The 55,760-nt window shown below is 62.3% G+C and carries 55 protein-coding genes and 6 pseudogenes (1 of these 61 running past the window's edge); 28 read left to right on the top strand and 33 right to left on the bottom strand.

The genetic code is table 11. The features are described 5' to 3' along the window. Positions 1–94 precede the first annotated feature (94 nt). From AWB75_RS26415 to AWB75_RS26425, 3 genes and pseudogenes are all read left to right on the top strand, one after another. Positions 95–661: pseudogene (locus AWB75_RS26415) on the top strand (MFS transporter); the annotation flags it as partial. A gap of 26 nt (positions 662–687) precedes the next feature. Continuing rightward, on the top strand, positions 688–900 hold the full coding sequence (locus AWB75_RS37275; protein WP_143746506.1) for a hypothetical protein: 213 nt from the start codon (positions 688–690) through the stop codon (positions 898–900). 1 nt (position 901) lies between these two features. Then, positions 902–1,276, top strand: a complete 375-nt coding sequence (locus AWB75_RS26425; RefSeq protein ID WP_087086859.1) for a Rieske (2Fe-2S) protein — start codon at positions 902–904, stop codon at positions 1,274–1,276. Positions 1,277–1,283: 7 nt separating this feature from the next. Here AWB75_RS26425 and AWB75_RS26430 read toward each other — a convergent pair whose 3' ends face one another. The 4 genes and pseudogenes from AWB75_RS26430 to AWB75_RS26445 form a co-directional block, all read right to left on the bottom strand. Next, on the bottom strand, positions 1,284–1,589 hold the full coding sequence (locus tag AWB75_RS26430) for a hypothetical protein (protein WP_061126993.1): 306 nt from the start codon (positions 1,587–1,589) through the stop codon (positions 1,284–1,286). A gap of 263 nt (positions 1,590–1,852) precedes the next feature. After that, positions 1,853–2,169: pseudogene (locus AWB75_RS26435) on the bottom strand (GntR family transcriptional regulator); the annotation flags it as partial. Between the two features lie 273 nt (positions 2,170–2,442). After that, positions 2,443–2,790 carry an H-NS histone family protein gene (locus tag AWB75_RS26440; protein WP_061126994.1) on the bottom strand — a complete coding sequence of 116 codons (348 nt, stop codon included), beginning with the start codon at positions 2,788–2,790 and terminating at the stop codon, positions 2,443–2,445. A 369-nt stretch (positions 2,791–3,159) separates the two neighbouring features. Continuing rightward, positions 3,160–3,465, bottom strand: a complete 306-nt coding sequence (locus AWB75_RS26445; RefSeq protein WP_407642166.1) for a hypothetical protein — start codon at positions 3,463–3,465, stop codon at positions 3,160–3,162. A 702-nt stretch (positions 3,466–4,167) separates the two neighbouring features. On the opposite strand from AWB75_RS26445, the gene madL reads away from it, so the two are divergent. Then, positions 4,168–4,563, top strand: a complete 396-nt coding sequence (madL, locus tag AWB75_RS26455) for a malonate transporter subunit MadL (RefSeq protein ID WP_061126997.1) — start codon at positions 4,168–4,170, stop codon at positions 4,561–4,563. A 17-nt stretch (positions 4,564–4,580) separates the two neighbouring features. Further along, the gene (gene madM, locus AWB75_RS26460) at positions 4,581–5,351 is read left to right on the top strand and encodes a malonate transporter subunit MadM (protein ID WP_061126998.1); all 771 of its coding nucleotides are present in this window, start codon (positions 4,581–4,583) and stop codon (positions 5,349–5,351) included. Between the two features lie 9 nt (positions 5,352–5,360). Here the strand turns inward: madM and AWB75_RS26465 are convergent, their stop codons facing one another. The 6 genes from AWB75_RS26465 to AWB75_RS26490 all read right to left on the bottom strand — a co-directional run bounded on the left by AWB75_RS26465 (position 5,361) and on the right by AWB75_RS26490 (position 9,730). Continuing rightward, entirely contained in the window at positions 5,361–6,278 is a 918-nt protein-coding gene (locus AWB75_RS26465; RefSeq protein WP_061126999.1) for a LysR family transcriptional regulator, read from the bottom strand. Positions 6,279–6,354: 76 nt separating this feature from the next. Further along, positions 6,355–6,822, bottom strand: a complete 468-nt coding sequence (locus tag AWB75_RS26470; protein WP_061127000.1) for a YaiI/YqxD family protein — start codon at positions 6,820–6,822, stop codon at positions 6,355–6,357. 249 nt (positions 6,823–7,071) lie between these two features. Continuing rightward, a complete protein-coding gene (locus AWB75_RS26475) occupies positions 7,072–7,608 on the bottom strand; it encodes a hypothetical protein (RefSeq protein ID WP_061127001.1) in 537 nt (178 codons plus the stop codon). A 38-nt stretch (positions 7,609–7,646) separates the two neighbouring features. Further along, a complete protein-coding gene (locus tag AWB75_RS26480) occupies positions 7,647–8,204 on the bottom strand; it encodes a hypothetical protein (protein WP_061127002.1) in 558 nt (185 codons plus the stop codon). Between the two features lie 26 nt (positions 8,205–8,230). After that, positions 8,231–8,800 carry a hypothetical protein gene (locus AWB75_RS26485; RefSeq protein ID WP_061127052.1) on the bottom strand — a complete coding sequence of 190 codons (570 nt, stop codon included), beginning with the start codon at positions 8,798–8,800 and terminating at the stop codon, positions 8,231–8,233. 285 nt (positions 8,801–9,085) lie between these two features. Continuing rightward, a complete protein-coding gene (locus tag AWB75_RS26490; RefSeq protein ID WP_061127053.1) occupies positions 9,086–9,730 on the bottom strand; it encodes a DsbA family oxidoreductase in 645 nt (214 codons plus the stop codon). 123 nt (positions 9,731–9,853) lie between these two features. Between AWB75_RS26490 and AWB75_RS26495 the strand changes: the two genes are divergently transcribed. Next, positions 9,854–10,474, top strand: a complete 621-nt coding sequence (locus AWB75_RS26495) for a dihydrofolate reductase family protein (protein ID WP_061127003.1) — start codon at positions 9,854–9,856, stop codon at positions 10,472–10,474. A 158-nt stretch (positions 10,475–10,632) separates the two neighbouring features. Here AWB75_RS26495 and AWB75_RS26500 read toward each other — a convergent pair whose 3' ends face one another. Both AWB75_RS26500 and AWB75_RS26505 read right to left on the bottom strand, forming a co-directional pair. Further along, positions 10,633–11,037 carry a GAF domain-containing protein gene (locus AWB75_RS26500; RefSeq protein ID WP_061127004.1) on the bottom strand — a complete coding sequence of 135 codons (405 nt, stop codon included), beginning with the start codon at positions 11,035–11,037 and terminating at the stop codon, positions 10,633–10,635. Between the two features lie 166 nt (positions 11,038–11,203). Then, on the bottom strand, positions 11,204–11,404 hold the full coding sequence (locus AWB75_RS26505; protein ID WP_061127005.1) for a hypothetical protein: 201 nt from the start codon (positions 11,402–11,404) through the stop codon (positions 11,204–11,206). 120 nt (positions 11,405–11,524) lie between these two features. On the opposite strand from AWB75_RS26505, the gene AWB75_RS26510 reads away from it, so the two are divergent. Beyond that, positions 11,525–14,020: a glycogen/starch/alpha-glucan phosphorylase gene (locus AWB75_RS26510; RefSeq protein ID WP_061127006.1), complete on the top strand. Its 2,496-nt coding sequence runs from the start codon at positions 11,525–11,527 to the stop codon at positions 14,018–14,020. 46 nt (positions 14,021–14,066) lie between these two features. Further along, positions 14,067–14,378, top strand: coding sequence for a DUF4148 domain-containing protein (locus AWB75_RS26515; RefSeq protein WP_061127007.1), 312 nt, complete (start codon positions 14,067–14,069; stop codon positions 14,376–14,378). Between the two features lie 115 nt (positions 14,379–14,493). On the opposite strand, the gene AWB75_RS26520 is transcribed toward AWB75_RS26515, so the two are convergent. Further along, positions 14,494–15,219 (bottom strand): haloacid dehalogenase type II, encoded by a 726-nt coding sequence (locus AWB75_RS26520; RefSeq protein WP_061127008.1) that lies wholly within the window; start codon positions 15,217–15,219, stop codon positions 14,494–14,496. A gap of 152 nt (positions 15,220–15,371) precedes the next feature. Between AWB75_RS26520 and AWB75_RS26525 the strand changes: the two are divergent. The 5 genes and pseudogenes from AWB75_RS26525 to AWB75_RS26545 all read left to right on the top strand — a co-directional run. Beyond that, positions 15,372–16,416 (top strand): annotated as a pseudogene (locus AWB75_RS26525) (Dyp-type peroxidase). Then, positions 16,409–17,212: a family 1 encapsulin nanocompartment shell protein gene (locus AWB75_RS26530; protein ID WP_061127009.1), complete on the top strand. Its 804-nt coding sequence runs from the start codon at positions 16,409–16,411 to the stop codon at positions 17,210–17,212. Before AWB75_RS26525 ends, AWB75_RS26530 begins: the two are co-directional and overlap by 8 nt. 37 nt (positions 17,213–17,249) lie before the next feature. After that, the gene (locus tag AWB75_RS26535; RefSeq protein WP_061127010.1) at positions 17,250–17,630 is read left to right on the top strand and encodes a TraR/DksA family transcriptional regulator; all 381 of its coding nucleotides are present in this window, start codon (positions 17,250–17,252) and stop codon (positions 17,628–17,630) included. Between the two features lie 120 nt (positions 17,631–17,750). After that, complete coding sequence (yghU, locus tag AWB75_RS26540; protein ID WP_061127011.1) at positions 17,751–18,626, top strand: glutathione-dependent disulfide-bond oxidoreductase; 876 nt, start codon at positions 17,751–17,753, stop codon at positions 18,624–18,626. Positions 18,627–18,645: 19 nt separating this feature from the next. Then, positions 18,646–19,094: pseudogene (locus AWB75_RS26545) on the top strand (LysR family transcriptional regulator); the annotation flags it as partial. A gap of 201 nt (positions 19,095–19,295) precedes the next feature. Here the strand turns inward: AWB75_RS26545 and AWB75_RS37775 are convergent. Further along, the gene (locus AWB75_RS37775) at positions 19,296–19,451 is read right to left on the bottom strand and encodes a hypothetical protein (protein WP_159462808.1); all 156 of its coding nucleotides are present in this window, start codon (positions 19,449–19,451) and stop codon (positions 19,296–19,298) included. A gap of 117 nt (positions 19,452–19,568) precedes the next feature. On the opposite strand from AWB75_RS37775, the gene AWB75_RS26550 reads away from it, so the two are divergent. Then, positions 19,569–20,639 (top strand): lipopolysaccharide biosynthesis protein, encoded by a 1,071-nt coding sequence (locus tag AWB75_RS26550; RefSeq protein ID WP_061127012.1) that lies wholly within the window; start codon positions 19,569–19,571, stop codon positions 20,637–20,639. An 82-nt stretch (positions 20,640–20,721) separates the two neighbouring features. Continuing rightward, the gene (locus AWB75_RS38745) at positions 20,722–20,880 is read left to right on the top strand and encodes a hypothetical protein (RefSeq protein WP_235012255.1); all 159 of its coding nucleotides are present in this window, start codon (positions 20,722–20,724) and stop codon (positions 20,878–20,880) included. A gap of 242 nt (positions 20,881–21,122) precedes the next feature. Here AWB75_RS38745 and AWB75_RS26560 read toward each other — a convergent pair whose 3' ends face one another. Then, positions 21,123–22,436, bottom strand: coding sequence for an ATP-binding protein (locus AWB75_RS26560; RefSeq protein WP_087086860.1), 1,314 nt, complete (start codon positions 22,434–22,436; stop codon positions 21,123–21,125). 175 nt (positions 22,437–22,611) lie between these two features. Here AWB75_RS26560 and AWB75_RS26565 point away from each other — a divergent pair. Further along, a pseudogene (locus tag AWB75_RS26565) lies at positions 22,612–23,056 on the top strand (GntR family transcriptional regulator); the annotation flags it as partial. On the opposite strand, the pseudogene AWB75_RS26570 reads toward AWB75_RS26565, so the two are convergent. After that, positions 23,055–23,189, bottom strand: a pseudogene (locus AWB75_RS26570) (flagellar basal body L-ring protein FlgH); the annotation flags it as partial. The pseudogenes AWB75_RS26565 and AWB75_RS26570 overlap by 2 nt on opposite strands. A 259-nt stretch (positions 23,190–23,448) precedes the next feature. Between AWB75_RS26570 and AWB75_RS26575 the strand changes: the two are divergent. The 5 genes from AWB75_RS26575 to AWB75_RS26595 are packed head-to-tail and all read left to right on the top strand — an operon-like array spanning position 23,449 to position 28,748. Continuing rightward, positions 23,449–24,408, top strand: a complete 960-nt coding sequence (locus AWB75_RS26575; RefSeq protein WP_061127014.1) for an ABC transporter substrate-binding protein — start codon at positions 23,449–23,451, stop codon at positions 24,406–24,408. Positions 24,409–24,427: 19 nt separating this feature from the next. Beyond that, positions 24,428–25,948: a sugar ABC transporter ATP-binding protein gene (locus tag AWB75_RS26580; RefSeq protein ID WP_061127015.1), complete on the top strand. Its 1,521-nt coding sequence runs from the start codon at positions 24,428–24,430 to the stop codon at positions 25,946–25,948. After that, complete coding sequence (locus tag AWB75_RS26585; protein ID WP_061127016.1) at positions 25,941–26,999, top strand: ABC transporter permease; 1,059 nt, start codon at positions 25,941–25,943, stop codon at positions 26,997–26,999. The genes AWB75_RS26580 and AWB75_RS26585 overlap by 8 nt, the downstream gene beginning before the upstream one ends. Next, positions 26,996–28,018, top strand: a complete 1,023-nt coding sequence (gene yjfF, locus AWB75_RS26590) for a galactofuranose ABC transporter, permease protein YjfF (RefSeq protein ID WP_096031705.1) — start codon at positions 26,996–26,998, stop codon at positions 28,016–28,018. Before AWB75_RS26585 ends, yjfF begins: the two co-directional genes overlap by 4 nt. A gap of 7 nt (positions 28,019–28,025) precedes the next feature. Next, the gene (locus AWB75_RS26595; RefSeq protein ID WP_061127017.1) at positions 28,026–28,748 is read left to right on the top strand and encodes a FadR/GntR family transcriptional regulator; all 723 of its coding nucleotides are present in this window, start codon (positions 28,026–28,028) and stop codon (positions 28,746–28,748) included. A gap of 3 nt (positions 28,749–28,751) precedes the next feature. Here AWB75_RS26595 and AWB75_RS26600 read toward each other — a convergent pair whose 3' ends face one another. The 4 genes from AWB75_RS26600 to AWB75_RS26615 form a co-directional block, all read right to left on the bottom strand. Beyond that, the gene (locus tag AWB75_RS26600; RefSeq protein ID WP_061127018.1) at positions 28,752–29,915 is read right to left on the bottom strand and encodes a phytanoyl-CoA dioxygenase family protein; all 1,164 of its coding nucleotides are present in this window, start codon (positions 29,913–29,915) and stop codon (positions 28,752–28,754) included. A 78-nt stretch (positions 29,916–29,993) separates the two neighbouring features. Continuing rightward, positions 29,994–30,155 (bottom strand): DUF3140 domain-containing protein, encoded by a 162-nt coding sequence (locus tag AWB75_RS26605; protein ID WP_087086861.1) that lies wholly within the window; start codon positions 30,153–30,155, stop codon positions 29,994–29,996. A gap of 69 nt (positions 30,156–30,224) precedes the next feature. Beyond that, positions 30,225–30,785: an MASE1 domain-containing protein gene (locus AWB75_RS26610; RefSeq protein WP_061127019.1), complete on the bottom strand. Its 561-nt coding sequence runs from the start codon at positions 30,783–30,785 to the stop codon at positions 30,225–30,227. A gap of 50 nt (positions 30,786–30,835) precedes the next feature. Next, positions 30,836–31,135, bottom strand: a complete 300-nt coding sequence (locus tag AWB75_RS26615; protein WP_061127020.1) for a hypothetical protein — start codon at positions 31,133–31,135, stop codon at positions 30,836–30,838. 168 nt (positions 31,136–31,303) lie between these two features. Between AWB75_RS26615 and AWB75_RS26620 the strand changes: the two genes are divergently transcribed. Next, the gene (locus tag AWB75_RS26620; RefSeq protein ID WP_061127021.1) at positions 31,304–31,657 is read left to right on the top strand and encodes a MarR family winged helix-turn-helix transcriptional regulator; all 354 of its coding nucleotides are present in this window, start codon (positions 31,304–31,306) and stop codon (positions 31,655–31,657) included. Positions 31,658–31,759: 102 nt separating this feature from the next. On the opposite strand, the gene gcvA is transcribed toward AWB75_RS26620, so the two are convergent. Beyond that, positions 31,760–32,659, bottom strand: coding sequence for a transcriptional regulator GcvA (gene gcvA, locus AWB75_RS26625; RefSeq protein WP_061127022.1), 900 nt, complete (start codon positions 32,657–32,659; stop codon positions 31,760–31,762). A 105-nt stretch (positions 32,660–32,764) separates the two neighbouring features. On the opposite strand from gcvA, the gene AWB75_RS26630 reads away from it, so the two are divergent. The 3 genes from AWB75_RS26630 (at position 32,765) to AWB75_RS26640 (ending at position 36,143) form a co-directional block, all read left to right on the top strand. Beyond that, positions 32,765–33,607: a DMT family transporter gene (locus tag AWB75_RS26630; protein WP_061127023.1), complete on the top strand. Its 843-nt coding sequence runs from the start codon at positions 32,765–32,767 to the stop codon at positions 33,605–33,607. Positions 33,608–33,750: 143 nt separating this feature from the next. Then, a complete protein-coding gene (locus AWB75_RS26635; protein WP_061127055.1) occupies positions 33,751–35,679 on the top strand; it encodes a sensor domain-containing diguanylate cyclase in 1,929 nt (642 codons plus the stop codon). Positions 35,680–35,927: 248 nt separating this feature from the next. Beyond that, positions 35,928–36,143 carry a hypothetical protein gene (locus AWB75_RS26640; RefSeq protein ID WP_061127056.1) on the top strand — a complete coding sequence of 72 codons (216 nt, stop codon included), beginning with the start codon at positions 35,928–35,930 and terminating at the stop codon, positions 36,141–36,143. Positions 36,144–36,372: 229 nt separating this feature from the next. Here the strand turns inward: AWB75_RS26640 and AWB75_RS26645 are convergent, their stop codons facing one another. Continuing rightward, entirely contained in the window at positions 36,373–37,149 is a 777-nt protein-coding gene (locus tag AWB75_RS26645; protein ID WP_143746508.1) for a hypothetical protein, read from the bottom strand. A gap of 289 nt (positions 37,150–37,438) precedes the next feature. Beyond that, the gene (locus tag AWB75_RS26650) at positions 37,439–37,732 is read right to left on the bottom strand and encodes a GYD domain-containing protein (RefSeq protein ID WP_061127025.1); all 294 of its coding nucleotides are present in this window, start codon (positions 37,730–37,732) and stop codon (positions 37,439–37,441) included. A gap of 402 nt (positions 37,733–38,134) precedes the next feature. Between AWB75_RS26650 and AWB75_RS26655 the strand changes: the two genes are divergently transcribed. Next, the gene (locus tag AWB75_RS26655) at positions 38,135–39,799 is read left to right on the top strand and encodes an alpha-amylase family protein (RefSeq protein ID WP_061127026.1); all 1,665 of its coding nucleotides are present in this window, start codon (positions 38,135–38,137) and stop codon (positions 39,797–39,799) included. Between the two features lie 25 nt (positions 39,800–39,824). Here AWB75_RS26655 and AWB75_RS26660 read toward each other — a convergent pair whose 3' ends face one another. After that, positions 39,825–41,189: an MFS transporter gene (locus tag AWB75_RS26660; protein ID WP_061127027.1), complete on the bottom strand. Its 1,365-nt coding sequence runs from the start codon at positions 41,187–41,189 to the stop codon at positions 39,825–39,827. Positions 41,190–41,293: 104 nt separating this feature from the next. Continuing rightward, positions 41,294–43,027, bottom strand: coding sequence for a M12 family metallopeptidase (locus AWB75_RS26665; protein WP_235012256.1), 1,734 nt, complete (start codon positions 43,025–43,027; stop codon positions 41,294–41,296). A 474-nt stretch (positions 43,028–43,501) separates the two neighbouring features. Between AWB75_RS26665 and AWB75_RS26670 the strand changes: the two genes are divergently transcribed. Then, entirely contained in the window at positions 43,502–44,011 is a 510-nt protein-coding gene (locus AWB75_RS26670; protein WP_061127028.1) for a hypothetical protein, read from the top strand. A 34-nt stretch (positions 44,012–44,045) separates the two neighbouring features. Here AWB75_RS26670 and AWB75_RS26675 read toward each other — a convergent pair whose 3' ends face one another. The 4 genes from AWB75_RS26675 to AWB75_RS26690 form a co-directional block, all read right to left on the bottom strand. Beyond that, a complete protein-coding gene (locus AWB75_RS26675; RefSeq protein ID WP_061127029.1) occupies positions 44,046–45,176 on the bottom strand; it encodes an amidohydrolase family protein in 1,131 nt (376 codons plus the stop codon). Then, positions 45,173–46,486 carry an MFS transporter gene (locus AWB75_RS26680; RefSeq protein WP_061127030.1) on the bottom strand — a complete coding sequence of 438 codons (1,314 nt, stop codon included), beginning with the start codon at positions 46,484–46,486 and terminating at the stop codon, positions 45,173–45,175. Before AWB75_RS26680 ends, AWB75_RS26675 begins: the two co-directional genes overlap by 4 nt. 88 nt (positions 46,487–46,574) lie before the next feature. Then, the gene (locus AWB75_RS26685) at positions 46,575–47,849 is read right to left on the bottom strand and encodes a CaiB/BaiF CoA transferase family protein (RefSeq protein WP_061127031.1); all 1,275 of its coding nucleotides are present in this window, start codon (positions 47,847–47,849) and stop codon (positions 46,575–46,577) included. Further along, positions 47,846–48,829, bottom strand: coding sequence for a hydroxymethylglutaryl-CoA lyase (locus AWB75_RS26690; protein WP_061127032.1), 984 nt, complete (start codon positions 48,827–48,829; stop codon positions 47,846–47,848). Before AWB75_RS26690 ends, AWB75_RS26685 begins: the two co-directional genes overlap by 4 nt. A gap of 162 nt (positions 48,830–48,991) precedes the next feature. Between AWB75_RS26690 and AWB75_RS26695 the strand changes: the two genes are divergently transcribed. Continuing rightward, entirely contained in the window at positions 48,992–49,759 is a 768-nt protein-coding gene (locus AWB75_RS26695) for an IclR family transcriptional regulator (RefSeq protein WP_087086863.1), read from the top strand. Here the strand turns inward: AWB75_RS26695 and AWB75_RS26700 are convergent. From AWB75_RS26700 to AWB75_RS26715, 4 genes are all read right to left on the bottom strand, one after another. Next, a complete protein-coding gene (locus AWB75_RS26700) occupies positions 49,756–50,526 on the bottom strand; it encodes a bestrophin-like domain (protein ID WP_061127033.1) in 771 nt (256 codons plus the stop codon). The genes AWB75_RS26695 and AWB75_RS26700 overlap by 4 nt on opposite strands. A gap of 2 nt (positions 50,527–50,528) precedes the next feature. After that, entirely contained in the window at positions 50,529–53,276 is a 2,748-nt protein-coding gene (locus tag AWB75_RS26705; RefSeq protein WP_061127034.1) for an MGH1-like glycoside hydrolase domain-containing protein, read from the bottom strand. 83 nt (positions 53,277–53,359) lie between these two features. Then, complete coding sequence (locus AWB75_RS26710) at positions 53,360–54,850, bottom strand: arylsulfatase (protein ID WP_061127035.1); 1,491 nt, start codon at positions 54,848–54,850, stop codon at positions 53,360–53,362. Positions 54,851–55,006: 156 nt separating this feature from the next. Then, a protein-coding gene (locus AWB75_RS26715; RefSeq protein ID WP_061127036.1) for an anaerobic sulfatase maturase crosses the window boundary here: on the bottom strand, positions 55,007–55,760 show its 3' portion. It continues 623 nt past the right edge of the window; 754 of the gene's 1,377 nt are visible here — the last part of the coding sequence; the start codon falls outside the window, past its right edge; the stop codon is at positions 55,007–55,009.

Below are 55,760 nucleotides of genomic sequence, written 5' to 3' on the forward strand. Positions count from 1 at the left end.
GTCGACGAAACCCTCGCCGCGAACGGCATGGCGCCGAACCGCAAGGCCGGCCAGATCAACCTGCCGCTGCGCGCGGCCTGAAACCCGGCATGCGGGCGCGGCGATCGCGTGGATGCCGAGCTTTCTGATCCGCTATTACGCGATGCCCGCCGACAAAGCCGCCGCAGGCGCCGCGGTCTTCGTGCTGCTGGGCGGAATCGGCATGGTCGCTTGCGGCGTCGTGACGGACCGCATCTGCCGAAACGCGCCCTCGCGCAAGTGGCTCACGGCGCTCGCGTATTGCCTGATGCTCGTGCTGCTGTCCATCGGCTTCCGGCTCGAAGCCGGCGCATTGCAGCTCGTCCTGCTCGGCGCGGCGATGCTCGTCGTGGCGGGCACGTCCGGCCCGGCGGGGGCGATGGTCGCGAACCTCACGCCGCCCGCGATCCATGCGTCCGCATTCGCGACCTTGACGCTCGCGAACAACCTGCCCGGTCTCGCGCCCGGCCCGCTCGTCACCGGCGCGATCGCCGACCGGATCGGTCTGTCGGGCGCGCTGCAACTGATTCCTTTCGTGAGCGTTGCGGCGATGCTCGCGTTCGCCATCGGCAGATCGAGATACGCCCGCGATCTCGGCCGCATCGACACGCCGCGCGGCCTTTCCGCGACACAGCCGATCTAACCGCCTATTTTCAAGGAGAACCAGAAATGTCCGATCACTTGCACGCTGCCTCGTCGACGAAAGAGGCGATGACCACCGATTCCACGCCGGACGCGCGGACGATCCCGCCGACGAGCGAGCGACCAAAGGCGTCGTCGTCACCCGCGACGCGGACCTGGGCGTGGGGAAGAACGCGCGAACCGTATGACTGGATGGATGCGCACACGCCCTTCAACGACATGAGCGCGTGGCGTGGATGAAATGACGCGAAACATACGGATAACCGTCGCCGACGCCCCGGCCATCGGAGAACGCAGGCTCCGGTTCGTCGATGGCCGTAGCGTCGTGCTCTTCAACGTGGAAGGCGTGATTCACGCCATCGACGATTCGTGCCCGCACAACGGCGCATCGCTGGCGAACGGACGGCTCGACGGCCGTGTTCTGCAATGCCCGGCGCACGGCTTGCGCTTCGATCTCGTGTCGGGATGTGTCGTCGGCGCGCCGGGAATGTGCCTGACGAAGCTGGTCGTCGAAACATCTTCGGCGAACTTAAATACGCTGTCGCCGCATCGAACCGCATGCGGCGACAGCGCGACGGGCGTTACGATCGGCCCGTCTCCAGCAGCCCCCTACTGACTATCCCCTACTGACTCGCAGCAGGCGACTTCACGCTCGGCGTCGCCAGCGTGTTGTTGCTCGTCGTCGGCGCGCTGTTGCCAGGCGTCGCGTTCGTGCTGCTCGGCAGGCCCGAGTTTGGCTTTTTGGCGCCCATGCCGCTTTCCGAGTTGGCGGTGCCCGGCGTGCCGTAGCCGCCCGTCGCTCCGTTCACCTGGTTTGCAGGGCTGGCCGTGCTGCCTGTCGAACCGCCCCCGGCCGCCTGTGCATAAGCGCCACCCGACAGCGTCAGTGCGGCGACGGCCGCGACCAATGTGCTGATTGCCTTGTTCATAAACCGTCCCTCCTTTGATCGGGCTGAATATGGACGCAGACGATCGCCATCTGCTTGACCTTGAGCGGCGCAATTCCCGTGCCGCTTGCCCGCCTTCGTCTTCCGAGAACGTCCCCAATCAACGAAAACGAGCCGACGCGCATGTTTTCGGGTAAACGATGATGGCATGCCGTACCGCACTATGGAATACCAAAACGGCCGACATATTCAACGTACGAACAGCGCATCGTAGAGGGCTTCCGTCTGGGCCAGAACTTCGGCGAAGTCACCTTTTCGGCGCACGCGCGCGCGGCGTTGGCTTCGAGCAAGCCGCGCAATTCGTAAATCTCGGCGACTTGCGTGGGATCGAGCCGCGCGACGAGCGGCCCCTGGCGCGCCACGCTCTCCACCAGACCTTCCGTCTCCAGGTGGCGCAGCACTTCGCGCACCACGGTGCGGCTCACGCCGAGCTCGTCGCAGAGCGTGCGTTCCACAGCCGCGCGCCCGGCCGGAAATAAGCTTGGACGATCGCTTCACGGAGCTTCTCGAGCGTCAGCTCCCTTAACGTTTTCGCGTTTCTATCGACTTTGAGATCGGACATCGGGCCTTCGCTTGAAGAGGATCGCGGCGTCATGCCGATGGAATCCCAAATTATTGCCGATTGCTTTCGATGTGTCTGTCGGATTTATAAAGCGTGCGCGCGCCGACATCGCCGGCCGTGGTGCGGACTTTCATCGACGAAGAACTCGAAGCCGATGCGCGGGTTCGTGGCGGACGCGCTGGCGCGGCATCGGACATGGCGCATCCGTCGCGCCGGTGGAACATGCAGGCTCGCAGCACCCGGCGGCATGGCCGGACACTGCCGCGCCGCTGGCTAGTCGCCGAACAGTACGGCCTGGACGGCGGCTTTCGTCATGGTCGATCCCGGCTTGTCCACGAGAAAATCGTCGCGATTCTTGCCGGCGATCCAGTGCGGCGCGCGGCCCCGGCCACTCCACACCGCCCCACTGGCCGGGTCCCGGTATCTTGCTTCTTTGACCGGCTCCAGTACTTGCGACTTCCGGCCTAGCAATTCCTCCAGGCCAATGTTGTAGTCGCGCATCTTCTGCACGATTTCCAGCAACACTTGCCGGGTCTCGCGTTCTTTGGCTTCGGCGAGTTGCTTGTTCAATGCGTCTTGCCTGGCCAGGAGTGCCGTGATTTCTGGATTCGTATAAGCCATGCTTTGTTCATTCACTCGTATTGCGTATCCAATGCCGCGAACGGATTTTGGATCGTAGACATAATGGCGCGGAAAGCGGGCGCGCAAATTGGAAGGCGCTCTTTCAGCAAGTCGAGTGCCCCCCGAACCGCGCGATACCGTGACGGCGGGCAATTCGCAGCGCTTTTTCGGAGACGTGATCTGCGAAATGAATAGCCGAAAACTGATGCCGGATAGCTTTTGAATAAAACAGCGAGGTCGAGCGTCGAAGCTATACCCGCAGAATAACAGCGTCGGGCACGCCTCTGAAGACAGAGCGACATTGTACGACGCCAACGTGATGCGGTGACGAGTGCCGCCGAAGGGCTTCCGCGCAATCGCCCGGTCCGTCTACTGGCTCGCAGCGGCCCCGATACCTGCCTTCTTCTGCGCGTTCTGGATATCCTGCGGATAGTTGGGATCGTTCGCCCGCCCCGGGTTATAGCCCGCATCTTCGAGCTTTTTCAGTTCCGCATTCTTCTTCGCGCGTGCCTCTTTTCGCGCCGCCTTCTTTTGCGCTTTGGTGGGCGGCGCGGCCTGCGTCGTGCCGCTCGCGGCCGAACCCGTGTCCTGCGCATACACAAGCGGGGACACCCAAGCGGCTGCGGCGGTCACGATCAATGACAGCGCGATGGTCGGAATCCTTGTTTTCACGATGACTCCCCAGTCGGTCGGAAGGACAAGTGGTGACTCGACCAGTATAGGCGAAAGTCCACGGCCGCCAGAGCCGGATTCATCATCCGATAGCAGTCCTTCGACTAAGCTTCGTCACCGTGGCGTGGGCGCACCATTCGAACGGCAAGCCATCCACCCACGCCCCGAATCCCTTTCCGAAGTTGCCGATCTGGGCAGCGCCGAAGCCCATTACGGCGGAGTCGAGCGCGGAACGAGGCCAGGCGCGCTTGCTTGCGGGACTCATCGGGTAACTCGGCAGAAGTAAAAGTGGTCGGTGATTTCGTGGCTACTTACCAGATGTCGCCGACCGTGAAGCCTTCCGGAAATGGGTCCGTCGGATCGCTATCGGTTACATTTGGTTTTGCATGGCGAGTGCGTTTCGCTAGGGTTTATCCGGACTTCTTCACCGACACGCCGTCGCTTCGGACGATCGTTCGCTGCGTTACGCTGTCGCGTGCGAATGACTTCGGGCATACCCCTATCAACGCCGATGACGCCGCTCGCGCCCGTCCTGCCAAGGCCCCGCCACCCGGCCCGATCACTTCATTAACTTCTGGATAACGGAATCGCTCCCGAGGTGATTGAACCGCCTTTTAGTGCTTCCTAGACTCGCCTCATAGCAATCCGACTTAGTCGATGCAAAGTTCGCAAAAAGCCAATACAGCAATCAACGGAGACACTTGAATGATCATCTACGGAACGGCGCTGCTCGCGTTCTGCCATCTGGCGGGGCTCTTTCTCGGCGACCTGCTGGGCGCGGCCATCGGTGTGAAGACCAACGTCGGCGGCGTCGGCATCGCCATGCTGATGCTGATTTTCCTTCGCCTCTACTTGCACAAGAAAGGGCTCCTGCCGAAGGAAACCGAGGGAGGCGTGGCCTTCTGGGGCGCGATGTACATCCCCGTCGTCGTTGCGATGGCCGCCAATCAGAACGTGGTTGCCGCACTCAAGGGCGGCCCCGTGGCGCTGCTTTCGGCACTGGGCGCGGCCGCTGCGTGCGCCGTCTGCATCGCCGTCCTTTCCCGCACTGGCCGCGACAGCACGACGCTCGAGATGGCCCCGCATCTCGAAGAAATCTGAACGAGGAGTCAAGCGCCATGTTTGAAATGATCGACAAAGTGCTGGTCAACAACGGACTCGTCACGGCGTTCGCGCTCGTGGGGCTCATCATGTGGGTGTCCGCCCTCATCTCGCGCAAGCTGACGTTCGGACGCGTGCACGGTTCGGCTATCGCCATCGTGATCGGTCTCGTGCTCGCCTATTTCGGCGGCGCGTTCACATCCGGCCAGAAGGGCCTCGCCGACATTCCGCTCTTCGCGGGCGTCGGCTTGATGGGCGGCGCGATGCTGCGCGATTTCGCCATCGTCGCGACCGCGTTCGAAGTGCAGGCGACGGAAGCGCGCAAGGCCGGGCTCATCGGCGTCGTGTCCCTGCTGCTCGGCACGCTGCTGCCGTTCGTCGTCGGCGCGAGCATCGCGCATGCGTTCGGCTACACCGATGCCGTCAGCATGACGACCATCGGCGCGGGCGCCGTCACCTACATCGTCGGGCCGGTGACGGGCGCCGCGATCGGCGCGAGCTCGGACGTCATTGCGCTCAGCATTGCGACGGGGCTCATCAAGGCGATCATCGTCATGATCGGCACGCCGCTCGCCGCCGGCTTCATGGGCCTCAAGACGCCGCGCTCGGCGATGATCTTCGGTGGACTCGCGGGCACGGTCAGCGGCGTCAGCGCGGGGCTTGCCGCAACCGACCGCCGGCTCGTTCCCTACGGCGCGCTGATCGCCACGTTTCATACGGGCGTCGGCTGCCTGCTCGGACCTTCCGTGCTGTTCTTCGCGACGCGGTCGTTGATGGGTGGTGCGTGATCGCTTCGGCTAGCTTGTTGCGCTTCGCGTGCGAAGACGGCAGACCGCCATGAGCGCCAGCAGATTCGGGTCTCGTTCGCGCGCGCGCAAGAAACTGACGCCTATCGTCTGGCGCATCAGATACTGCGGTTTGAGCGGAATGAATTGCACCTTGTCGCCGAACACGCCGCGCACGCGGCCAGGCAGCAGCGTGTAGCCGACGCCGCCGCTGACCAGGTTCATCAATGAGAAGATGTCGCCGACTTTCATGGTTACGTTCGGCGTGAAATCGGCGACGCGAAACGCTTCCATGAAGCCACGATACGTCGCGAATCCTTCGCCCAGGGATACGAACGTCTCGTCGCGGCAGTCGCGCAAATCGACTGCTTCGAGGCGCGCATACGGCGAAGCCGCGGGCGCCGCAAAAAAGATATCGTCTTCGAAGAGCGGCAGGGATTCGATTTCCGACTCGGCTTCCGGCAACGCCATCAACGCGGCATCGATCTCGCCTTGCTTGAGCTTGCCGAGCAGTTCCGCGTTCGAACCGAGCGCCAGTTCGACCTGAAGCATCGGACGCCGCACCTTGATGTCGATGAGGATGCCCGGCACGGTCCGGATGGTCAGCGAATACAAGGAGCCGATCTTCAGACGGTCCGATGAATACCCGGCGGCCTCGCGCGTCGCCCGAACGCCTTCGGACATCAGCGTGAGCACTTCCTGCGCAACGTCCGCCAGCATCTGCGCGGCGTCGGTCGATTTCAGGTTGCGGCCCTCGTGGCGAAACAGCGCACAGCGCACGCCTTGTTCGAGGGAACGCAGCGCGCGATGAACGCTGACCGTGCTGACTCCCAGCACTTCGGCCGCTTTCGACAGGTTGCCCGTCTCCATGAATGCGAGCAGGACTTCCAGCTTTCGAAACGTGATTTCTTCGTCGATTCGATCGGCCATCTCGTCAGAAGAAAAATTTAGAGCGGCGATTATCCGCGCGCGGGAACGTTTGATATATAGCGACTAGCCCGCATCGTCAACCGGCTGGACGCCCGCCTGCGCGATGTCGCGCGAGGAACCGGTCCAGTTGTCCGGCGAATGTCTTGCTGTCGCCGGGGGCATAGGCCGCGGGACCGCCCGTATCGACGCCTGACGCGCGAAGCTGATCCATGACCTCGCGCATGGTCACACGCTCCTGAATGTTCTCGCGGGTGAACCAGCTTCCGCGCGGGTCGAGCACGTGCGCACCCTTCTCGATGGCGGCCGCGGCAAGCGGTATGTCCGCAGTGATCACGAGATCCCCGCCGCTCACCAGTTCGATGATGCGGTCATCGGCGGCGTCGAAGCCGGCGGGCACCTGGATCGCCTTGATGAAGGGAGAAGGCGGCGTGCGCAGATACTGATTCGCCACCAGCGTGACGCATACCTCGACGCGCCGCGCGGCTCGAAACAGCATCTCCCTGACCACGACCGGACAGGCGTCCGCATCAACCAGCACTTGCATCGAGCTTGCTTCCGAGTGAGAGAGGAAGCATGGATGTTACTGCCTGAGCGCCGCCGACAGGACATTACGTGCAAACCCTCGGTTGACGACGCAGCCGTCCCGACCGCAAGCTTGAAGCGCTTCAAATCCGCGCCGCCTTCAGCAGTTTTGAATAACACAAGACGGCGACGATGAAATCGTTCTCGGAGCGCGGCGCACTCGCCAAGCCGGCGGATCTGCGCGGGTCAGCGCGGGCGCAGTAGCGAAGCATCAATATCCGATCCTGAGCGGCTCGGGATGATCGCGGGTGATCACGAGTTTCGCTGCGACCGGATAGCCCATCACCGTGAACGGGCTGGCGTATCGGTTGCACGCGGGCGGATTGGTGCTGAGGCCCGAGCGAGCGGTCAAGGCCTGCGCCGGGCCCGCGGGGGCGAAGTACACCGTGACCTCGCTGCCCTGCCTGAACGGCGTCGCGAACCGCGGACCCGAAGCGGACTGGATGATCGGATCGCCGCTGCAATCCGTGGACGTGAATTGCCCGAATGACGTGGCGAGCCATTGAAAATCGGTCGCGGAGAAGTGAAAGCTCGCGTCCTCGACCCGCTCGATGGGCACGACCGTGGTCGCATCCCCGGCCGTGAACGCGACGCCGTTCTGCGCGCGGAAACTCGTCAGATCGCCGATCGCGTGTCCGTTCGCATCGAACACTCTGACAGGGCGATACTTCGCGTGATGCGCGGAATCATCGGCGAGCGATGCGACTGCGTAAAGCAGACACAATGCTCCGGCCAGGCAGTATTTCATATCGGCCTCCGTCGGGACCGCGTTCGAACTGCATCACATCAAAAGGCGATGCGCAGCGGTTCCGGATGGCGCTGCGTCAGCGGATACGAGCTTCGGACCGCCCAATACAGCGAGCCTTCGTCGAACTGCGTCGGGCTGCACGAAGTCGCGCCCGAACTGTCCGTCTGCCTCAACGACCACACGTGCACATTGCCGGTAGATCCGCCGACGGCGGTATAAACCGTCACGTCGACGCCGTCTCTGACCGCTATGGCCGGAGTGGGACTGGCCGATAACGGAACCTGCACGCTTCCGCTGCAATCGGTCGACGCGTAACCCGCGGACTGCGTGGCGACCCATTCGTACTCCGAAGCCGAGTATTGCAGAGGTCCGAGGCGCTTGTGATCGACGATGACGAACACGGGCTCGCCGTCTATCGCGATATACACGCCGTTGACGCCCGCGAAATACTCGAGCGGGCCGACCGCTTTTCCCTGTGCGTTGTACACCATCGGCAGACGCGCGTCGTCGCGGGCATCGCGCCCTCGATCATCGCGCCCGCCCGCAATGGTCAGGCTCGCGCACATGACGAGCAGGACTGCGATGAATCGGCACATGACGCTTCTCCGTCGATTGCGGTCGTTCAATAGCCAATGGTCAGCGGCTCGGGATGATGCGCCGTCAACGCATAGTTCGTCTCGGCCGTGAATGCCGGCACGGGCGCGGTCGAAGGCGGCACGTGACCGATAAACGGAGGCGGCGTGCAATGCGTGCCATCGGACACGGCGACGATCCGGACTCCCGACGAAACGGTATCGCCGGCGATCAATAGCGTGACGTCGGCGCCGCTCCTCATCGCGATGGACGGCCGCGGTCCGTTCCCCGGCGGAATGATCGGCGAGCCGCTGCAGTCGGCGGTCGGGTAGCTGAACGGCCCGAACGTCGACCATTGGAATCTCGACGAATCGGCGTCGTTGGGATCGATCCGCAGCCATGTCACGGCGGCGAACACGATCGCGCCGTTTATGGCGAGGTACACGCCGTCAGCGCCGTGATATGACGCCAGGCGTCCGACGAGCTCGCCGTTCGCATCGAACACCTTGAGGACGCGCGGATCGTCGTGTCGCCGCCGGCCCTGCGCGTCGTCGGCATCGGCATGAAGCGACAGGGCGCTCAGGAACAGGCAGACCACGAGGAGGAGCAAGCGACGCATGAGCGTCTCCATCGACCGACAGCGTCCGCGCAGGCTTGCGGCTCGAATCTGTCTGCCCAATGAGGATAGATTCGCAATGCCTGCATTTCAAGCGCCGCGCGCGCGCCATGCATCGCCCGCAAACGTTTTTTATGGTGATTTAGCGCGCTTCCAACCTGATCGCGATATCAGCACGTGGATACACGACCTTCCGATCTGGCAAATGACACTCGTCGTGTTCGCCGCCACTTGTCTCGTCGGGAGTGATGCCCGAGGACCATTGACGGCACGCCCGTCAACGCCCTGTCACGCTGTCTCTTCGATGATCTTCCGTATCGCCTCTTCGAATGCTTCGTGAGGCTGGCCGCCGCTCACGAGATACTTCTGGTCGAAGATGATCGCGGGCACGGACTGAATACCGAGCTGCTGGACCTCGCGCTCTTCCGAGCGGACTTCGTCGGCGTACAGGCCGCTTTGCAGCACGTCGCGCGCGCGCTCGCCATCGAGTCCGGCGCTTTTTGCCGCTTCGATCAGGACATCCGCATGGCTTACGTCCTTGCCTTCCCCGTGATAGGCGCGCAGCAGCGCGAGCTTGAGCGGCAACTGCCTGCCTTCGAGGCGCGCCCAATGCAGCAGCCTATGCGCGTCGAACGTGTTGTAGACCCAGTTGCGTTCGCCGAACGTGAAGCCTTCGCGTGCGCCGCGCTCGCGAATGGTGGCCTGCGTTTCGCTGATCTGCTCGGGCGTGCGGCCGTATTTGCGCCCGAGATAGTCGACGATGCGCTCGCCTTCCGGTTGCATGTCCGGATTCAGCTCGAAGGGATGCAGCGTGATTTGGGCATCGACGGCATCGCCGAGGCGCTCCAGCGCGCGTTGCAGGGAAGCGAGGCCCACGGCGCACCACGGGCAGGCGATGTCGGAAACGAAGTCGATTTGAAGAGCGCGGGACATGAGATTGCCGAAGAGTCGAAACGAACCGCCAAGCGTAGCGCCATTTCCTCCGGCCTGCAGCATTCGGCCGTGTCGATTTTCGTGCCACTCGATCGTCGTGGTTGAAACGAACCGGAGAACATCATGCGCAAGCTCATCGTTTCGGCTTTCATCAGTCTGGATGGCGTCATCCAGGCTCCCGGCGGCCCCGAGGAAGATCGCAGCGGAGACTTCGGCCTCGGCGGGTGGATCGTTCCCTATGCGGACGAAGCCATCGCGCAACACGTGCAGGACCTGCTTTCGCAGCCGTTCGAATTGCTGCTCGGGCGTCGAACGTATGACATCTTCGCGTCGTATTGGCCGCACGTGCCGGCCGATTCCGGCAGTAGCGCCATCGCCGAACCGTTCAACCGCGTAGCCAAGCACGTGGCGACGCATCGGCCCGACGACCTCGGCTGGCGCAACAGTCATGCGCTCGACGAGGGCAATCTCACCGACGCAATACACGCGCTGAAGCAGCACGGCGGCGCGAATCTGGTGACGTTCGGAAGCGGCGACCTGGTGCGCCAATTGCTTGCGGCCGGCCTCGTGGATGACCTTCGCCTCCTGATTTACCCTGTGATGCTCGGGCGCGGCAAGCGCTTGTTCGGCGACGACGCGCTCGCGTCCGCCTTCACGCTCGAACGCTCGATCGACACGCCCGGCGGCGTGCTGATCACCCGCTACGTGCGCGACGGCGAAGTACGCACGGGTAAGTTCGAATGAGCCCGGTCAGCACGTCAGCCCTCGCCCGGCACGCGCCGGTTTCGGCTTTCGATGACGGCGCGCGTCGTCGATGTAGCGCCGGGGCCCGGCGCGACCGAACGCGTGTTCAACGCTGCGTGCCAGCAAGCCGACTAGCTACGCGCGGCATGCATATGGATTCAAGACGGTCCAATGCTTCCGGCTCCTTGCGTCAGCCTGCGATTCGTTGCGATCGTCGTCGCGATGAAGCCGCTCATGATCCGCAGCAGTTGCAGATCGAGATCGGTGAAGTGCGGCCTTCGTTGCGGCCCGCAAACCTGCACGAGGGCGATCACCTCGCCGTTCAGCGAAAGGACCGAAAACATCCTGTCGCGAGCCGCAGTGTATTCGACGATCGCGCCATTCGATGACGTATGAATCTCTCCGAAAGCGGCGACGGGCGTGCACGACAGGTTCTCATCATCGACGGGAGCGTGCACGATGCATCGCTGCGCGCCGAGCACCGCGGCCAGGATCGAACCGAGTTCTTCCGGCGCGCACGTCGCGAGGTTTTGCGCTGCATATTGGCGGTCTGAACATTTCATGGCCCTGCTCCCGGCGCATCGTGAATGACGTCAGCTTGCACGGACATTCTTAGGATCGAGTGAGCGTTTCACGGCGCCGTGCGTCTGTCGCTTCACGGTCCCAAAGGCGAGTTGCGCAGTTTTACGCCGTTTCCCTGGCAAATCCCCTCCGCCCGCACTACAACATTCAGACATACCGAAGACGAACGATGAGCCGCCCCGGCATCGCGCATGCGGCGCTCGTCCTGACCGCCGCATGCGCGTTCGCGGAAGACCCCGCCCCCGGCTGGCCGGCCAGCTCTTTTCCGGATTCGGCAACGACGGCGTGGTCGATCTCTAAAAACTGAACAATGGCGCTGGCGCCGAAGTGACCGCGGACTTCGCGCATCGCCTCACGGTTCTGTCAACCGCCCGACACACAACGGGACCATCGTTGTGAGCCGCGCCGCCGCAGGCGAAAAGCGCGGTTCGACATCTTCGGCACACTTACGACGACGAGGGAGGACTCATGGACGACATGCACACCCTGCGAGCTCCGGCCGGCGCGGAACCCGCGCGCAGCGGTCTTGGCGTCGCGGCGCTGCAACGCGACATCGTCGATAACCTGATCTGCCTGCAAGGCCGGTATCCGGAAATCGCGACTCCGCACGACTGGTTCATGGCGCTCGCCTACGCGGTCCGCGACCGCATGATGACGCGCCGCGTCGCCACGACGTATGCGTATGTCGCACGCGGCGCGAAAGTCGCCTGCTATCTGTCGGCCGAATTTCTGATCGGCCCGCAGCTCGGCAACAACCTGATCAATCTCGGCATCGAAAGCAATGCGCGCGATGCGTTGCAAGCGCTCGGCATCGAGCTCGACACGCTGCTCGCGATCGAAGAAGAGCCCGGCCTCGGCAACGGCGGTCTCGGACGGCTCGCGGCCTGCTATCTCGACTCGCTGTCCACGCTGGAGATTCCGGCGATCGGCTACGGCATCCGCTATGAGTTCGGCATCTTCGATCAGGAAATCCGCGACGGCTGGCAGGTCGAAATCACCGACAAATGGCTGCAAAAGGGCAACCCGTGGGAGATCCTGCGCCCGGACGTTGCGTTCTACGTGAACTTCGGCGGGCGCACGGAAAGCTCGACCGACGCGCAGGGCCACTATCGCGTGCGATGGATTCCGGGGTACACGGTCAAGGGCGTGGCCTGCGATACGCCGATGCCCGGCTTTCGCGTCAACATGTGCAACACCTTGCGGCTGTGGAAGAGCGAAGCTGTCGAATCGTTCGATCTGCAGGACTTCAACGCCGGCGACTACTACGAAGCGGTGCACGAGAAGGTGCGATCCGAAACGCTGTCGAAGGTGCTGTATCCGAACGACGAGCCGGAAGCCGGCAAGCGCCTGAGGCTCGCACAGCAATATTTCTTCGTCTCGTGCTCACTGCAGGACATGCTGCGGCTGCTCAAGCTCAAGGGCGAACCGGTCGGACGCCTCGCGGACATGTTCTCCGCGCAGCTCAACGACACGCATCCGTCGATTGCCGTCGCCGAACTCATGCGCCTGCTCGTCGACGAGCGGCAGATGGAGTGGGACGAAGCATGGGACATCACGCAGCGCACGCTCGCCTACACGAATCACACGCTGTTGCCCGAAGCGCTCGAAACGTGGGGACTGCCAATGTTCCGCGATTTGCTGCCGCGGCTTCTGGACATCATCTACGAGATCAATCGCCGCTTTCTCGATGAAGTGCGGCAGCGCTTTCCCGGCGATGACGCGCGCATCGCACGTATGTCGCTCATCGACGAAAACGGTGCGAAGCGCGTGCGCATGGCGCATCTGGCGACGGTCGGCGCGCACGCGGTCAACGGCGTGGCCGCGCTGCACTCGAAGCTCCTGGAAGAAACGGTGCTGCGCGATTTCGCCGAACTCTGGCCAAAGCGCTTCCGTAACGTGACCAACGGCGTCACGCCGCGCCGCTTCCTGATGCTCAGCAATCCGGCGCTTGCGACGCTGCTCGACGAGACTATCGGTCAAAGCTGGAGGACCGATCTGACGAAGCTGCGCGAACTCGGCGCGCACGCCGACGATGCAGCGTTTCAGGACCGCTGGCGCGCCGTCAAGCAGGAGAACAAGCAGACGCTTGCGACGCGCATCCAGAGCGCGACGGGCATCGTCGTCGATCCGAACGCGCTGTTCGATATCCAGGTCAAGCGCATCCACGAGTACAAGCGCCAGCATCTGAATGCGCTCTACATCGTGACGCTTTATCTGCGCTTGCGGCGCGATCCGCAACTCGCGATGACACCGCGCTGCTTCGTGTTCGGCGGCAAGGCCGCGCCAGGCTATGCGATGGCGAAGCTCATCATTCGACTCATCAACGGTATCGCCGAAGTCGTCAACGACGACCCTGCGGTGAACGGGCGGCTGAAGGTCGTGTTCTATCCCGACTTCAACGTGAAGAACGCGCAGTTCATCTATCCCGCCGCCGATCTCTCGGAGCAGATTTCGACGGCCGGCAAGGAAGCGTCGGGCACCGGCAACATGAAGTTCATGATGAACGGCGCGCTGACCATCGGCACGCTGGATGGCGCGAACGTCGAAATCCGCGAGGAAGTCGGCGACGAGAATTTCTTTCTGTTCGGCCTGACCGAAAGCGAAGTGGAAAGCGTGCGGCGCGCGGGTTATCGGCCGGGCGAGTATGTGAGCGGCAACGACGAATTGCGTGAAGCGCTGGAGCTGATCGCGAGCGGCCACTTCTCGCGCGGCGATGCGGCGATGTTCCGTCCGCTCGTCGACAGCCTGCTGTATCACGATCCGTTTCTCGTGCTCGCCGATTACGCGTCTTACGTCGCGCGCCAGCAGGACGTCAGCGATGCTTGGCAGGACACGCGCCGCTGGACGCGGATGTCGATCGCGAACACCGCTTATGCGGGCAAGTTCTCGTCGGATCGCGCGATCGCCGAGTATTGCGAGCACATCTGGAAGATTCGTCCGGTGAAGATCACGCTGGAACGATGAGGTCGAGTGCGCGCGGAGCTTTTGCTTCGCCGAAAGGAGGCTGAACATGAAGAACACACTCAAGCCTTTGCCGATGATCTCCGCGCTGGCAGTCTCGCTGCTGGCCGCCTGCGCCGCAGGCGGCATGCAGCAAGGCGCGACGCATCTGAGCGCCACGCAATGCCGCGATCTCACCGCGCTCAGAAACCAGGCCCCGATGACGCGCGAGCGCAACCTGAGCGAACTGGCGGCGCTGGAGAAGGCCGGATACGACCCGTCGAGGTTCTATGATCCGTACTATCCGGAGGATCTGCACGCGGCGCAGCGCCAGGTCGATCAGTGGTATCGAACCGATTGCCAACCGGGGCGCGTCGATTGATTGTTGGCATGTCTAAGTATTTCGGAGTGCAATTCGAAGGCGCGATGCGCGAGAGACGGTTAGTTGCATCGCATGTTAGGGCGACGCACGCCCTATCGCGCCGCGAGATCCGAAACTATTTTCCGCCCAGCGCCTCCTGATGCGCCTTGGCGAAATCCGCCATGCTGTCGAAGCGAAAATCGATCTTCGGCTGCGAACCCGGGTCCATCGTCGCGCCGAAGCCGGTCTGGGAATGACGGCGATAAATCCAGCACGACGCAAGGCCGAATCCATTGGCGGGCTTGTGATCGTGGAAAAGACTTTCGGCCGTATGCAGGATCGTCTCTTTGCGGATGCCGCGTTCGCCCAGCTTTTCCAGCATGTATTCGAAGTTGCGCGGCGAAGGCTTGTACGATCCGATATCTTGGGCCGTCATGATCGCGTCGAATTCGACCTGTAGCTTCGCGTTGCTATAGTTAAAGCTCTCGTTGTCGACGTTCGACAGAATCACGAGCTTGTAGTGCTGCTTCAGATAGCGCAGCGCGTCGGCCGAATCTGCAAACGCCGGCCAGTCGCGAATGGAACGGCCATATGCGACGCACTCGTCGTGCGTATATGAAACGCCCCACTCTTCGGCGAGACGCTTGTACACGATAGCCAGCAACGCCTGATAACGTTTGCCCGGCGTATATCTTTGCTGCGACGACTCGTGCCGCGCATGAGCTTCCAGAACCTGATCGCGCGTCAACGCGGGCTTCACGCGATCCAGCAACGCACGCAGCCCTTCGAAAATCCCCGTTTCCCAGTCGATCAACGTGCCGTAGCAGTCGAAGGTCAGCGTGTCGAAGTCGGTCAGTTTCACAGTCGCTCCTGTCAGTCCATATCAATGAAAGAGAATCACGGCGATGTTACATAGCCGTGCGTTTTCGGGTATTGATCACATCGAGTTGGTGTATCGTCGCTTCACCGCTTCAGGTTATTCGATCAACCGCTTCACGTCATCGAACTCTTCAGATGCCCGACACCTTACCCGAACCACAAGCCGTCTGTAACCCGATCTCCCGCAGCGCGATCTTCATGGTCGCCACCGTGGCGCGCGGGGAAGATAAAGCCGATATCGTGCGTTCATGGTGCGGCGATATCGCAGCGCTGGTGCGCGCGGTCGGCACGCGCGCGCCGACCGCGAACCTCTCCTGCGTATGCGGCTTCGGCTCCGATGCGTGGGACCAGCTGTTCGGCGCGCCGCGTCCGTCGTCACTGCATCCGTTTCGCGAATTCGGCTCGGGCGATCGGCGCGCGATCGCGACGCCGGGCGATATCCTCATGCATATCCGCGCGGATCATATGGATCTGTGCTTCGAACTCGCGTCGCACATGCTCGACAAACTCGGCGATGCGGTCACGGTCGTCGACGAAGTGCACGGCTTTCGATACTTCGATCTGCGCGATATGGTCGGCTTCGTCGACGGCACCGAAAACCCGACGGGCAAGCGCGCCGCGACTTACACGATCATCGGTGACGATGACCCGGAGTTCAGCGGCGGCAGCTATGTGATCGTGCAGAAGTATTTTCATAACCTCGATGCATGGAACGGCCTGACGGTCGAGCAGCAGGAGCTGATTATCGGCCGCGAAAAGCTATCCGATGTCGAGCTCGACGATTCGATCAAGCCTTCGTGTTCGCATAGCTCGCTCACGACGATCGAAGAGAACGGCGAGGAAGTGAAGATCCTGCGGCATAACATGGCCTTCGGCCGTCCGGGCGCGAAGGAGTTCGGCACGTATTTCATCGGCTATGCGCGCACGCCGAAACCAATCGAGCAGATGCTGGAGAATATGTTCGTCGGAAGGCCGCCGGGCAATTACGACCGCCTGCTCGATTACAGCCGCGCAGTGACGGGCGGCCTCTTCTTCGTGCCGTCCAGTGATCTGCTCGATGCGCTTCCCGACCGAAAGCCCGCAAACCGCGTCATCTTCCGTCGATGAAAGCAGCAAGGAAGATAACCGCGAAGGCACGTTGAACATTGGCTCACTCAAAGGAATGCCACAAGATGAATAACCTGCATCGAGAGCTCGCACCGATATCGGGCGCCGCGTGGGCGCAGATCGAAGCCGAAGTCGCGCGCACGTTCAAGCGTGCCGTCGCGGGGCGCCGCGTCGTCGACGTGAAGAATCCCGGCGGCGTCGCACTGTCCGGCATCGGCACGGGGCATCAGACGAACATCGCATCGCCGACGAAAGGTGTTTCGGCGAAGCTGTATGACGTGAGGCAGCTCGTGCAACTGACCGTGCCGTTCACGCTGCAGCGCGAGGCTATCGACAGCGTGGAGCGCGGTTCGAACGACGGCGACTGGCAACCCGCCAAGGCCGCCGCGAACGGACTCGCGCTCGCCGAAGACAGCGCGATCTTCGATGGCTTCGCGGCCGCCGGCATCGTCGGTATCCGGCCAGGCAGCTCGAATGCCGCGACGTATCTGCCCGCGGATGTCGCCGACTATCCCACCGCCATCAGTCAGGCGCTGGAGAAGCTGAGGCTCGCCGGCGTGGACGGCCCCTACTCCGTGCTGCTCGGCGCGGATGCCTATACCGCGCTCGCCGAAGCAAGCGATCAAGGTTATCCCGTCATTCAGCACATCGAGCGCATCGTGAGCGGTGAACTCGTATGGGCGCCGGCGCTCGCAGGAGGCTGCGTGCTCTCGACGCGCGGCGGCGATTACGAGCTGCATATCGGACAGGATTTATCGATCGGCTACACGAGTCATACCGATACGGCCGTGCAGCTCTACCTGCGCGAAACGCTCACGTTCCTGATGCTGACGAGCGAGGCATCCGTTTCCATCGCGGTCGGGGAATAGCAGAGATAGAGACCATTACTTTTCATGGAGCACGAACATGGCCAGTCCAGAAAGCGGCTTGAGCGACGAGTTCATCGCGAAGCAGCGCGAGCGCCTTCTCGCGTTGAAGCGCGAACTGCTCGGCATCGAGGAAGGCACGATCGAACGCGAGCGCGGGTTGCAGGAAGAGCGCGGTTCGGAAGCGCACGAGTATGAGGACGACGCGCAGCGTATGGAGCAAGACATCGCGAATCAGGCGTTGCGCGACGTGAATGATCATCGCATCGGCGATATCGAGCGCGCGTTGCAGAAGATCGCGGAAGGCACGTATGGTATCTCCGATGAAAGCGGTGCGGTCATACCGGAAGCGCGTCTCGAAGCCATGCCGGAAGCCATTCTCACGGTCGAAGAGCAAAGCAGGCGCGAAGCGCGGAGGTAATGCGCGGCTACATATTTTCCTCTGACACTCCGTGCCCTATCGTCCAAAGCCCAGCCAAGCACGTTTACTCCCGACCTGCTACCCTCGCTCGAATCAATCAAGCAACGAGGAGCGTGACGCATGAGCGCATCACCCGAGTACGTGCCGCCGAACGTCTGGACCTGGAGCAAGGAAAGCGGCGGGCGCTTCGCCAACATCAATCGACCGGTCTCCGGACCGACGCATGAGAAAGCGCTGCCCATCGGTCGTCATCCGCTGCAACTCTATTCGCTCGCGACGCCGAACGGCGTGAAAGTCACGGTGATGCTCGAAGAACTCCTCGCGCTCGGCCATCGCGGCGCCGAGTACGATGCATGGCTCATTCGCATAGGCGATGGCGACCAGTTCGGCAGCGGCTTCGTCGAGGCCAATCCGAATTCGAAAATTCCCGCGCTGGTGGATCGCAGCGGCGCGACGCCCGTGCGCGTTTTTGAATCGGGCGCGATCCTGTTGTATCTCGCGGAGAAGTTCGGCGCGTTCGTGCCGAAGGACCCCGCGAAACGCGCGGAATGCCTGTCGTGGCTCTTCTGGCAAATGGGCAGCGCGCCGTATCTCGGCGGCGGCTTCGGCCACTTCTACGCGTATGCACCGAGCAAGTTGGAATATCCGATCGACCGCTTCGCGATGGAAGTGAAGCGTCAACTCGACGTGCTCGACAAGCGCCTCGCGGACAGCGCCTATATCGCCGGCGACGAATACACCATCGCCGACATGGCGATCTTTCCGTGGTACGGCGGTCTCGTGAACGGCTGGCTGTACGACGCGGCCGGCTTCCTCTCCGTGCACGAATATCGTCACGTGCGGCGCTGGGCCGAAACCATCGGCGCGCGTCCCGCCGTTAAGCGCGGCCGCATGGTCAATCGTACTTTCGGCGAGCCGTCCAGCCAGTTGCACGAGCGTCACGACGCGTCCGACTTCGATACGCGCACGCAGGACAAGCTGTCCGCCGACAAGTAGCGCTTCATGGAACTGCGCCATGGAGTTGCGCAGCGTGCGCGCCGCATCCGAACATCTGCACGTCACGCAACCGGCCATCTCGCGGCAGATTCGGGATCTCGAAGAGGCTATCGGCGCTACGCTTTTCGAACGCACCACGCGCGGCATGAAGCTGACGTCCGCGGGTATCGCGTATCTAAGCGAAGCGCGCGATATCCTCGCGCGCGTCGATGCGGCGAACCGGCTCGCGCATCGCATCGCGCCAGGCGAGCAAGGCCGCTTGCGCGTGGGGTTCGTCGAGAACGCATCGTGGAGCGGACTCGTATCGTCGACGTTGAGCGCGTTTCAACATTCCGCGAGCGATGTCGCGCTCGAATTGCAGCCGATGAACACGCCCGAGCAACTCGACGCCATTGCCGCCGAGCGTCTCGACGTGGCTTTTGTTATCGCTTCGGCGCATTGCCCGAAGGCTTCGGGATCGTCGAAATTCGACGTCGGCACTTCCACGCCGATCCAGTTCGCTTCCGATCCCCATCAACGGTGCAGGTCGGCGAAGCGAGAGCGCGCATGCCAATGTTCTTACACGCACCGATAGAATCCGCTGCGTGCGGACGGCGAAAAAGAAGAAGGGGCTAATCGAAATCTTGCCGCATACAAGATGTTTTTTCTGATATCCGGTTTACTTCTACATCAGAACAAAGTAATCTTTCCCCGCTGAGCCGTTCCCGGCAGGCCATTGCCTCGAATGAATGGCAATCGCTCGACAGTCAGAAGTTTTGACATCCCCTGTGCATTTTCCCCGCACATCTTACCGATGATCGAAGCATGAAGTCCCTCGGTCTTCATCGAGCATTTCGTTTGGATCACTAACTACATTGCGATCCCTGACGGATAGAGACGGACACGCGTCCACCATTTACAAAGCTATCCGGGCGCACTTCTCCGTTAGTCATACTAATTGATATGAACAATAGAATCGCATCCTCTTTGTATCGTTTCATCACCGCAGCGATCCTCGCGAGCGTCATGCTCGCCGCATGCGGCGGCGACAACAGCGCCGTCGACACCGCCGCCACCGGCAAGGACGCCGCAGCGCCGAAGTCGACCGCGAAGGCCGCGAGCGGCAGCGGCTCCATCTTCTATGGCATGAACGGCCATAACACCAACGGCGGCGCGTACGACTCCACGAGTCCGCAGACACAGCTCGCGCAGTTGCAGGAACTTGGCGCGACGATCTATCGGAACGACGTGTACAGCCAGGCATCGGCGAACATGCTTGCGGGCATCGCGAAGACGATGGAAGACGGCGGCGTGACGATGTATCCGGTCATGCTCCTGACGCTCAACTACAACAGCGAGGACGAGGCCTACAATGCGGGCTTCAAACTCGGCCAGCAGACCGCGAGCAGCTATCACTACAAGTACTACGAGGTCGGCAACGAGCTGGAAGCAAAGGCGCTCAATGGCAATGTGGACGGCACGGTTTGGCACCAGTACAACAACTGGACCTACATGCTCGCGCGCGGCGTGATGCGCGGCATGATCGCGGGCGTGAAGTCGGTCGATGGCTCCGCGAAGATCGTGCTGGGCGGCACGTGGCTCCACACGGCATTCTTCCAGATGCTCGCCGATGGCTCGCAGCCCGACGGAAGCTGGGGGCATCCCACCGTGAGCTGGGACATCACCTCGTGGCACTGGTATTCGAGCCAGGGCGACATCACGAACGCATGCGGCGGCACGGGCTGTCATGACGTGCTCCAGACGCTGCACGACATGGGCAAGCCGATCTGGATCAACGAGTTCGGCGTGCGTCCGGAATACGGCTCGTATAACCAGATCGCAAGCTACATGACGGGCAACACGATGATGGCGCAATTCGCGAGCGTCGCGTCCAAGTACAACATTCAGTCGATTCAGGGCTTCCAGCTCTACGACGATAGCGAAGGCAATTACGGACTCGTCGAAGGCGACGGCGTCACGAAGAAGGCCGCTTACTGGGCGTACAAAGACTTCGTGCAGAACCGCCCGATGTAAGAAACGGAAAGGCGCGTGCGCTCACGCGCGCCAAATCGCCGTTATCGCGGCTTGCAGAACCGCATAACGACGAGGCTGAGCGATGCACATCAACCCTGCGGCCACGGGCGCGCCCGCCGCGCTGCGAGGCGCTGCTCGTCAACAGCGCGACGACTCGCTGGGACAGGCGCGCGTTCAGCAGCGAACCGATGTCGTATCTGTCCGCGAACTGACGCTCGTGCGGCAAGGCAGACTCTCGTGACCGCGCGCTACGAAACGAATGGCCTGAGCATCGACCGATTCGCGAGCGCGCGGCAGAAGCTCGATGCACTGGTGGACCGGATGGTGGTTTCGTGCACACAGTGAGCTGCGCTTTTCCTTACGCCATCTTTCCGATGCCATGACGCGCATGTAAGCGATGCTAATCTGCCCACGCTGTTGTTCTTCACCGACCCCTCTTGCGGCTCGCCATCGTTCTTCGGGCGAGCCGTCTTTTTGTCCGGATCAGCGGATTTCGCCGGGCCGTTCGTGCAACGGCTGACGGTAGCACGCACGCAGCCCTCCTTCGATGTTTTGGAGCTGAAAATGGCCGCCGCTGCGTCGCGCCGTCTCGGCCACGATCGAAAGACCCAGGCCGCTGCCCGAGGAAACCGTGCCCGGAATGCGGTAGAACGGCTCGAGCACGCGCGATAACTGGTCTTCGGGAATGCCCGGCCCCGAGTCCTTCACTTCGAGCAGCAAGTCCTCCGCATTCAGCATGACGGACACATCCACGCGGCCGCCCGGCGGCGTGTAACGAACCGCATTGTCGACGAGATTGCGCAACACGACGGCGAGCGCGGGCGCATCGGCGATCACCTGGACGTCATCGACGTGATGCAGCCCGAGATCGACGCGCTTGTCCTCGGCCATGTTCACGGTCTGAATCACGACGTCGCTCGCCAACTCCCGAAGCGACACGGCGGACGGTTTTATCGACGAACCGTGCTGTGAACGCGCGAGCGCGAGCAATTGCTCGACGAGCCGCGCCGTTCGCCGTATCGCGCCGAGGAAGGAGACGAGCCTCTCGCGCGCGACGAGCGCGTTGTCCGCGGCGCTCAAGTGCTCAGCCTGCAAGGACAGAGCCGCAAGCGGCGAGCGCAGTTCGTGCGCGGCGTCCGCGATGAATCGCCGTTGCTGGGACATGGCGTCCTTGAGTCGCTCGATGAGCCGGTTGATCGACGTGACGAACGGAAGCAATTCCTTCGGGATACCCTCTTCGGACAGCGCGTCGAGCGTCGCATCGTCCTGCAGGTCGACGACGCTGGCGAGGCGACGCACCGGCAACAGCATTCCGCGCACCAGGAAGACGACCAGTGCAACCAGAACGGGGGTGAGCGCGAGCATCGGGAACAAGGTTCGCAACGCGCCGTCGGTGGCGATTTCGTCTCGTATCATCGAAAGCTCCGCGACCGCGATGCGCTCGCCGGAATGCAGCGTGCGCACATCGACACGCCAGTTCGCGCCGTCTGCCTCGAGGTTATGCAGGCCGTCTGGAAGCGTCGCAGGAACCGTGATCGGCGCCGCGTTCGCGCCATCCTGCGACGGCCCCAGCCGCGCGATGACGAGCCGCACGTCCGAATCCTGGCTGCCTTGCCAGGCGACCGAGGCCGTATTGAGCACGAGCTTTCTCGCGTCGATCAGCGCGCCGATCTCGCGCAAGTGACCGTCCTGCAGTTTGTTCGCCTCGTGATAGGCAGCGCCGAAAGACGCACCGCCCGCGATCACGCTCAACGCCACGACGACGGGAGCGATCCACCACGTCAGTCGCGACGTCATGGACCGCGGCGCGCGATTCTGTCGACCATCCATTCGACACCTCGTTCTTATGTAATTGCAGCGCTTTTCTTCTGCCGCCTTCGTGCGTGCCCGACATCGTAAAGCATCGGAAAGCGCCGCCTTCAGCACCGGCAAATGCTAAAGTCCGCAAGTGGTCGGACCAGTGAGAAACACCGTGCTCGAAGACAATCACGAAGACGCGCTGCAAATCGCCGATATCGTCGCCGGACGCATCGAGGGCCTGATCGTCGATGGCGTGCTGAAGCCCGGTCAGGCGCTGCCTTCCGAGCGTCGCCTGACCGCCAAGCTGGGCGTCTCGCGATCCGCCGTGCGCGAGGGGCTGAAGGTGCTGCGCACGCGCGGGATCATTGAAACATCGCATGGACGCGGGTCGTTCGTCGCTGCGCTCACCACGCAACCCGCACTCACACCGATGATGCATCTGCTCGGCTCGCAACCGCGCACGCTGTACGACATCTTCGAAGTGCGCAAGATGCTCGAAGACGAATCCGCGCGTCTTGCCGCGCTGCGTGGCACGCAGGCGGATTTCGCGCTCATCACGCGCCGTTACGAGGAGATGCTCGCCGCAAACGAAAGCGACATCGGCGAGCGGCATCGTCAGAAGGTCAGCACGCTCATGAAGAGACGTTGCAGCCGTCCCATCGTCGTCGAATCGGCGAGCATGCCCACGTCCGCCTGCTCGATGCGCGCATTCGCCACCTTGTTCGACGCCACGTAATCCAGTTCTTCGACCATCACACAGCGGCTTGCTGCAATGCAACGCGCGCAGCGAGATGGTATGACTGTTTCGGCTTGAAAAGCGGGTTAACGTGAATTAAAAGTGGCCGGATAGCTTCATATAGTCAATCTATCTCGGACGGGCCATCTTCTATTGGGCAAAACCCAAATACCGGAATTCAGGCATGGCCACGGGATGAATAGAACAACGAATTAACAAGGTATTCCAAAAGAACATTCGAATAAGTTGCCAACGCATGGAGGAACTACTGACATGAAACGCCGCACCGTGTTAGCCGCGCTCGCCGCCGCGCCGCTGGGCGCAATGCTTCCGATGACGAGCTTCGCGCAGAAACCCATCGTGCTCGGCTTCGCGCAGGTGGGCGCCGAAAGCGAATGGCGCACCGCGAACACCGAGTCGATCAAGTCGAGCGCGAAGGAAGCCGGCATCGACCTTAAATTCTCCGACGCGCAGCAGAAGCAGGAAAACCAGATCAAGGCGATCCGCTCGTATATCGCGCAGAAGGTCGATGTGATCGCGTTCTCGCCCGTGGTCGAAACGGGCTGGGAAACCGTGCTCGTCGAAGCCAAGAACGCGAAGATTCCCGTCGTGCTCACCGACCGCGCGATCAGCAGCAAGGACGAGTCGCTCTATGTCACGTTCATCGGCTCGGACTTCACCGAGGAAGGCCGCAAGGCGGGCCGCTGGCTGCTGGAGAAAGAAAAAGGCAAGCCGGGGCCGATCAATATCGTCGAATTGCAGGGCACGGTAGGCTCGGCGCCGGCGATCGATCGCAAGAAAGGCTTCGAGGAAATCATCAAGGGCGATCCGAGATTCAAGATCATCCGCTCGCAGACGGGCGACTTCACGCGCGCGAAGGGCAAGGAAGTGATGGAGGCGTTCCTCAAGGCCGAAGGCAAGAACATCAACGTCCTCTATGCGCACAACGACGACATGGCGATCGGCGCGATCCAGGCGATCGAGGAAGCGGGCATGAAGCCGGGCCAGGACATCGTCATCATTTCGGTGGACGGCGTGAAGGGCGCGTTCGAAGCGATGATGGCGGGCAAGCTCAATGTATCGGTCGAATGCAGTCCGCTGCTCGGGCCGCAACTGATGTCGGTCGTGAAGGACATCAAGGCGGGCAAGGCGGTGCCCAAGCGCATCGTCACGCAGGAAAGCATCTTCCCGATGGAGGTCGCGGCGAAGGAATTCCCCAACCGGAAGTACTGAGCGGAAGTATTGATCGCCGATGACATCGCCCGTACTGGATTTGCGCGGCATCGACAAGCGCTTCGCTGGCGTGCATGCGCTGCAGGACGTGAACCTCACGCTCTATCCGGGTGAGGTTCACGCGCTCATGGGACAGAACGGCGCGGGCAAGTCGACGCTCATCAAGGTGCTGACAGGCGTCGTGAGCCTCGATGCCGGGGAGATCCTGCTCGACGGCCGCGCCATTCGTCCCGATTCGCCGCTGGCGGCCCAAAAGCTCGGCATCAGCACGGTGTATCAGGAAGTGAATCTCTGCCCGAATCTTTCCGTGGCGGAGAACATTTTCGCGGGCTACTTTCCGCGGCGCGGCGCATTGCACGGATTTCGCATCGACTGGGATGCGACGAACAGGCAAGCGCGTGAATTGCTTGCGCGCATCGGGCTCGATATCGACGTCACGCGCGTATTGACGAGCTATTCGGTCGCCGTGCAGCAGATGGTGGCGATTGCGCGGGCGCTGAAGCTATCGTCGAAAGTATTGATACTCGACGAGCCGACTTCAAGCCTCGACGATGAAGAAGTCCGCCGCCTCTTCGACGTACTGCGCCGCCTGCGCGGCGAAGGTCTCGCTATTCTGTTCGTCACGCACTTTCTGAATCAGGTCTACGCGATCTCGGACCGCATCACGGTACTGCGCAACAGCCGGCGCGTGGGCGAATGGCGCGCGAGCGAGCTGGGCACGCAGGCGCTCATCGCCGCGATGCTCGGTCGCGAACTTGCCGCCGCACAGGCGCGTCAAGCGCCGCCCGACGATGTCGACACGAACCCGAACGAAGCGGCTTTGCTCGACGCCACGCGCCTCGGCCAGAAAGGTCAGCTGCAACCGCTCGATCTGCGCGTGCGCGCGGGCGAAGTCGTCGGCGTAGCGGGATTGCTCGGCTCGGGCCGCACCGAACTCGCGAAGCTGCTCTTCGGCCTTGAGAAGCCCGACGAAGGCCAGTTGCGCATCGACGGCGCGCCCGTATCGTTCGCGACGCCCGTGCATGCGATCCGTCATGGCATCGCGTTTTGTCCGGAAGAGCGCAAGGCGGACGGCATCGTCGCGGAGTTGTCGCTGCGCGAGAACATCGCGCTCGCGTTGCAAGCCCGCATGGGCGCGCGGCGCTGCCTCACGCGCGCGCAACAGAGCGCGCTTGCGGAGCGCTTCGTGCGCGCGCTCGGCATCAAGGCCGCGACGCTCGACATGCCCATCGGCCTGCTTTCCGGCGGCAATCAGCAGAAGGCGCTCATCGCGCGATGGCTCGCAACCGAGCCGCGTCTCCTGATCCTCGACGAGCCGACGCGCGGCATCGACGTCGCGGCGAAGCAGGAAATCATGGATGAAATACTCCGGCTCGCATCGACGGGCATGGCCGTGCTCTTCATCTCGTCGGAGATTGCGGAAGTCGTGCGTATCGCGAACCGCATCGTCGTATTGCGCGACCGGCGCAAGGTCGGCGAATTGCCCGCGGGAACGAGCGAGGACACCGTGTGCGAAATGATCGGAGCCGAACATGGATGACACGGTGAAGCGTGGAATGCTTCGTTCTGCGATGGAACATCGCCTCGGCTGGCCGATCGTCACGCTGGTTCTGCTGCTCGCATTGAACGCCGCGTTCAATCCGGGCTTTCTGCATGTCGAGTGGCGCAACGGGCATCTGTACGGCAGTTTCATCGATATCCTCAATCGCGCAGCACCGCTCGCCGTCGTCGCGCTCGGCATGACCATCGTGATTGCGACGCGCGGCATAGATATCTCCGTCGGCGCGGTTGTCGCCATCGCGGGCGCGGTCGCCGCATGGGCGATCGGCGGCTCGATCGCGGGCAATGTCACGCGCTTTCCGTTGCCCGTCGTGATCGTGCTGGCGCTCGGCGTCGCCTTGCTGTGCGGATTGTGGAACGGCTTGCTCGTGGCGCGCGCGGGCATGCAGCCGATCATCGCGACGCTCATTCTCATGGTCGCGGGACGCGGCGTCGCGCAGCTCATCACCAGCGGCCAGATCATCACGATCTACTACTCGCCCTACTTCTTCTTCGGCGGCGGTTATCTGCTCGGCGTGCCGGTGTCGATCCTGATCGTCGCGCTCGTGTTCGTGCTGTTGTATCTCGCGATCACGCGCACGGCGCTCGGACTCTTTCTGCAAGCCATCGGCATCAATCCAACGGCCGCGCGCGTCGCGGGCGTGCAGGCGAAGCGGCTCACGCTCGGCGCGTACGCGTTCAGCGGCTTGTGCGCGGGCGTGGCCGGCATTCTCATCAGCTCGAACGTAAAGAGCGCCGACGGCAACAACGCGGGCCTCCTGCTCGAACTCGATGCGATTCTCGCCGTCACGCTAGGCGGAACCGCGCTCACGGGCGGGCGCTTCACGCTCGCGGGCAGCGTGATCGGCGCGCTCATCATCCAGACGCTCACGTATCTGATCTATTCTCTCGGCGTGCCGCCGGAGGTGAATCTCGTGGTGAAGGCCATCGTCGTGTTCGCGGTGATGATGCTGCAATCGGGCGAATTCCGCGCAACGGTTGCGAAGTTCGCGCGCCGCCCTGCTTTATCCGAACGCGAGGTGCGCCGATGAACTCGGGCCTGCCCACGCTCACGCAACATCGCAAGGGTGATGCGCCGCCGCGCAAGTCATCGCGCGGCCGCTATCTGCCGCTCGCCGCGACGGTGTCGCTTTTCATCGCCATATCCGTGCTCGGCTCGGTGATGTACACGGGCTTCTTCTCGCCGCAGGTCTTTCTCAATCTGCTGATCGACAATGCGTTTCTGATCGTCGTCGCCGTGGGCGAAACCTTCGTGATTCTGTCGGGGGGCATCGATCTTTCGGTGGGATCGGTGATCGCGCTCACGACGATGGTATCCGCCGCGCTCGTCGAGAAAGCGGGCTGGCATCCGCTCGTGGTCATCCCGCTCGTGCTCGCGATGGGCACGGCGTTCGGCACGCTCATGGGCTGGCTGATCGCGCGCTTTCGCTTGCAGCCGTTCATCGTGACGCTGGCGGGCATGTTCCTCGCGCGCGGGCTGTGCTATCTCATCAGCATCGATTCGATCAGCATCACGAACCCGTGGTACGCGACGGTTTCGCAGATTCGCATTCCGGTGATGACCGGCGCGTCGCTTTCGCTCGGCGCGGTGATCGCGCTCGTCGTGCTCGCGCTCGCGGTGTTCGTCGCGCATTACACGCCGTTCGGGCGCACCATCTATGCGGTCGGCGGCAATCCGCATTCCGCGCTGCTGATGGGCCTGCCAGTGAATGCCGCGACTATCGGCGCCTTTGCTTTGTCGGGCTTCTGCTCGGCGCTCGGCGGCGTGCTCTTCACGTTCTACATGCTCTCGGGTTATGGCCTGCACGCGATGGGCCTGGAACTCGATGCCATCGCTTCGGTCGTCATCGGCGGGACGCTGTTGACGGGCGGTGTCGGCTATGTGATCGGCACGCTGTTCGGCGTGCTGTTGCTCGGCATCATCCAGACGCTGATCTCGTTCGACGGCTCGCTCAGTTCGTGGTGGACGAAGATAGCGGTCGGCGCGTTGCTGCTCGTGTTCTGTCTGTCGCAGCGCGCGTTCGGCGACCGCGCGGCGGCAAAGCGCTGACGACGATATGGACTATCGCCATCCACAGCCCCGCAAGAGCATGCACGCGCGCATCGTGCAGGAGCTCGGCGTCGATATCGTGAGCGGCAAGCTCAAGCCGGGCGACCGTCTGCCCGCCGAAGCCAGGCTATGCGAAGCATATGGCGTGAGCCGGCCGGTGCTGCGTGAAGCGACGCGCGTGCTGGTCGCGAAGGGGCTCGTGCTGTCTAAGCCGCGTCTTGGCAGCGTGGTGCGTCCGCGTGATGAATGGCACACGCTCGATCCCGATGTGCTCTTCTGGACCATCAACAGCGTGCATGAGGGCGAGTTCTTTCAGTCGTTGCTCGTGGTGCGCAGGATCGTGGAACCGGCGGCGGCGGCGCTCGCCGCATCGAACGCGACCGAGGGCGATGTCGCGCGTATCCGCGATGCTTATGAGCGCATGTCGCGCGCGGCCACGTCAGAGGAATTGCTTGCGCCGGATCTCGAGTTTCATCGCGCGATCATGACGGCGACGCATAACGACATGCTGATGTATATCGGGCATATGTTGTCGCTGGCGCTGTCGGAATCGATCAAGCTGACGAGCCGGCATCCCGATACGCATGCGCTCTCTTTGCCGCGGCACAAGGCCATTCTTACCGCGATTGCGAATCATGATCCGCTTGGCGCGCGGCATGCGAGCCTCGTGCAACTGGATAATGCGCGGGCGGATGCGGAGAATGTGTTGTCGGCGGTTTATCAGGAATAGGTGTTACGCCCTACGCCGCCACGCGTTGTCATTCAAGGCACGCATCAGCACCTCGACAGTCCATCGTTCATGGACCGCCTGCCGAATCAGCGCTTGCTGACTCTTCGGCGCAAGACCACCGACAGGCGGATCGCGATCCAGATTCGTCGGAAACGCATAACCTTCCGCGCACGACGCGATGACCGCATCGATCTCCTGATCGCTCATTACGCCCGTCGCCGTGTAATCGAGCAGCACCGGATAAACGGCTTCGCACATGCGCGTGCGATCGAGCGTTTCCATCGCCCGCCCATATGCCGACGACACTTGCAGCAGATTCGCCATGCGTTGCACATCGCGCGTGCGATTCGCGCCGGCCGCATGAAACAGCGCCGGGCTGAAGAACAACGCATCGCCCTTTTCGAGCGGCAGTTGCACATAGTGCGCTTCGAAGTACTCGCGAAAGTCGGTACGCCGCCACGCGACATAACCTTGCGCATAACGTTGCGAGAACGGCAGCAATTGCGTCGGTCCGCTTTCGACAGGCATGTCGCCATGCGCGACCGCGCCTTGCAACGTGAGAAACGGCGACATCGCGTGAACATGCGCTGGATAGCGCCGCACTTCCTCCGCGCTCTGAAAACCGAGGTGATAGTCGCGATGCGCCTGTTGCGCGCCTCCGCCCGGGCGCACGACATTGACTTGCGATGTCATCTGATACGCTGGGCCGAGCCACGCTTGCGCCGCACAGTCGATGAACCGGTTGGCGAAGTAGCGCGCATACACATGAGGCGCTTGCAGACAGAGCTTTTCCTGCGCGTTCCAGATGCGATCGTTAGCGCCGGCCTTCGCGAAGTGATCGCCCGGATTCGTGCCCCGCTCGTGCTCTTGCCGGATGATCCATTCGAAAATCGCGGTCGCTTCGTCGACGGGAGCGACATCCGCATACGCATGCCTGAGCACGAAGACACCGGCGCCATCGCGCAGGACGCTGGCCCACTCTGCTTGCAGCGTCATGCGCTTGTCCGGATCGTTCAATACATCGTGAAGCGCGCCGCAGTCATAGAGCGGTATTCTCTTCTCGCTGCCGGCCGCGAATGCGAGTTTCACCGCGTCGTCGCGGGCGAGCAAATTCGAAAACGCGTCGAGCGAGCAATCGCTTTCGCTGTACCAGTTCGTCTCGTTCATGTCTCGCTCCGTTTTCAATAAGAATAACGGCTTGCGCAATCGAGCGGGAAAATGAGCAGACGGCGGCTGCAAGCTGAATCACTTCAGCGGATCGTGGCCCCAGTTCATCAGCGAGTAACGCCAGTGCGAATGCTCCACTTCATGCGGACGCTGCGCGAGATGTCGCTTGATATAGCCGATCACCTTGCGCATGTGCGCGTAGTCGCTGTCGGTGAGATCGACCTTCCTTGAAGGCGCCATAGATCGCGGCGGTGTCGTCGTCCGTCGATTGCGATCCAACGCTTCAGCGAACACCGCTCCCGGCAGACTTCAATCGCGCGTCAGAGACTCGCTCGGCTTCGGCAGAAAATGCAGCACCACCTTCAGCGTATAAATGACGATGATCGTGCCTGCGAGATCGCCGACGAACATCGCGAGGAATCTCGAAACGATGTCGTGGCTATCGCCTTGAAGATAGAACCAGATGTTATGAAGCAGCGGCCCGGCTATGGCGTAAGCGACCATCAACACCATGAGCCGCGCCGCCGTGAGATTCGACAGCGACGCATTCAGTCCATAGATCTCGCGCGCCAGGCGATAGACCGCATAAGGCGCGATCGTCGCGATGATTCCGCCGGCGAATGCACGCACGGGATCATTGGGAAAGAAGTAGAAGAAATCGACGAGCCAGCTCGCAATCAATAGCCCGATCGCGCCGTCCGCGCCGAAAAGCAGCGTGCCCAGTAGCCGGATGCCGGCCGGCAGATAAACCCAGTTCACGCCGCGCACGAACTCGGAATGAACGAAGATTTCCTGATTGGCCCAGAGCGAGCCGATGAATACGAGCGCCGTGCCGACGACGGAGCATAAACGCAGTTGAAAGAAAGACATATGGCGTGCCAGTGAGCGGCGGCAAGGTCGCTCATCTTAACGCAGCACCGCTAAGGCCGCGCTTTACCGGCGGCATCGCTCACCGCACATGCGGCATGCTTCGGCGACACTTGAAGCTTCAACGCGATCCGCTCCAGTTCTTCCAGCAAACACCGCAGCTCGGCTTGCTGATCGGGCGCGATCGTCGGTGCATGCTGCAATTCCTCGATGCGTTCGCGCCAGTACGACACCGGCCACGCCGCGCTGCGATGCCAGTGGCGCGAGCGGATCATCCGTCCGAGATGATCGATTTCCTGCTCGATGAAATGCGCCGTGATGTAAGTGAAATCGCGTTCCTGAGCCACGTCCATGCCCCCGATTTGGCCCGTGCGACTAAGAACGCAGTGCTCGTCGCATCGCTTGCCCTGGAGGTCGATCTTATCACTCTCTTATCAGTTTGATAAACAGATACTACGCGAAACCGTGTTTCGTTTTCTGGCCGATGCTATGATTCTCCGTCTCGGTGGAATGGTTTTTTCATGGCCAAAAAGAACGTTTTCGATGCCTATTTTCGCTTCCTGAATCTGGCTCAGGCGGTGCAGGCATTGCCCTCGGTGCCCAAACTCGACGCCGCCGAGGAACGTTTGCTGGAAGCGCTTACGGCGTCGTGGCATGCCGGACGAACGCTGACGGTCACGGAAACGATGGCTTTGTCGGTCGCGGGCGCGCCGGCCACCGTGCATCGCAAGCTGACGAGCCTCCGGAAGCAAGGGCTCGTTTCCGTCGGCGAGAGCAGCGACGATCTGCGCATCAAGACCGTCGTCCCGACGCGCAAAGCGCTGGAATACTTCGAAAAGCTCGCCGCGTGTCTCGAAGAAGCGAAGAAGCGCTGAGCCCAGCGCGTCACGCAAGCTGACAGAATCGAAGGCCATTCCTGAACGGATCGAAGATCTGCATCTGACGGCCCGAGTCCACTTCGTCGATGCCGTGTCGCATCATGCGCGCGCGAACGCCTCGCCCTCTTGCTCCAGCCATGACCGAAATATAACGATGAGTTCATCACCGGCTCTTTCGTCGGCGACATAGGTGCAGTAACTCCGCGACGGCAGACGCGGTCCCGCGAAAGGCGCGATGAGCCGCCCCGTGGCGAGGTCGTCGGCGACGAGTGCAGTAGGCCCCATCGCGATGCCCATGCCATCGACAGCCGCCTGCAAGGTCAGATAGAAGTGGTCGAAAGTCAGCACCGCCGCGGGCGTGAACGCGGGCATGTTCGCCTGCGCGATCCAGTCCGGCCAGACGCGCGGCAAGCTCGACGTATGCAGTAGCGTGTGCCGCCGCATGTCTTCCGGCACGGCAAGCGGCAATCGCTTCGGGAGCGCGGGACTGCACACGGGCAAGCGCTCCTCCGCCAGAAAAGGCCGCATCGCGTAGCCATAGAACGTGTCGGGACCGCCGCGGATCACGATGTCGTAGACATCCCTCAGACTTTCCACCGGCTCGTTCGATGTCTCGATCCTGACTTCGACATCGGCATGACGCGCACGGAACCGTTCCAGCCGAGGCACGAGCCAGCGCAAGGTGAAGGTGGCGGGCGCATTCACGCTGAGCGTGCGCGACACGGCTTTCGACAGACCATAGCGCGCCGTGGCTTGCGCGAGCTGATCGAAAAGCGGCGCGATTTCCGCGAGATAGACGCGCGCCGCCGCTGTGAGCACGACGCGCCGGTTATGGCGCTCGAACAAGGGCGCGCCGAGCCACGCTTCCAGCAGGCGCACTTGCTGGCTGATCGCGCCGTGCGTCACATGCAGCTCCGCCGCGGCTTCCTTGAAGCTGCCGAGCCGCCCCGCCGCTTCGAACGCGCGCACCGCATTGAGCGAAGGCAATGCCTGTCTCATGTCGCGAGAGATTTTCTAACGTGAAGGCGCAATTTAAATGGTTTGTTACGTCCTTACAAGATAGATATTCTATGAAGTATCTGCCACGTAACCAGAACGGAACGCATGCTCAGCTATACCGGCGGTGTCGTCCTCTTCGCAGCGCTGCTGCACGCAAGCTGGAATGCGATGCTCCACGGCAATCGCGACCGGTTCCTGTCGATGACGTGGATGAGCGTCGCGATCGGCGTCGTGTCCGCGTTCGTGGTCGTGTATCTGCCGATGCCGCCGAAAGCCGCGTGGCCGTACATCGTCGCATCGGGGCTCGTGCATATCGTCTATAACCTGAGCCTCGTGCGCGCGTATCGCCGCGGCGATCTCGCGCAGGCTTATCCGATCGCGCGCGGCTCGTCGCCGATGCTCGTCACGCTCGGCGCGGCCCTCTTCGCGCACGAGTCGATCGGCGCGCTGCACGCACTCGGCATCGTGCTGATCTCGGGCGGCATCATGGCGCTCGCGCTGCACGGCGGCCGTGTATCGCGCGCGGGCGCGCTCGCCGCGCTGACGACGGGCGCGACCATCGCGGTCTATACCGTCATCGACGGCATCGGCGTGCGCCTCTCCGACGGCGAAGCGATCACCTATACCGCGTGGATGTTCATGTTCTACTGGTTCATGCCCGTGATCTTCGTCGCGAAGCGCGGCCTGCCCGCGCTGTGGACGCCGCTCAAAGATGCGCCGATGGCCGTGGGCTCGTCGCTTGCGGGCGGCCTCGCGTCGATCGCCGCCTACGGCATCGTCATCTGGGCGATGCAGGCCGGCGCGATGGGCGCGGTATCCGCGTTGCGCGAGACGAGCGTCGTGTTCGCGGCGCTCATCGGACGGGTGTTCCTGCAGGAGCCGGTCAGCGCGAAACGCTGGCTCGCGTGCGTGGTCGTCGCGGCGGGCGCGGTGTGTCTCGGGACGTGAGTCGTGGGTCGCGCGTCGTGCTCGTGCGCCGAACTGAACCGAAAGCCTGCCTTTGATCGGCGAATCGGGATTGCATGAGGTTCGATAAATTGCCCGTCGTGGCATTGGGCCCGACGGCGAAACCAGAAGAACCGAGAACCAACTTGCATCCCGTACACGAATGGCACGCGGCGCCCCTTCCCGCCGATGAAGCGAGGCGACTGCATCTGCTGCGCAGCCTCGATCTGCTCGACACGCCGCAGGAAGAAGTCTTCGACCGTGTGACGCGCGTCGTCGCGGAGCTGCTGGATGTGCCGATCGCGCTGGTATCGCTCGTCGACGAGCATCGGCAATGGTTCAAGTCGCGCCTCGGGCTGGACGTATGCGAAACCGCGCGCGACGTGTCCTTCTGCGCGTATGCGCTGCATTCGGAGCGCCTGCTGCTCGTCGAGGATACGCATGCCGATGCGCGCTTTGCGGGCAATCCGCTCGTCACGGGCGCGCCGCATGTCCGCTTCTATGCCGGCGTGCCGCTGCGCTCGTCGGGCGGACTCGTGCTCGGCACGCTGTGCGCGATCGACACGAAGCCGGGAACACTGAGCGCATCGAAACAGGCGGCGTTGTGCGATCTCGCGGCCACTGTCGAGCGCGAGATCGTGCAACGGGAAGCCGCGCGCGAAACGCGCGAGATTCAGGAAGTCGACCGCCGCAAGCTGCGCCTTTCCGAGTCGCGCTTTCACACGATTTTCCAGCAGACGCCGACGGGCAAGGCCATCGTCGATCTGAGCGGCCGCTTCATCGAAGTGAATCCGAAGCTGTGCGAGATCACCGGCTACAGCGCCGACGAACTCGTGACGATGAACTTTCAGCAGATCACGGAAGAAGCCGATCTGCCCGACGACATGGAACTCGTCGCCGAATTGCTCGACGGTACGCGAAAGACGTATTCGCTCGAAAAGCGCTATCGCCGCCGCAACGGCGCAACGATATGGGTCGACCTCAGTGTCGCGCTGATTCGCGACGAACGCGGCGAGCCGCTGCACTTCGTCAGCGTGGCGCAGGACATCACGAGCCGCAAGCACAGCGAGCAGATGTTGCGCGATTACCGTCAGGAGCTCGAACGCCGCGTGCTCGGCCGCACGTCCGAACTCACGAGCAGCCGCGCGGCGTTGCAGACGATCACGGACAATTTGCCCGTGCTCATCGCCCATGTCGATGCGGACCTGCGCTACCGCTTCAACAATCAGGTGTATCGGGACGTGTTCGGCGTCGATCCGGCAGCGCTGCGCGGCAAGACCGTGCGCGACGCCATCGGCGCGGCGACCTTCGAGCGCTGCCTGCCGTACTTTCGCCGCGTGCTCGCGGGCGAGCGCGTGACGCACGAGGACATCGTCTACGAAGCCGCGCCGAGCCGCATCTGGAACGCGACGTATATCCCGGAGTATCGGCGCGACAAGGTCGTCGGCTTCTACATCATGTCGCAGGACATCACCGAGACGAAGCGGCGCGAGAATCAGATGCGCTCCGAAGTCATGCTCGACGCGCTGACGGGCCTGCCGAACCGCCGCGCGCTCGCCGAGCAGCTCGCGCTCCACGTCGATGCCGCCCGCGCCGACGACGTGCCGTTCGCGCTGTTCTTCATGGACCTGGACGGCTTCAAGAACGTCAACGATCAGCACGGCCACGATGCCGGCGACGCGCTGCTCCGGCAAGTGGCCGCGCGCCTGAAAAAGACCACGCGCGCGGGCGATCTCGTCTGCCGTCTCGCGGGCGACGAGTTCGTGCTGCTCGCGCGCGGCATTGCGTCGTCGAGCGCGTGCAGCCGGATCGCGCAGGACATCTGCCGCGCCATCGGCCGGCCTTTCCACGTGGGCAATGGCGAAGCGCGGCTCGGCACGAGCGTCGGCATCGCGATGTGCGCGGGCGGCTTCGATACCTCGGCGGAAGCGCTGCTCGCCGAAGCGGATCGCGCGATGTACGAAGCGAAGCGGAAGGGCCGAAACGGCTTTCGCTTCGCGTCGATGCCGGCGGACGCCGCGCCCGCGGTCGATCACTGTCTCGAAGCGGCCGGCGAGACCGCGCTGCATCTCTGAAATTTCACGATGCGCAATCGAAGTCCGGTTTTCGAAAAGTGCGCTGCATGGCAGCACGGCGCGGGTTGCGCATCGGACAATCGGCTTTCGCATCGTGAAAATATGCGTGCAATTCATTGAAACGTAACCAATTTTATTTGGTGCTCGACACCACGCATCGCCGCTGCCCGCCCGTCTTTCTTCGATAACCTCTTATACAAGAGGTGCGCTTCGCGCCCGACGCTTTCCAATCACGCTGGAGAAACGCGATGCAGAACGTCTATATCGAACCGATGCCGAAGGGTCAGTGGGGGCCGATCGACGGCTACACACTCGAATTTCATGACGGCACGAAGATCACGCAGCAGGTCTATCGCTCGGAGCGGCTCGCCGCCGACGAGATCAGGCTGCGCGGCTACTCGCCTTTGATCGCGAAGGTGCGCGTGACCGACAAGGCCGTCGACGAGCACTGGCAAGCCGCCTGATCGCCCGAGGCACTTCATCGACCTGTTCCCTTATCGCGCGCGGCGAACCCTTCACGTTGCCCTTCTCGCCGCGCGCGATGTCATCAAACCGTCGACAGGGCCATGCATTCGCGGTTCGGCTATCCGGTCGTGATCGCCGCGATCGTCACGATCGACACTTTGCTTTTCCGCTGGTTTCGAAAGGCGAAGTGGATCTGAACACGGACGCTTTCGCCGGCAACCACGCCGACTAATTTTTCCGGCTCGGCTTCCAGCTTCCGTCGGCGGTCATCGCGGGTTTGACCGGTGCAGGAATGGCCGCGACCTTCTGAAAATCCTTCGTCCCGGATTTGCCTTTCGCGACTTCCTGGCGGCGCGCTTGCGGCTTGCTCGTCTGCTGTGGTTTCGGTTCCGTCTTCGATGCCTGACGTTGCGAGGACTTCGCACACGCACGATCGGACTTTTGCGAGCACGTGGCGGCAGCTTTGGGAGCAGCTTTGGGAGCGACCTTATGCGATGCCTGTGTGCGAGGCGCGACGTTCTTCTTTGCGGCCGGGCGTTCGTGGACGGCCGCTTGCGGCGTGCTCTCCTTGCTCGATGCGACGACCGGAATCAGCGGCGACGCCGTATCGGCCGGCGGGCGCGCTGCATCGGGCGCGCGGCCTTCGACGGTCCTGGCGGCGACGCCGATCTTCGGCGCCGCTTCGCTGACCGGCCCCGCGACGGCGACCGGCACCGCTGCGGCACGCGCCGTCGATCCATGATTTTCGAAGTAAGCGCGCGCGAGCACGCAGGCGCCGAGCACGACGCCCGCCATCGCGACCGTCGCCAGCATGGAATTCGACGTGCGTTGCGGCTGCTCCAGCGCATGAGCAGTCGCAGGCGCCGACAGACGCGGCTCGCGCCCTTCGATGTGGCTCAGCTTTTTTTCGACGCGGTCCGCTTCGCCGTAATCGTGAAAACGGCGCGTCACGCCGCGCGCCGCCACGACCGCACGCACCGCGGTTTCCGCGCCTCTCGTCAGCACGGCCCCGTTCCGATCCGCGCCGCAAAAAGGACATGCGCTCTCTTCCACTGACGAAAGCGTTTCACACCGCGGGCAGATGACCGAATAAGGCGACGGGCGAACGCCTTGCTGATCCACTGTCACATCACACTCCTTCCGAATGATTCCGGAGGGTCGATCGACACATCAGCGATCGCCCGTTCGCAAGCAATGCATACGAATCCACCGTAGCATACCGGCCGACGTTGCGAAAGACGAAAGAATCCGCGTGCGATTCAGCATGGATTCGTCAGCAGAATCACGCTCGGCGCTACTTCAATCCGCCGACGATACGCTCCATCTCGACTTCGTCGAACGCGCGCATGGTCGTCGTGCGGACATTGCCCAGCGCGCCGAGCGTGAGGCCGAGACGGGTCATCGTTTCATCGTCGGGCGAATCGACCGAAGCGACCAGGTCGTAGGCGCCGAGCGTCCAGTGCAATGATCTGAGCGTCGCGCCCATCGCCTGGCTCGTTTCGCCGAAAGCGCGTGCCCGCTTGATCGTGTCCTTCGCGCTGCGCACGCCCTGATCGGTCCAGTTCAGCAACATGATGTAGGTGGCCATGTCGTCCTCGTCGAGTGAGAGTGACACTGCCGCACGCGGACGAGCGCAGCCGCCGCGTGCGCAGCGTTTTCTATGCGTGGAAAAAGAGGCAAAGAAAAAAGAAGAGAGGCGGCTATAGCGCGGAAGGTCCGGCGCTTGCGACAAGAAGGCCGCCGATGGGATATCGCCCGGTTTCGCTTTGCGGGCCGCGTCGACTGGCTTGCATATGCGGCGCACGGTCGGGCTGACTGCCTGAAAAAAGTATAGGCGACGCCGTGAGGTGCGAAGGTGCATACATGCTCCGAAACGTTGCCTGCTTCGAAGGATGACGATTACACTCGAACCGTTCCGCGCCGGGCGGTCTGTCTTTTTCTGTCTGTCAGCGCGATCCGTCGCTCACGAACATGGCTCCGAACAAAGCGCATGGTCAACGACCTCTGGTACAAGAACGCAATCATCTACTGCCTGTCCGTCGGCGTGTTCATGGACGCGAACGGTGATGGCGTCGGCGACTTCCGGGGTCTGGTGCGCCGCCTCGATTATCTTCAGGGCCTCGGCATCACGACGATATGGCTGATGCCGTTCCAGCCATCGCCCGGCCGCGACAACGGCTATGACATCTCCGATTACTACAACGTCGATCCGCGCTACGGCACGCTCGGCGACTTCACGGAATTCACCCACGCGTGCCGTCAACGCGGCCTGCGCGTGATGATCGACCTCGTCGTGAATCACACGTCGGATCAGCATCCGTGGTTCAGGGAAGCGCGGCGCGACCCGGCGTCGAAATATCGCGACTGGTACGTGTGGTCGAAGAAGCGGCCGGCCCGCGCGAAAGATGGCGTCGTGTTCCCCGGCGTGCAGAAGTCGACGTGGACCTACGACAAGCAAGCGGCCATGTGGTACTACCACCGCTTCTACGACTTTCAGCCCGACCTGAACACGGCCAACCCCTATGTGCAGGCCGAGCTGCTCAAGATCATGGGCTTCTGGATTCAGCTCGGCGTATCGGGGTTTCGCATGGATGCGGTGCCGTTCGTCATCGCCACCAAGGGTGCGCAGGTGAAGCGGCCGGTCGAGCAATACGACATGCTGCGCATGTTCCGCGAGTTCCTGCAATGGCGCCAGGGCGACGCCATCATTCTCGCGGAAGCGAACGTGCTGCCCGACACCGACATGCAGTACTTCGGCGATGCCGGCGAGCGGCTGCAAATGATGTTCAACTTCCAGGTCAACCAGAACACGTTCTATGCCCTCGCGAGCGCGGACGCCACGCCGTTGAAGAAGGCGCTCGAAGCGACGAAATCGCGCGCGGCAACGGCGCAGTGGGGCGTATTCCTGCGCAACCACGACGAACTCGATCTCGGGCGGCTGTCACCTGAACAGCGTGAAACCGTATTCGCCGCGTTCGGCCCGGAACCGGACATGCAGCTCTACAAACGCGGCATCCGACGACGTCTTGCGCCGATGCTCGATGGCGACCGTCACCGGCTGGAGCTTGCGTACAGCCTGATGCTGACGCTTCCGGGCACGCCCGTCGTGCGCTACGGCGATGAAATCGGCATGGGCGACGACCTGCGCCTGCCGGAGCGTGAAAGCGTGCGTACGCCGATGCAGTGGTCCGCCGAGCCGCACGCGGGTTTCACGAAGCATGCGCGCCCGGTGTCTCCCGTGATCTCGGGCGGACCGTACGGCTTTGAACGCGTGAACGTCGCCAGTCAGCGCAGGGAGCCGAATTCGCTGCTTAACTGGATCGAGCGGATGATCCGCATGCGCAAGGAGGTGCCTGAAATAAGCTGGGGCGATTTCGCGATCCTGCGGGCATCGCGTGACGACGTGCTTGCGCTGCGCTACGACTGGCGCAACAACTCGGTGGTCTGTCTGCACAACTTCAGCGCGGCCGCGTGCACGGTGAAGTTTCACGTCCGCGGGGAAGCCGGCGAGAGCACCATGCTGGTCAACCTGCTGTCCGATGACCACAGCCAGGGCAATGCGAAAGGACAGCACACCGTCGTGCTGGAACCGTATGGCTATCGATGGTTCCGCGTGGGCGGCCTCGATTACCTCCTGAAGCGCAGTGAAGTGTGAGGCGTGCGCTTTTGCCTGGCTTCAGTTAGTGAACCGGTCTCGCGTGATGGTGCTCGCCCATCGGTTCGTCATATTCGCGCGAGATGTCCTTGTTCGTGTAATCGCCCATTCGCCACGCCGCGGCGAGGCTGAACAATCCGCACACGAAGATATAGCCCGCGATCGCATAGCCCGAATGGTAATACGCGAAGAGCGCGGTCGCGATCAAGGGCGCGGGACCGCCCGCGATCACCGAAGCCAGTTGATAACCCAGCGATGCACCGCTGTAACGCAGCCGCCCCGTGAAAGACTCGGCGATCAACGCGGCCTGCGGACCGTACATCATCGAATGCGGCACCAGCGAGAGCACGATGGCCACGAAGATCCAGACAGAATTCCTGGTGTCGACCATTGCGAAGAAGACGAAACCGTACAGGCCCGCGAGCGCCGCGCCGATCATGTACATCCGGCGGCGTCCGATGAGATCGGACACGTGACCGAACAGAGGGATCGTGAAAAATTCCAGGACGGATGCGGCCAGCACGGCCATGAGCAGCAGATCGCGCGACGCGCCGAGCGTCCTCACCCCATAGGTGAAAACGAAAGCAGTGAAGATATAGAAAGGCGCCTGCTCGGCCATCCGGACGAAAGCGGAAAGAAGAATGTCTTTCGGTTGCCGGCGTATCACTTCGAGCGTCGGCGCCTTTTCGATCTTATTTTCAGCCAGCAATTTGGCGAAAATCGGCGTCTCGAGAATGCTCAGCCGGATATAAAGACCGATCGCGACCAGCACGATACTGAGGACGAACGGCACACGCCAGCCCCACGTGAGGAATGCGCTGCCGGAAATCTGGCTCATCGCGAGCACGGCGAGATTGGCGATGAACAACCCCGCCGGCACGCCGAACTGCGGCCACGAAGCGACGAAGCCGCGATGCGAATTCGTGCGCGCCCATTCCATCGACATCAATACGGAGCCGCCCCATTCGCCGCCGACGCCCACGCCTTGAATGAAGCGCAGCACGGTCAGAACGACGGCGCCCCAGATGCCGATCGTCGCGTAGGTCGGCACGAATGCGACCGCGAACGTGGCGAGCCCCATGAGCAGCAGCGTGACGATCAGCGTGGCCTTTCGTCCGATGCGATCTCCGTAGTGACCGAAGATGGCCGCGCCGACCGGCCGCGCGATGAAACCGACGGCGTAGATCAGAAACGCCTGCAGGGTGCCGACGAGCGGGTCCGATTCCGGAAAGTACAGCTTGGCGAAAACGAGGCCCGTGACCGTGCTGTAAAGAAAGAAGTCATACCATTCGATCGTCGTGCCGATCGTGCTGGCGACGACGGCACGGCGTAGCTGGCGCCGATAATCTTCGTCGGACAGGGGCACGGCCCCCGATTGAGTGGCAGCCATTTCGAACCCCCATTAGAGGCAAGCGCTTAGCTTAAAAGCACACTTTAATTCAATGAAGGATTCCCTGTTGCCCACTAATGATATGAAGTTATCCGATGGGTATCTCAACGCGCCACGAACACGAACGGGGCAATACCGCTATACGCCGAACCGCTGGTGAATGACCGCATCCCGAGGTCGATGTTCCGGTACGTGCCGTCCGCACGATGCCTCAACTGATTGACGGACCAGACGCCGCTACGCTCGAGAAGAATGGATTGCGTCCTCGGTTCGTACTGGAGATAACCCAGCAAGTTCGACGAAGCCAGCAAGGTCGACTTGGCTCGGCTCGTCACGTCATAGAGAATGATCGGACTCGGTTTCGTGTCGTTGTCGTCGGCAAAAAGGATTTGCTGGTTGCTGATGGCCGCGAGGAATTTCGGGTTCTTTTCCGGTAGATCCGTCAGCCCGCGCGAAATGCCGCTCTCCAGGTCCATTTCCGTCAGGTTGCCCGCAGCCGCGGCCGACGCGAAGCTGACGAAGTAGGCCTTCTTGCCATCGGGGGTCACGGCGAACTGATCATGGATCACGGTCGGCGCCGAGCCTGCCGGGAAACCGCCCGTGATCAGCGAGAGGGCCGTGTCGATGCGCAGCACTTCCACCTTCGTCCCTTCCTCGACCGAGAGCGCATAGACGTTGCCGACGTCGTTCCTGGCCGTCGCCAGCCTGATGATGTTGAAGGCTTCCGGCAACACGATCGTTCTGACGAGCGTCCCGGCGTCCGTGTCGATGATGCTGATGACATTCTTGCTCGACAGATAGACCTGACTTCCATCCGGCGCGGGCTGAAGGTCATAGCCGGTCAAAGTCGTCAGCAACGGACCGATGGGCGTGACGCGCACGACCGTATTGGTCGCGGTGTCGATGGTGGCGAGATCGATCGATGTCGAGCTTCTTTCGAGCAGCACGTGCAGCCGCTTTCCATCGGTGCTGGCGAACATCCGATCGACTCGCTTGTAGTCGCCCGTCAACGAAAGATCGATCGAAGCCTTCGCGGCGTGCGAAGCGAAATCGTACGCGGTCACCTGCGCTGGGGCTTGGGCGCGCGTCAGCGTGTACACGGTTTCGTTGCCGCGCGGAGGCCCGTAGTACTTCTGCGCCATCTCGATGTCGGTCGCACTGAGCTTGCCGTCGCCATTCCACTTCGGATTGCAGTAGTTCATGATCGATGCGAGATCCCACGGGCCTATCATCGTGTCGCCCGAATTGCCTTGCGCGGGCTCCGCGCACGTCGAAGGCGTGTCCGGCCGGTTCTGCTCGTGCGCAAAGCCCAGCGCGTGACCGAATTCATGCGCGACAATCCGGCGAATGCAGTACTCTTCGCGTCCCTGGCAACTCTCGCTCCAGTTCATGAAGGTGAAATTGAGCACCATGCCGCCTGCCGCGTCGTTCAGCATCGCGCCGAGGCCGACGGTATGCGGCCCTTCCGCCGCACTGTCCTCGACCGAAATCCGTATGCCGTAATAGTTCGGATCGTTCGTGCATTGCTGCCAGCCCGAGAACTGGGCCCCGGAATGCTGCTCCCAGGTCTCCTTGACCGCGAGACGAGCCCATCCGCGTTGCCCGGCGTATCGCGCGTAATCGGCATTGTTCATATCCCAGCAGACACCGATGGGAAAGCGATCCCAGATGACCGTCGACAACGCGTAACCCTTCGTCGTGCTCACGTCCAGAGCCGCCGGTTGTGCGCCCGCACCCTTCGCGTTCGATCCTGGGGCATCGGAGCCGGTGTCGCCCCCGCATGCACTGAGCAGTACTCCTGACAAAACTGCCAGAACGAGCCCTCCGATCCTTCTCATTTTCTTCTCCGTTAAGTCGAGACCATGCAAACTCGCGCATGGCGGAAGGAAATATCTTTCAGTGCGTAATCAGACCGGAAGATTCATTACAGAGAGTTTCCGCAAGCTTCTGCCTTTTCACGCGTGGGCGTCAATCATTGATTCTACGAATTGTGGGATGAAGAAGCGCCACGGGGTAACGGGTGCCGCCGATATGGACTGTCGGTCCTATTGGCCGGCGTTGCGGGGTAGCGGGAAGTACGAACGTGCGGAGCTGAAACGCCACAGACGATCTTCGAGCGAATGCGTCGGACGTCGCCACGCCAGCGTGAGAACGCGCATAGGTATCCGAATCAAGCCCGGAACGAACGGTCATTCGGACGGCCGACCGATCATCAACGCCCACTGGAACTTTCAATTCGAAAGCCCTATAACACTATGCATCGACCCGGGGTATCGACGGGACAGGTTGCAGCAGCGTCCGGAGGTGCAATCATGGAAAGGCTTTGCCATCGTTCATGCACGACGACGGTTTTCGTTTGCGCGACGGTGCTCGCGACGATCGACATCGCATGGTCGCAGGCGATTCCGAAACAAGGGCCGATCGATGTCACCTTCACCGCTGTCGGGCGTGATGTGAAGGAAATCCCCGTCGGAAGCGACAATGCCGTCTATCTGTTCGAAGCGACGATGGCTTTCACCAACAACAGCAAGACGCCCTTGATGCAGAACGTCACCGCGCGTTGCGTGGAGGCGGGATTCAGCGCCGCCGGCGCCAACGGCTACTGCGTCTTCACGGACAAGGACGGCGATAACTTCGTCGAAACGTTCAGCCACGGGGCGGGGACTATCGCGGGGAAGGCCGTGCTGGGGCAAGGCACGGGTAAATACAAAGGCATCAAAGGCGAACTCGACTGGCAACAGGTGCTCTCGCTGCCGGCCGAGAAAGGCTCGTTCAACTTCGTCGGCAAGAAGACCGGCAGCTATCGCATCACTGCCGATTGAAGATCGTGGATGCCGCGGTCGATCGCCCTTCCATTCAGGAGAGCCGGTAGACGTTCGTGACCGTTGCCCGGAACAACGCTTGCCGCTCCGCCGCACTCGCCTGCATGGTCAGCCGCTTGAATGCGTTCCAGCCGTTGCTGAACGGATATGAGCCCTTGTCCACCGGGAAGTTGCTTTCGAACATGCAGCGATTGGCGCCGAACGTTTCGATGCACGTGAGCATCCACGGCTTCCACGTTTGCGCGAGCTGAATCGAAGTCGGCGGACGCTCGCCCTTCTCGAAGTCGAACCCGTTGATACGCATCCCCAGTCCGCCGACCTTGACGAACACGTTGGGTAACTGCGCGAGTTCGCGCATCGAGCGCGCCCATGTGTCGAACACTTCCTTGCGCTGATCCGTATAACTCGCAATCCGCACGACGCCGCCGCAGTGATTGATGATGAAGGGCGTGTCGGGATACGCCTTCGCCAGATCGAACAGCTCGGGAAGTTGAGGAAAGAACAGCCACGCGTCGTACGACAGTCCGAGCGACCCGAGCTGAGCCACGCCCGCGCGATACGTGGGATCGAGCAGCAGTCCGCGCGGCGCGGCCGACAGCGGATTAACGAGCGTGGGGTCCGCATCCCAGGTCGCGAGATGCCGCACGCCGCGCAGACGGCCGTCGCCCGCCGCGAGCTCGGCCTCGAGCACTTCGCGAACCGCCGCGCCGCGCCGCAGATCCGCATGTCCGACGATGCCCTTGGCGACCTGCGGCTTGCCCATCTGCAACGGCGCGGTGACATCGGCCACGTACTCGACTTCGCCTACCGGACGCAGCGGTTCGGGGCCCGCCTGGCGATAACGCGTGAGCGCCTGCATGTAGACCGACGCGGTGATGTTGTGGCCGGATCGCGCGTCTTCGAGGTACTCGTCGAGCAGATAGGTCCAGCCGGCGCGCTCGTAGAAGTGATGATGCGCATCGACGATGGGCATCTCCGGTTCGAGCGCCGCCTCCGTGCCGGACGCGAGCCACTCCGCTCGAACAGGAAGGTAGTTGCTGGTTGTGCTCATGCTGCGCGATTCCTCTTTTGCGTATGCCCGGCGCGATGCTAGCGCGGGGATCATGACCGATGCGGCGGCCGCGCCGAGAAGCTGGCGTCGTCGGGGGGAATGAAGCGGATTCATCGGGCATCCCCCTTGTCGAAGGCAAACAGCGAGAGCGTCAGCAACGTCGTCACGGCGAGCACGATGGACAAGCCGATCATCCCGGCCGTGAACGTACCGAAACTATCCTTCAGATAACCCACGAGGTACGGGCCGGCAAACCCGCCCAGTGCGCCGATCGAATTGATCAGCGCCAATCCGCCCGCCGCGGCCTGACCGGACAGAAATCTGGCCGGCAACGTATAGAAGATCGTGCGTCCCGCAATCGTGCCGATCAGCGCCAGCGTGATGCCGGTCATCGCGGGAACCAGTTGATGGAAATACGTCGACACCCCGAGCGCCACCGCGCCGATGAAGAGCCCCGCCGCGAGATTCGCGATATGACCGCCACGACGATCGACGCGCTTCGCCCACCAGAGCAACGCGATGGTCGCGAAGAAGTAAGGCACGGCGGACACCCAGCCGGTCTGCGTCACGCTCATGCCGTGCGCCTTGAGCATCTGCGGCAGCCAGATGCCGATACCGTAGGAACCCATCGTGAAGCCGAACGAGATCATCGCGAGAAGGTACATGCGCACATCCTTCAGCGCCGCGGCGAAGTTCTTCTTTTTCTGACTCGCCGCGCCTTCCCGGTCGAAGGCGCCTTGCAGCGCGCGGCGCTCTTCCGGCGAGAGCCACTTTGCATCGGCGGGTTTGTCGGCGAGCATTTTCAGCACGAGAAAACCCAGCACGCACGCGGGCAGACCTTCGACGATGAACATCCACTTCCAGCCGGCCAGTCCGAGGAAGCCGTCCATCTGAAGAAGCCATGTCGACAGCGGTCCGCCGACGAGCGACGAAAGCGGCGTCGACACGGTGAACCACGCGAGCACGCGCGTCCGGTAACTCGCGGGAAACCATACGGCGAGAAAGAAGATCACGCCCGGAAAGAAACCCGCTTCGCCGATACCCAGAAGCAGCCGGATCGCGTAGAAGCTGGTCGGCCCCGCGGCGAGCGCCGTCGCCGCTGCGAAGAAACCCCAAGTGATCATGATGCGGGCCAGCCAGCGACGCGCGCCGAATCGGTACAGGGCGAGATTGCTCGGCACTTCGCACAGGCAGTAGCCCGCGAACATGATCCCGGCGCCCCAGCCAAACTGCGTGGCCGTCAGACCGAGATCGCGGTTCATCGTCAGCGCGGCGAAGCCGACGCTCGTGCGGTCCAGATAATTGAAGAAGTATGCGAGCGCCAGAAGCGGGATGAAGCGCCACGCGGCTTTTCTCACCGCCTGCTGTTCGAGCGTGGAATCGGCGGCGCTATCGGCCGTCAGATTCGAGGATAGGGATGTCATGGTTTGTCTCCGGGCGGATCGCCGGGCGCGCGATGTCATGCCGACTCGCGCGACCGCGTTCTGCTGTTCTGCTGTCTGTTTTTCGATGTCAGGCGCTGGCGAGTTCGTTCGCTGAAGGATTCGCCGCGTCGCCGGGTGGCCGGTCCTGGCACCTGACGACGCCCGCTTCAGTCAACTGCCTCAGTGCTTCGGGCGTGTACCCCAGTTGTGAAAGCAGCGCGCGCGTGTCCTGGCCCAGGGAAGGCGGCGCCGCGCGCAGATGCAGGCGCTCGCCGCTCAAGGTCAAAGGCAGCAGCGCCGTCTTCGTCGACACCGGTTGCCCCGCCCCGCTCGCGTCGGCGGGCAAGGTCACGTCAGCCAGTCCGCCCGTTGCAAGCAGATGCGGATCGTCGAACAGATCGTGCGGCTTCGTGATCGGCGCGTAAGGCAATCCGCAGCGCTCGAAGATCGCGCTGATCTCGGCGGCGGTGAATTGCTCCATGTGCTTGCGAAGCTGCGGCAGCAGCCAGTCGCGCGCCTGCACGCGCTGATTGTTGGTGGCGATCCGTTCGTCCGCTTTCAGCGCGGACAATCCGAACGCATCGCAGAACAGCGCCCATTGCGTGTCGGAGACGACCGCGAGGAATATCTGCTCGCCGTTTCTCACCGAGAACACGTCGTAGACGGCCCACGCGGAAATACGGCTCGGCATCGGCGCGGCGGCCTTGCCGGTCACGGCGAACTGCATCATGTGCTGAGCAACCAGAAACACGTTGTTCTCGAACAGGGCGCTTTGCACTTCCTGACCGCGCCCCGTGCGTTCGCGCTGCGCGAGCGCGGCCATCGCGCCGATCGCGCCGAACATGCCGCCCATGATGTCGTTGACGCTCGTTCCCGCGCGCAGCGGCCGGTCTTCGGGACCGGTCATGTAGGCGAGTCCGCCCATCATCTGCACGACTTCGTCGAGCGCGGTGCGATGATCGTAAGGGCCGGGCAGAAAGCCCTTGTGCGACACGTAGATCAACCGGTCATTGAGCTTCGACAACGCTGCGTAGCCGAGGCCGAGCTTGTCCATCGTGCCGCTCTTGAAGTTCTCGCTGAAGACATCGGCGCCGGCGAGCAGCTTGTGGACGATCTCCACGCCGCGCGGATCTTTCACATCGACGGCGATGCTCTTCTTGTTGCGGTTGAACGTGCTGAAAAAGCCCGCGCCGGAGCCGCGCAGCGTGCGCGTGCTGTCGCCGGAAATCGGCTCGACCTTGATGACTTCAGCGCCGAGGTCCGCCAGCACCATGCCGCATGTCGGACCCATGACCATATGCGTCATCTCGACGACGCGCACGCCGCTGTACGGCAGAGACTGATTCGCTTGCACTTCGCTCATTGCGCCACTCCCAGCAAACAGCCTTCCGGCTGGGGCGCGCTCGGCGCACGCCCGTCTGCATACGTGAAGCCTTTCGGCAACCCGGCGTCCTGCACATGTCCGTACAGCGCCTCGCCCGGCAACGCTTGCGCCAGGAGCGCGCGCGCCGCGATCAGCTTGTCGATGTCGATGCCCGTGTCGTAGCCCATCGCTTCGAGCAGGAACGCGAGGTCTTCCGTGACGATGTTGCCGGTCGCGCCCGGCGCATACGGGCAGCCGCCAAGGCCCGCCTGGCTGGCATCGATCGTGGTCACGCCGGCATCGAGCGCCGCGACGACGTTGGCCAGGCCCTGACCGCGCGTGTTGTGGAAGTGCGCGCCGCCCGCCTTCGCTCCGAACTCCGATTGCAGACGGCGAAACAGGCGCCGCACCTGAACCGGATTGGCATAGCCGCTCGTATCCGAAAGGCCGATCTCGTCGACGCCGCATTCGGCCATCGCCGCGCACATGCGCATGGTCTCGTCATCGGTGACGACGCCTGCGATCGTGCAGCCGAACGCAACCGACACACCCGCTTCGATCTGCACGCCGGGAAACCGCTCGTCGCGCAGCGCGACGATGTTGCGCACCTCGTCGATCATCTCCTCCGTCGTCTTGCGGATGTTCGCCATCGAGTGCTCGTTCGTCACCGACACCGGCAGCGTCACTTTGTGGACGCCTGCTTCGAAGGCGCTCTGCGAGCCGCGCAGATTCGGCGCGAGCACCGCGACATGCAGGCCCGGAATCGAAAGCGCATGCGCGACGACTTCGCGAATGTCGGCCATCTGCGGCAAGAGCTTCGGCGGGACGAACGAGCCGACCTCGATCTCCTTGAGTCCTGCCGCGGCGAGCGCGGAGATCCATCGCAACCTGGCTGCCGTCGGCATGACGGTTTTGATGCTCTGCAGACCATCGCGCGGTCCGACTTCACTGACCAGCACGTTTGGGCGTGAAACAACCATCGTTCGCTCCTCAAAGTTCTATTTGATAGATCTGTGTTCTGTTGAAGAGAACTTTAGGCGCGACCGGGTGACTTGATAAGACGGGTATACCCCTCGATTTCAGAACTTGAGTTCTACCGGATAGAACAGTACAGTGGCGGAACGATCAACGCAGGGGAACACGTGGTTTCGACGAAAGAACAGGCGCCCGATACGGGCGAGGCTTCCAGCGGTGTCGCCGTGCTGGATCGCGCGTTCGCGATCCTCGACGCGTTCGGGGCAACCGACGACCGATTGACTCTCACGGAGCTTTCGCGGCGGACCGGCCTGTACAAGAGCACGGTCTTGCGACTGCTCGGCGCGCTCGAGCACGGCGGCTTCATCAGAAAACTGAGCGACGGGCAGTATGCGATCGGCCATCAACCGTTGCGGCTGGCCTCGCTCTATCAACGGTCCTTTCAGGTCGGACCGGTCGTGGAGCCATTGCTCCAGCAATTGAGCAGGGAGCTCGGTGAAACCGCATCCTTCTATGTGCGGCAGGGCGACTATCGGCTGGTGCTGTACCGCGTGGAGCCGTCGCGGAGCGTCAGGGTGTCGGTGCGCATCGGGGAAGAATTCGCGATAGACAAAGGCGCGTCCGGCAAAGTGCTGCTCGCTTTTACGGAACCGCAGGACGCACGATGGGACGACGTCCGGGCCCAGCTCTGGGCCGTCTCGTATGGCGAACGCGATCCGGAAACGGCTTCCGCTTCAGTGCCGGTGTTCGATTCGACGGGCGAACTGGTGGGCGCCCTGACCCTGTCGGGTCCGCGCGGAAGATTCGATGATCCATCCACGATCGACACCGCCTTGAAGACACTGCTCGGCAGCGCCAAACGGGCGACGGTCGCACTGGGTGGCGGCGGCGCCCGGTACGACGCGAGCATCGCGAACTTCGCCGGCGCCGGTTAGTGCGAGGCGTTCAAAGACTGTGCGAGCGCGGTAAGGTTCTGCGGAGCAACGTGAATCAACCCGCCCCGAGGGCTGTCGATATCGGCGATGAGCACGAACGAGATGGATACGATGAGCGGCAGTATCGCGAGCAGAAACCGCCGCCCATCGCGATCGCGCGCGCCGTAGCCAACGAGAACGTTGCAGCAGAGCGCGATGACCGCCATCAGCCCCCACGCGGTATGGGGAATCCTGTTCCACCATGCGGCCTGCGTATAGCCCTGCGAATTCAGCACGTCGTTCATGCCGTTGACCACGAGGGCCATCACGGGCGTGGGCTCCGCTCTCGCCGCGGCCGCCACCGCGGACCACAACGCGGCCTGAGTTTTCGACGTGCGATCGTTGATATTGCGAAGCTCGGCTTCATGCGCGGTCGAATAAAACGAAATGCGCTGAGCGACGTAGCCGACCAGGAGTTCGCGAACCTTCGCCGCATCGTTCGCGGGCAGCAGGTCGAGCCGCAGATATTCCGTTCCTATGGCGTTCGCCTCGGCTTCCTCGTAGTTCTTGCGTTGATCGTACCGTTCGATCGCCATCGAGAAGCTGAAGCTGATGATGAGCGCTAGCAAGGTCAGGGTCGCCGCCTGAATGACATCGAACAGTCTGGGTAATTGAGTCTGGCCGGCATTGGTGAATGCACAAAGCAATACGCCCGCGCGTGCAGCCAGCCACATCGCGACGAACGCGATCAGAAATACGAATAGCGGATGACCAATCGGGTCGCTCATCTTCAACCGCTCGCTCGAACACCGGCCGCGGTCGATATTTCGATGAACGCCGCCGCTCTTCCCGCTTCCAGAAACTGTTCCGGCGTCGTCGTGGCGAACAGATGCATCGCCCGGCTGATGATGCCGGTCCAGCCGGTCTGGTGGCTCGCGCCGAGTCCCGCGCCGTTATCGCCGTGGAAATACTCGTAGAACAGCAGGCAATCACGCCAGTGCGGATCTTCCTGAAACTTCCGGTTGCCGCCATGCACGGGCCGCCGGCCGTCGCTGTTGCGCAGGAAGATGCTCGACAATCTTCGGGTGAGCTCTTCAGCGACTTCATAGAGCGTCATCTGATGCCCGGAGCCGGTCGGGCAATCCACCTTGAAATCGTTGCCGTAGTAGCTGAAATACTGCAGCAGCGCGCGGATGATGAGACCGTTCACGGGCATCCAGACCGGGCCGCGCCAGTTGGAATTGCCGCCGAACATGCCGCTGTCGGATTCCGCGGGCAAATACGCAACGCGATATTCCTGTTCACCCATGCGATACACGAAAGGATGATCCGCGTGATACCGGGACAGCGAGCGAATGCCGTGGGGACTCAGAAACTCGTTCTCATCCAGCATCTTCGACAGCACGCGCCGCAGGTTCTTTTCGTTGAGGATCGAAGCGAGGCGGCGATCGGCGACGCCCTTCGACGTCATGTCGTGAATGGAAGCCATGATCTGCGGACGCGCCGCGAAGAACCGCTTGAGATTCTCGAAGGCATCCGGATAGCGCTCCGTCAGCGCTCCATCGAACGAGGTGACGGCGCACAGCGGCAGCAGTCCCACCATCGAACGCACCTTGAGCCGCTCGGCGCGGCCATCGGGCAATCTCAGCACGTCGTAAAAGAATCCGTCTTCTTCGTCCCACATGCCGCTGCCTTCGCCGGTGCGCAGCATCGACGATGCGATCCACAGGAAGTGCGACACGAACTTCACGCACATGTCCACATAAGCAGGGTTGTTCAGCGCGAGCTGCACGGCGATCTCGAGCATGTTCTGGCAGAACAGCGCCATCCATGCGGTGCCGTCCGCCTGTTCCAGATATCCGCCCGTGGGCAGCGGCGCGCTTCGGTCGAAAACGCCGATGTTATCGAGGCCCAGAAACCCGCCTTCGAAGACATTGTTGCCTTCCCGGTCCTTGCGATTCACCCACCACGTGAAGTTGAGAAGCAGTTTGTGAAAGGACCGTTCGAGCCAGACGAGATCGCCGTGTCCGTAGCGATATTGTTCGAGACGATACGCAAAGATGGTCGCCCACGCATGCACCGGCGGATTGACGTCACCGAAGTTCCATTCGTATGCCGGAAGCTGTCCGCTCGGATGCAGATAACGCTCTCGCAGCATCAGGTCGAGCTGCTGCTTGCCGAAGTCTTCATCGACGAGCGTAAGCGCGAGAACATGAAAAGCCAAGTCCCACGCCGCATACCACGGGTACTCCCATTTGTCGGGCATCGAGACGATGTCCGCGTTGTACATGTGATGCCAGTGATCGTTGCGCGGCGCGCGACGCCTCGGGTCGAACGGATCGGAGCCGCGTTCGGTCAGCCATCTGTCGACGTCGTAGTAGTAGAACTGCTTCGACCACATCATGCCGGCGAGCGCCTGACGCATCACGTTCGTTTCGTCCGCATCGAGCGATGCCGGAATGACCTTCGCATAGAACTCGTCCGCTTCTCGATGGCGCGTTTTCAGTGTTTCGTCGTAGCCGCTGCCGAACGCTTCGCTATATCCATCCTCTGCCGAAGCCTCGTGCTCGCGCGTGTCCCGGACGAGGCGCATGCGCAAAACGCGTGACGCTCCCGGTCCCACGATCAACGAATAGTGCGCAGCAGCCTTCGTCCCGCGCTTCTCCGGATTCACTGCCCCTTCCTGCCCATGCACGATGCAGCGATCAATGCCGTCCTTGACATAAGGCGTCCGGTTTGCGGCGCCATCGAGGCGCTCGGTATTGGTTTCGTTTTCGGTGAAGAGAAGCGAAGCGGCGCCTTCGCAACAGAGCCGCCATGCGCCAAGACCGGGATGAGAGACGGCGATGACGCTCCCGGCGTCGCTTGCCCAGGCCTGACGAAGCGATGGCCGCGTCACCGCTTCGGCCCATGACCAGATATCGCGGAACCAGAGCGTCGGCAGAACATGCAGTGCGGCCGGATCGGGGCCGCGATTGATCGCCGTGATCCGAATCAGCACGTCTTCCGCGGAAGCCTTCGCGTATTCCACGAAGACGTCGAAATAGCGGTCATCGTCGAACACGCCGGTATCGATCAGCTCATACTCGAGTTCCTGGCGGCTGCGCTGACGATTCGTCTTCACGAGATCGTCGTAGGGATAAGCCGCTTGCGGATACTTGTACAGATACTTCATGTACGAATGCGTCGGCGTCGAGTCGAGATAAAAGTAGTATTCCTTCACATCTTCGCCGCGATTTCCCTCGCCATTGGTCAGGCCGAACATTCTCTCCTTGAGTATCGGGTCGTTGCCGTTCCATAGACTCACGGCGAAGCACAGGAGCTGCTCGTCGTCGGAGATTCCGGCCAGGCCGTCTTCGCCCCATCGGTACGCTCGCGAGCGCGCCTGATCGTGATTGAAATAGTTCCAGGCGTCGCCCGATTCGCTGTAGTCCTCGCGCACCGTGCCCCACTGTCGTTCCGACAGATAAGGTCCCCACTTCTTCCAGGGGGTGACGCCGCGTCGGGCTTCATCGAGCCGGTCATGCTCCGCTGTCACTTGACACCTCCTTCCAGCACGGAACGCCCGGCTTCTTCAGCCGGGGCCCGGGATCGATGCCCTCCGACGACGCTTATGCCCGCTCAATGATGCGCGCCGCCGCCCGCATCGTCGAGTTGCCGCAGCACGGCGTCGAGGTTGAACGACGCAGGCTTCTGACGCGGCGGAAACGCCTTGAAGCCTTCGAGCTGCGATGCCACGACCGCCTGCATCGCGTAGATCAGATAGGCGTGGGAAATCATCCAGTCGTAGTAGGTGTTCGAACTCTCGTCCGCACGCTCGAATGGATCGCGCCGAAGATTGAACATCTTCGGAATCCGCAGCCGGATGAACGGCTCCGCCCAGCACGCCAACTGCTTGGCACGCTGCTCCAGCAATACCATTTTCCAGTCACGCACGCGGATTGCCATGACATCGCCGTCGTCGCTGATATAGAAGAACGAATCGCGCGGGCTCTCCTTCACTTCTCCCATCAGATACGGGAGCATGTTGAAGCCGTCCAGATGAACCTTGTATGTTTTGTCGCCGGCTTTATGTCCCTTGAGCAGCTTTTCTTTCACGTCCGGCTCGCCCGCCGCCGCGAGCAGGGTCGTCATCCAGTCCTGATGCGTGACGATGCCGTTGAGAACCGTGCCCGCGGGAAATTTCGCCGGCCACCGAACGAATGCCGGAACGCGCCAGCCGCCTTCCCAGTTCGTATTCTTTTCTGATCGGAATGGCGTGATGCCCGCGTCCGGCCAGCTATTGAAGTGCGGGCCATTGTCCGTCGAGTACATGACGAGGGTATCGTCGGCAATGCCGAGTTCATCGAGCTTCGCCAGCATCTTGCCGATGTTCTCGTCGTGCGCCACCATGACGTCGTTATAGTCGCCCTGTCCGCTCTTGCCCTTGTGCTTCTCCGCGCAGTGAGTGCGGAAGTGCATGGCCGTCGTGTTGTACCAGACGAAGAACGGCTTGCTCTCCTTGTGCGCCTTGTCGATGAACGCGCACGCAAGTGTCGTCGTTTCATCGTCGATCGTTTCCATGCGCTTTCTGGTCAGCGCGCCGGTGTCCTCGATGCTCTGACCGCCCTTGCCATCGGAGCGACAGTGCAGCACGCCTCTCGGACCGAAGCGCTTCCTGAACGCAGGGTCCTTCGGATAATCGGCGTCCTCGGGCTCCTCTTCCGCATTCAGATGATAGAGATTGCCGAAGAACTCGTCGAATCCATGCATCGTCGGCAGGAATTCATCCTTGTCGCCCAGATGATTCTTGCCGAACTGCCCGGTGACATAACCCAGCGGCTTGAGCATCTCCGCGATCGTCGGGTCCTCCGCCGACAAACCGACGTCCGCGCCCGGCATGCCGACCTTGGTCAGCCCCGTGCGGATCGGATTCTGTCCGGTAATGAATGCGGCGCGCCCCGCCGTGCAGCTTTGCTGAGCGTAATAGTCCGTGAATGCGACGCCCTCATTGGCAATGCGATCAATATTGGGCGTGCGATAACCCATCTGCCCACGGCTGTTGAAGCTGATATTCCACCATCCGATATCATCGCCCCAAAGAATCAGGATATTCGGTTGCTTTGTCGCCATGATTGCTCTCACTCCTTTCAGATGACGCCCGGTGAGCCTTGCGCCAGACCGGGCGTAGAAGGTGCATCAATCACCGAACCGAGCCAGAACGTCGCTCGCCGGTTCCTGCTCTGTGAGCTGTAACGGCCACCGACGTCATCGGGCGCCAACATCCCGTCACGACGTGCGCCGCTCTTCACTGCTCCCTGGGTGGAACGAACGACGCGGCGCGTTATCGCCGTGGCAGAATTTGAACTTCCTGCCACTGCCGCACGGACAAGGCGCATAAGGACCGCGCCTTTTATCTTCGCTGGCGGTTATCGCCATGACGTCAGACGGCGGCTGGCCATCGCGATAGAGTTTCGCCATCGTCTCCATCGCGTGGCGCGACTGCGTAAAGAACAGCTCGAGACCGGGGCACAGATAGTTATGCCCTGCTTCGCCGTCCCGCGAAAGCGCGAAACGGTCCTTCGGACATCCGCCGTTGCACAGCATCTTCACTTCGCAGCTTTTACACTGGGCTGTCAGCGAATCGCGCTTGTCGAGTCCGAACTTGCGTTGTTCGGGCGATGCCATGAGTTCCAGCATGTGCGTTTCGTGGATATTGCCCAGGCGATATCCTGGTTCGACGAAGTGATCGCAGGAATACAGATCTCCGTTGTATTCGAGCGCGGGGCCGAGGCCGCAGGTCGGCGCGTGAATGCATAACAAATGACGGCCGAACATAGCCTCCAGCGTCACATCGAACAATTGCACGAAGACGCGGCCGACGTCGTGGCGCAGCCATTCCTCGAAGACATCGACGAGAAAGAAACCATACTGCTTCGCGCCGACCGAACGATCGGTGACGAGATTGCCGGTCTGCGTATAAAGCACGCGCTTGTGGCCCGCCTGCTCGCTCCAGCCGCGATTCGCCAGTTGAATCGTCTGT

Origin of the sequence: Caballeronia catudaia (assembly GCF_001544755.2) — a bacterium.
GTDB classification, from domain to species: domain Bacteria; phylum Pseudomonadota; class Gammaproteobacteria; order Burkholderiales; family Burkholderiaceae; genus Caballeronia; species Caballeronia catudaia.

Excerpts from the sequence above, each read along its gene's own strand:
- AWB75_RS37275 (WP_143746506.1), top strand. The coding sequence starts at position 688 with ATGTCCGATCACTTGCACGCTGCCTCGTCGACGAAAGAGGCGATGACC.
- AWB75_RS26425 (WP_087086859.1), top strand. The coding sequence starts at position 902 with ATGACGCGAAACATACGGATAACCGTCGCCGACGCCCCGGCCATCGGA.
- AWB75_RS26430 (WP_061126993.1), bottom strand. The coding sequence starts at position 1,589 with ATGAACAAGGCAATCAGCACATTGGTCGCGGCCGTCGCCGCACTGACG.
- AWB75_RS26440 (WP_061126994.1), bottom strand. The coding sequence starts at position 2,790 with ATGGCTTATACGAATCCAGAAATCACGGCACTCCTGGCCAGGCAAGAC.
- madL (WP_061126997.1), top strand. The coding sequence starts at position 4,168 with ATGATCATCTACGGAACGGCGCTGCTCGCGTTCTGCCATCTGGCGGGG.
- madM (WP_061126998.1), top strand. The coding sequence starts at position 4,581 with ATGTTTGAAATGATCGACAAAGTGCTGGTCAACAACGGACTCGTCACG.
- AWB75_RS26465 (WP_061126999.1), bottom strand. The coding sequence starts at position 6,278 with ATGGCCGATCGAATCGACGAAGAAATCACGTTTCGAAAGCTGGAAGTC.
- AWB75_RS26470 (WP_061127000.1), bottom strand. The coding sequence starts at position 6,822 with ATGCAAGTGCTGGTTGATGCGGACGCCTGTCCGGTCGTGGTCAGGGAG.
- AWB75_RS26475 (WP_061127001.1), bottom strand. The coding sequence starts at position 7,608 with ATGAAATACTGCCTGGCCGGAGCATTGTGTCTGCTTTACGCAGTCGCA.
- AWB75_RS26480 (WP_061127002.1), bottom strand. The coding sequence starts at position 8,204 with ATGTGCCGATTCATCGCAGTCCTGCTCGTCATGTGCGCGAGCCTGACC.
- AWB75_RS26485 (WP_061127052.1), bottom strand. The coding sequence starts at position 8,800 with ATGCGTCGCTTGCTCCTCCTCGTGGTCTGCCTGTTCCTGAGCGCCCTG.
- AWB75_RS26490 (WP_061127053.1), bottom strand. The coding sequence starts at position 9,730 with ATGTCCCGCGCTCTTCAAATCGACTTCGTTTCCGACATCGCCTGCCCG.
- AWB75_RS26495 (WP_061127003.1), top strand. The coding sequence starts at position 9,854 with ATGCGCAAGCTCATCGTTTCGGCTTTCATCAGTCTGGATGGCGTCATC.
- AWB75_RS26500 (WP_061127004.1), bottom strand. The coding sequence starts at position 11,037 with ATGAAATGTTCAGACCGCCAATATGCAGCGCAAAACCTCGCGACGTGC.
- AWB75_RS26505 (WP_061127005.1), bottom strand. The coding sequence starts at position 11,404 with ATGCGCGAAGTCCGCGGTCACTTCGGCGCCAGCGCCATTGTTCAGTTT.
- AWB75_RS26510 (WP_061127006.1), top strand. The coding sequence starts at position 11,525 with ATGGACGACATGCACACCCTGCGAGCTCCGGCCGGCGCGGAACCCGCG.
- AWB75_RS26515 (WP_061127007.1), top strand. The coding sequence starts at position 14,067 with ATGAAGAACACACTCAAGCCTTTGCCGATGATCTCCGCGCTGGCAGTC.
- AWB75_RS26530 (WP_061127009.1), top strand. The coding sequence starts at position 16,409 with ATGAATAACCTGCATCGAGAGCTCGCACCGATATCGGGCGCCGCGTGG.
- AWB75_RS26535 (WP_061127010.1), top strand. The coding sequence starts at position 17,250 with ATGGCCAGTCCAGAAAGCGGCTTGAGCGACGAGTTCATCGCGAAGCAG.
- yghU (WP_061127011.1), top strand. The coding sequence starts at position 17,751 with ATGAGCGCATCACCCGAGTACGTGCCGCCGAACGTCTGGACCTGGAGC.
- AWB75_RS37775 (WP_159462808.1), bottom strand. The coding sequence starts at position 19,451 with ATGAAGACCGAGGGACTTCATGCTTCGATCATCGGTAAGATGTGCGGG.
- AWB75_RS26550 (WP_061127012.1), top strand. The coding sequence starts at position 19,569 with ATGAACAATAGAATCGCATCCTCTTTGTATCGTTTCATCACCGCAGCG.
- AWB75_RS38745 (WP_235012255.1), top strand. The coding sequence starts at position 20,722 with ATGCACATCAACCCTGCGGCCACGGGCGCGCCCGCCGCGCTGCGAGGC.
- AWB75_RS26560 (WP_087086860.1), bottom strand. The coding sequence starts at position 22,436 with ATGACGTCGCGACTGACGTGGTGGATCGCTCCCGTCGTCGTGGCGTTG.
- AWB75_RS26575 (WP_061127014.1), top strand. The coding sequence starts at position 23,449 with ATGAAACGCCGCACCGTGTTAGCCGCGCTCGCCGCCGCGCCGCTGGGC.
- AWB75_RS26580 (WP_061127015.1), top strand. The coding sequence starts at position 24,428 with ATGACATCGCCCGTACTGGATTTGCGCGGCATCGACAAGCGCTTCGCT.
- AWB75_RS26585 (WP_061127016.1), top strand. The coding sequence starts at position 25,941 with ATGGATGACACGGTGAAGCGTGGAATGCTTCGTTCTGCGATGGAACAT.
- yjfF (WP_096031705.1), top strand. The coding sequence starts at position 26,996 with ATGAACTCGGGCCTGCCCACGCTCACGCAACATCGCAAGGGTGATGCG.
- AWB75_RS26595 (WP_061127017.1), top strand. The coding sequence starts at position 28,026 with ATGGACTATCGCCATCCACAGCCCCGCAAGAGCATGCACGCGCGCATC.
- AWB75_RS26600 (WP_061127018.1), bottom strand. The coding sequence starts at position 29,915 with ATGAACGAGACGAACTGGTACAGCGAAAGCGATTGCTCGCTCGACGCG.
- AWB75_RS26605 (WP_087086861.1), bottom strand. The coding sequence starts at position 30,155 with ATGGCGCCTTCAAGGAAGGTCGATCTCACCGACAGCGACTACGCGCAC.
- AWB75_RS26610 (WP_061127019.1), bottom strand. The coding sequence starts at position 30,785 with ATGTCTTTCTTTCAACTGCGTTTATGCTCCGTCGTCGGCACGGCGCTC.
- AWB75_RS26615 (WP_061127020.1), bottom strand. The coding sequence starts at position 31,135 with ATGGACGTGGCTCAGGAACGCGATTTCACTTACATCACGGCGCATTTC.
- AWB75_RS26620 (WP_061127021.1), top strand. The coding sequence starts at position 31,304 with ATGGCCAAAAAGAACGTTTTCGATGCCTATTTTCGCTTCCTGAATCTG.
- gcvA (WP_061127022.1), bottom strand. The coding sequence starts at position 32,659 with ATGAGACAGGCATTGCCTTCGCTCAATGCGGTGCGCGCGTTCGAAGCG.
- AWB75_RS26630 (WP_061127023.1), top strand. The coding sequence starts at position 32,765 with ATGCTCAGCTATACCGGCGGTGTCGTCCTCTTCGCAGCGCTGCTGCAC.
- AWB75_RS26640 (WP_061127056.1), top strand. The coding sequence starts at position 35,928 with ATGCAGAACGTCTATATCGAACCGATGCCGAAGGGTCAGTGGGGGCCG.
- AWB75_RS26650 (WP_061127025.1), bottom strand. The coding sequence starts at position 37,732 with ATGGCCACCTACATCATGTTGCTGAACTGGACCGATCAGGGCGTGCGC.
- AWB75_RS26655 (WP_061127026.1), top strand. The coding sequence starts at position 38,135 with ATGGTCAACGACCTCTGGTACAAGAACGCAATCATCTACTGCCTGTCC.
- AWB75_RS26660 (WP_061127027.1), bottom strand. The coding sequence starts at position 41,189 with ATGGCTGCCACTCAATCGGGGGCCGTGCCCCTGTCCGACGAAGATTAT.
- AWB75_RS26665 (WP_235012256.1), bottom strand. The coding sequence starts at position 43,027 with ATGAGAAGGATCGGAGGGCTCGTTCTGGCAGTTTTGTCAGGAGTACTG.
- AWB75_RS26670 (WP_061127028.1), top strand. The coding sequence starts at position 43,502 with ATGGAAAGGCTTTGCCATCGTTCATGCACGACGACGGTTTTCGTTTGC.
- AWB75_RS26675 (WP_061127029.1), bottom strand. The coding sequence starts at position 45,176 with ATGAATCCGCTTCATTCCCCCCGACGACGCCAGCTTCTCGGCGCGGCC.
- AWB75_RS26680 (WP_061127030.1), bottom strand. The coding sequence starts at position 46,486 with ATGACATCCCTATCCTCGAATCTGACGGCCGATAGCGCCGCCGATTCC.
- AWB75_RS26685 (WP_061127031.1), bottom strand. The coding sequence starts at position 47,849 with ATGAGCGAAGTGCAAGCGAATCAGTCTCTGCCGTACAGCGGCGTGCGC.
- AWB75_RS26690 (WP_061127032.1), bottom strand. The coding sequence starts at position 48,829 with ATGGTTGTTTCACGCCCAAACGTGCTGGTCAGTGAAGTCGGACCGCGC.
- AWB75_RS26700 (WP_061127033.1), bottom strand. The coding sequence starts at position 50,526 with ATGAGCGACCCGATTGGTCATCCGCTATTCGTATTTCTGATCGCGTTC.
- AWB75_RS26710 (WP_061127035.1), bottom strand. The coding sequence starts at position 54,850 with ATGGCGACAAAGCAACCGAATATCCTGATTCTTTGGGGCGATGATATC.